General features: G+C 70.2%; 37 protein-coding genes and 3 pseudogenes (1 of these 40 running past the window's edge). 29 read left to right on the top strand and 11 right to left on the bottom strand.

Annotated elements, in window-relative coordinates:
* From ACH4UK_RS21580 to ACH4UK_RS21530, 11 genes and pseudogenes are all read left to right on the top strand, one after another.
* The coding region (locus tag ACH4UK_RS21580) for an alpha/beta fold hydrolase (protein ID WP_398358510.1) at positions 1 to 1,437 on the top strand (1,437 nt) is incomplete at its 5' end.
* Between the two features lie 5 nt (positions 1,438 to 1,442).
* Positions 1,443 to 2,633: a cytochrome P450 gene (locus ACH4UK_RS21575; protein ID WP_398358508.1), complete on the top strand. Its 1,191-nt coding sequence runs from the start codon at positions 1,443 to 1,445 to the stop codon at positions 2,631 to 2,633.
* A gap of 19 nt (positions 2,634 to 2,652) precedes the next feature.
* Positions 2,653 to 3,828: pseudogene (locus ACH4UK_RS21570) on the top strand (macrolide family glycosyltransferase); the annotation flags it as partial.
* Between the two features lie 216 nt (positions 3,829 to 4,044).
* The gene (locus ACH4UK_RS21565; protein WP_398358507.1) at positions 4,045 to 4,395 is read left to right on the top strand and encodes a hypothetical protein; all 351 of its coding nucleotides are present in this window, start codon (positions 4,045 to 4,047) and stop codon (positions 4,393 to 4,395) included.
* A gap of 34 nt (positions 4,396 to 4,429) precedes the next feature.
* A complete protein-coding gene (locus ACH4UK_RS21560; RefSeq protein ID WP_398358506.1) occupies positions 4,430 to 4,804 on the top strand; it encodes a hypothetical protein in 375 nt (124 codons plus the stop codon).
* A gap of 1 nt (position 4,805) precedes the next feature.
* Complete coding sequence (locus tag ACH4UK_RS21555; protein WP_398358505.1) at positions 4,806 to 5,201, top strand: hypothetical protein; 396 nt, start codon at positions 4,806 to 4,808, stop codon at positions 5,199 to 5,201.
* A gap of 63 nt (positions 5,202 to 5,264) precedes the next feature.
* Positions 5,265 to 6,359, top strand: coding sequence for a beta-ketoacyl synthase N-terminal-like domain-containing protein (locus tag ACH4UK_RS21550; RefSeq protein ID WP_398358503.1), 1,095 nt, complete (start codon positions 5,265 to 5,267; stop codon positions 6,357 to 6,359).
* A gap of 95 nt (positions 6,360 to 6,454) precedes the next feature.
* Complete coding sequence (locus ACH4UK_RS21545) at positions 6,455 to 8,134, top strand: phytoene desaturase family protein (protein ID WP_398358501.1); 1,680 nt, start codon at positions 6,455 to 6,457, stop codon at positions 8,132 to 8,134.
* A gap of 50 nt (positions 8,135 to 8,184) precedes the next feature.
* Positions 8,185 to 9,159, top strand: coding sequence for an ATP-binding cassette domain-containing protein (locus tag ACH4UK_RS21540; protein ID WP_398358499.1), 975 nt, complete (start codon positions 8,185 to 8,187; stop codon positions 9,157 to 9,159).
* The gene (locus tag ACH4UK_RS21535) at positions 9,159 to 9,950 is read left to right on the top strand and encodes an ABC transporter permease (protein ID WP_398358497.1); all 792 of its coding nucleotides are present in this window, start codon (positions 9,159 to 9,161) and stop codon (positions 9,948 to 9,950) included. The genes ACH4UK_RS21540 and ACH4UK_RS21535 overlap by 1 nt, the downstream gene beginning before the upstream one ends.
* A 19-nt stretch (positions 9,951 to 9,969) precedes the next feature.
* Entirely contained in the window at positions 9,970 to 11,937 is a 1,968-nt protein-coding gene (locus tag ACH4UK_RS21530; RefSeq protein WP_398358495.1) for an ABC1 kinase family protein, read from the top strand.
* On the opposite strand, the gene ACH4UK_RS21525 is transcribed toward ACH4UK_RS21530, so the two are convergent.
* Positions 11,868 to 12,443 carry a hypothetical protein gene (locus ACH4UK_RS21525; RefSeq protein ID WP_398358493.1) on the bottom strand — a complete coding sequence of 192 codons (576 nt, stop codon included), beginning with the start codon at positions 12,441 to 12,443 and terminating at the stop codon, positions 11,868 to 11,870. The two genes, ACH4UK_RS21530 and ACH4UK_RS21525, sit on opposite strands and share 70 nt — an antisense overlap.
* A 100-nt stretch (positions 12,444 to 12,543) precedes the next feature.
* Positions 12,544 to 13,806, bottom strand: coding sequence for a macrolide family glycosyltransferase (locus tag ACH4UK_RS21520; protein WP_398358491.1), 1,263 nt, complete (start codon positions 13,804 to 13,806; stop codon positions 12,544 to 12,546).
* A 214-nt stretch (positions 13,807 to 14,020) separates the two neighbouring features.
* On the opposite strand from ACH4UK_RS21520, the gene ACH4UK_RS21515 reads away from it, so the two are divergent.
* Together ACH4UK_RS21515 and ACH4UK_RS21510 are read left to right on the top strand one after the other, a co-directional pair.
* Positions 14,021 to 15,706 carry a bifunctional N-acetylglucosamine-1-phosphate uridyltransferase/glucosamine-1-phosphate acetyltransferase gene (locus ACH4UK_RS21515; protein ID WP_398358489.1) on the top strand — a complete coding sequence of 562 codons (1,686 nt, stop codon included), beginning with the start codon at positions 14,021 to 14,023 and terminating at the stop codon, positions 15,704 to 15,706.
* Positions 15,706 to 16,476: a PIG-L deacetylase family protein gene (locus ACH4UK_RS21510; RefSeq protein ID WP_398358487.1), complete on the top strand. Its 771-nt coding sequence runs from the start codon at positions 15,706 to 15,708 to the stop codon at positions 16,474 to 16,476. Before ACH4UK_RS21515 ends, ACH4UK_RS21510 begins: the two co-directional genes overlap by 1 nt.
* Before the next feature lie 72 nt (positions 16,477 to 16,548).
* Here ACH4UK_RS21510 and ACH4UK_RS21505 read toward each other — a convergent pair whose 3' ends face one another.
* Entirely contained in the window at positions 16,549 to 18,723 is a 2,175-nt protein-coding gene (locus ACH4UK_RS21505; RefSeq protein WP_398358485.1) for an MMPL family transporter, read from the bottom strand.
* A 472-nt stretch (positions 18,724 to 19,195) separates the two neighbouring features.
* On the opposite strand from ACH4UK_RS21505, the gene ACH4UK_RS21500 reads away from it, so the two are divergent.
* The gene (locus ACH4UK_RS21500) at positions 19,196 to 20,245 is read left to right on the top strand and encodes a polyprenyl synthetase family protein (protein ID WP_398358483.1); all 1,050 of its coding nucleotides are present in this window, start codon (positions 19,196 to 19,198) and stop codon (positions 20,243 to 20,245) included.
* A 92-nt stretch (positions 20,246 to 20,337) separates the two neighbouring features.
* Positions 20,338 to 21,396, top strand: a complete 1,059-nt coding sequence (locus ACH4UK_RS21495) for a VWA domain-containing protein (RefSeq protein ID WP_398358481.1) — start codon at positions 20,338 to 20,340, stop codon at positions 21,394 to 21,396.
* A 15-nt stretch (positions 21,397 to 21,411) separates the two neighbouring features.
* On the opposite strand, the gene ACH4UK_RS21490 is transcribed toward ACH4UK_RS21495, so the two are convergent.
* Positions 21,412 to 22,059, bottom strand: a complete 648-nt coding sequence (locus tag ACH4UK_RS21490; RefSeq protein ID WP_398358479.1) for a LysE family translocator — start codon at positions 22,057 to 22,059, stop codon at positions 21,412 to 21,414.
* Between the two features lie 196 nt (positions 22,060 to 22,255).
* On the opposite strand from ACH4UK_RS21490, the gene ACH4UK_RS21485 reads away from it, so the two are divergent.
* The 5 genes from ACH4UK_RS21485 to ACH4UK_RS21465 all read left to right on the top strand — a co-directional run bounded on the left by ACH4UK_RS21485 (position 22,256) and on the right by ACH4UK_RS21465 (position 32,279).
* Positions 22,256 to 23,599, top strand: a complete 1,344-nt coding sequence (locus ACH4UK_RS21485) for a PLP-dependent aminotransferase family protein (RefSeq protein WP_398358544.1) — start codon at positions 22,256 to 22,258, stop codon at positions 23,597 to 23,599.
* A 91-nt stretch (positions 23,600 to 23,690) separates the two neighbouring features.
* Positions 23,691 to 24,164 carry a CU044_2847 family protein gene (locus ACH4UK_RS21480; RefSeq protein WP_398358477.1) on the top strand — a complete coding sequence of 158 codons (474 nt, stop codon included), beginning with the start codon at positions 23,691 to 23,693 and terminating at the stop codon, positions 24,162 to 24,164.
* A gap of 15 nt (positions 24,165 to 24,179) precedes the next feature.
* Positions 24,180 to 26,315 carry a trypsin-like peptidase domain-containing protein gene (locus tag ACH4UK_RS21475; protein ID WP_398358475.1) on the top strand — a complete coding sequence of 712 codons (2,136 nt, stop codon included), beginning with the start codon at positions 24,180 to 24,182 and terminating at the stop codon, positions 26,313 to 26,315.
* Positions 26,316 to 26,340: 25 nt separating this feature from the next.
* Complete coding sequence (locus ACH4UK_RS21470) at positions 26,341 to 27,357, top strand: AAA family ATPase (protein WP_398358473.1); 1,017 nt, start codon at positions 26,341 to 26,343, stop codon at positions 27,355 to 27,357.
* On the top strand, positions 27,354 to 32,279 hold the full coding sequence (locus ACH4UK_RS21465; protein ID WP_398358471.1) for an SAV_2336 N-terminal domain-related protein: 4,926 nt from the start codon (positions 27,354 to 27,356) through the stop codon (positions 32,277 to 32,279). Before ACH4UK_RS21470 ends, ACH4UK_RS21465 begins: the two co-directional genes overlap by 4 nt.
* 256 nt (positions 32,280 to 32,535) lie before the next feature.
* On the opposite strand, the gene ACH4UK_RS21460 is transcribed toward ACH4UK_RS21465, so the two are convergent.
* From ACH4UK_RS21460 to ACH4UK_RS21450, 3 genes and pseudogenes are all read right to left on the bottom strand, one after another.
* Positions 32,536 to 33,162, bottom strand: coding sequence for an SMI1/KNR4 family protein (locus ACH4UK_RS21460; protein WP_398358469.1), 627 nt, complete (start codon positions 33,160 to 33,162; stop codon positions 32,536 to 32,538).
* 105 nt (positions 33,163 to 33,267) lie between these two features.
* A pseudogene (locus tag ACH4UK_RS21455) lies at positions 33,268 to 34,786 on the bottom strand (cryptochrome/photolyase family protein).
* 81 nt (positions 34,787 to 34,867) lie between these two features.
* A complete protein-coding gene (locus ACH4UK_RS21450) occupies positions 34,868 to 35,308 on the bottom strand; it encodes a hypothetical protein (protein WP_398358467.1) in 441 nt (146 codons plus the stop codon).
* Between the two features lie 116 nt (positions 35,309 to 35,424).
* On the opposite strand from ACH4UK_RS21450, the gene ACH4UK_RS21445 reads away from it, so the two are divergent.
* Positions 35,425 to 36,240, top strand: coding sequence for a helix-turn-helix domain-containing protein (locus tag ACH4UK_RS21445; protein ID WP_398358465.1), 816 nt, complete (start codon positions 35,425 to 35,427; stop codon positions 36,238 to 36,240).
* Between the two features lie 102 nt (positions 36,241 to 36,342).
* Positions 36,343 to 37,302 (top strand): hypothetical protein, encoded by a 960-nt coding sequence (locus ACH4UK_RS21440; RefSeq protein WP_398358463.1) that lies wholly within the window; start codon positions 36,343 to 36,345, stop codon positions 37,300 to 37,302.
* Between the two features lie 46 nt (positions 37,303 to 37,348).
* Here ACH4UK_RS21440 and ACH4UK_RS21435 read toward each other — a convergent pair whose 3' ends face one another.
* Complete coding sequence (locus tag ACH4UK_RS21435; protein WP_398358461.1) at positions 37,349 to 37,843, bottom strand: MarR family winged helix-turn-helix transcriptional regulator; 495 nt, start codon at positions 37,841 to 37,843, stop codon at positions 37,349 to 37,351.
* 252 nt (positions 37,844 to 38,095) lie between these two features.
* Positions 38,096 to 38,257, bottom strand: a pseudogene (locus tag ACH4UK_RS21430) (nitroreductase); the annotation flags it as partial.
* Between the two features lie 233 nt (positions 38,258 to 38,490).
* On the opposite strand from ACH4UK_RS21430, the gene ACH4UK_RS21425 reads away from it, so the two are divergent.
* The 4 genes from ACH4UK_RS21425 (at position 38,491) to ACH4UK_RS21410 (ending at position 42,325) form a co-directional block, all read left to right on the top strand.
* Positions 38,491 to 39,540, top strand: coding sequence for an iron-siderophore ABC transporter substrate-binding protein (locus ACH4UK_RS21425; protein WP_398358459.1), 1,050 nt, complete (start codon positions 38,491 to 38,493; stop codon positions 39,538 to 39,540).
* Between the two features lie 50 nt (positions 39,541 to 39,590).
* Positions 39,591 to 40,628, top strand: a complete 1,038-nt coding sequence (locus tag ACH4UK_RS21420; RefSeq protein ID WP_398358457.1) for a FecCD family ABC transporter permease — start codon at positions 39,591 to 39,593, stop codon at positions 40,626 to 40,628.
* The gene (locus ACH4UK_RS21415) at positions 40,625 to 41,692 is read left to right on the top strand and encodes a FecCD family ABC transporter permease (RefSeq protein WP_398358455.1); all 1,068 of its coding nucleotides are present in this window, start codon (positions 40,625 to 40,627) and stop codon (positions 41,690 to 41,692) included. The genes ACH4UK_RS21420 and ACH4UK_RS21415 overlap by 4 nt, the downstream gene beginning before the upstream one ends.
* A 72-nt stretch (positions 41,693 to 41,764) precedes the next feature.
* Positions 41,765 to 42,325 (top strand): hypothetical protein, encoded by a 561-nt coding sequence (locus tag ACH4UK_RS21410; protein ID WP_398358454.1) that lies wholly within the window; start codon positions 41,765 to 41,767, stop codon positions 42,323 to 42,325.
* A 112-nt stretch (positions 42,326 to 42,437) separates the two neighbouring features.
* Here the strand turns inward: ACH4UK_RS21410 and ACH4UK_RS21405 are convergent, their stop codons facing one another.
* Positions 42,438 to 43,103 carry a DedA family protein gene (locus ACH4UK_RS21405; RefSeq protein ID WP_398358452.1) on the bottom strand — a complete coding sequence of 222 codons (666 nt, stop codon included), beginning with the start codon at positions 43,101 to 43,103 and terminating at the stop codon, positions 42,438 to 42,440.
* A gap of 14 nt (positions 43,104 to 43,117) precedes the next feature.
* Positions 43,118 to 44,005: an SIS domain-containing protein gene (locus ACH4UK_RS21400; RefSeq protein WP_398358450.1), complete on the bottom strand. Its 888-nt coding sequence runs from the start codon at positions 44,003 to 44,005 to the stop codon at positions 43,118 to 43,120.
* 220 nt (positions 44,006 to 44,225) lie between these two features.
* On the opposite strand from ACH4UK_RS21400, the gene ACH4UK_RS21395 reads away from it, so the two are divergent.
* The 3 genes from ACH4UK_RS21395 to ACH4UK_RS21385 all read left to right on the top strand — a co-directional run.
* The gene (locus ACH4UK_RS21395; RefSeq protein ID WP_398358448.1) at positions 44,226 to 45,023 is read left to right on the top strand and encodes a DeoR/GlpR family DNA-binding transcription regulator; all 798 of its coding nucleotides are present in this window, start codon (positions 44,226 to 44,228) and stop codon (positions 45,021 to 45,023) included.
* Between the two features lie 231 nt (positions 45,024 to 45,254).
* The gene (locus ACH4UK_RS21390) at positions 45,255 to 45,659 is read left to right on the top strand and encodes a cell division protein SepF (RefSeq protein ID WP_073220783.1); all 405 of its coding nucleotides are present in this window, start codon (positions 45,255 to 45,257) and stop codon (positions 45,657 to 45,659) included.
* A gap of 99 nt (positions 45,660 to 45,758) precedes the next feature.
* Positions 45,759 to 45,986, top strand: the 5' portion of a protein-coding gene (locus tag ACH4UK_RS21385) for a nucleotide pyrophosphohydrolase (protein WP_398358446.1). The gene runs 132 nt beyond the window's last position; 228 of the gene's 360 nt are visible here — the first part of the coding sequence; it begins with the start codon at positions 45,759 to 45,761; its stop codon lies off the right edge, out of view.

Raw genomic sequence — 45,986 nt, 5'->3', positions numbered from 1 at the left:
GGTGATGTGGCGTGTTGGTCGGTCGAGGGTGCGTTGGAGTTCGTGGGGCGTGCTGATGAGCAGGTGAAGATTCGGGGGTTCCGGATCGAGGTGGGGGAGATCGAGGCGGTGCTGGCGGAGTTTCCGTCGGTGGGTCATGTGGCGGTGGTGGTGCGTGAGGATCGTCCGGGTGACAAGCGGTTGGTGGGTTATGTGGTTCCGGGGGCCGGTGTCGGGTCGGTGGATGCGGGTGAGTTGAGGAAGCATGCTGCGGGGATGTTGCCGGAGTACATGGTTCCGTCGGCTCTGGTGCAGTTGGAGCGGTTGCCTCTGACGGTGAACGGGAAGCTGGACCGTAAGGCGTTGCCGGTTCCGGAGGTGCGGGAGAGTTCCGGTGTTCGGGGTCCGCGTAATCCGCAGGAGGAGATTCTCTGCGGTCTCTTCGCGGAGGTCCTGGACGTGCCGCGGGCCGGGGTCGACGACAACTTCTTCGACCTGGGCGGACACTCCCTCCTCGCCACCCGCCTGGTCGCCCGGATCAAGGAGACCTTCGGCGCGGAGCTCACCATCCGCACCCTGTTCGAGGCGCCGACGCCCGCTCACCTGGCCGAGCGGCTCGACGGGGACGGCAATGAGGGCGGCCCGCTCGATGTGCTGCTTCCCCTGCGCCCGCACGGCCGCCGCTCCCCGGTGTTCTGCATCCATCCGGCCGGTGGCCTCAGTTGGTGCTACTCGGGCCTGATCAAGCACCTCGGCCCGGACTACCCCGTGTACGGACTGCAGGCACGCGGGCTGGACCAGGAGGAGTCCATGCCCTCGACCATCGCGCAGATGGCCGAGGACTATGTCGACCAGGTGCGCGCGGTGCAGGCGTCGGGCCCCTACCGGCTGGTCGGCTACTCGGCCGGCGGTGTCATCGCCCATGCCATGGCCACCCGGCTCGAGGAGCTCGGGGAGTCGGTCGATCTGCTCGGCGTCCTGGACACCTACCCGAATCAGCGGATGCCCCCGATCGACGAGCAGGACGTGCTGGCGGACCTGCTCCGCTGGGTCGGCTACGACCGCCGCTATCTGGGCAAGGGGCCGCTCACCTTCCAGCGCGTCACCGAGGTCCTCAAGCGGCTCGGCAGCGCCATGGCCACGTTGGAGGAGCGTCACATCGCCTCCATCACCAAGATCTACGCGAACAACAGCGAACTGTTCAACACCTATGCCCCGGACAAGTTCGGCGGTGATCTCCTGCTCGTCGTGGCCACGCTGGACAAGATCGATATCTCCCCGAAGCCGGACACCTGGCAGCCCTACGTCGGCGGAAACATCGAGACCCGCGAGGTCGACCGGCAGCACACCGATCTGATGAAACCGGCTCCGCTGGCGGAGATCGGCCGGATTCTGGCGGCGAAACTGCAAGAAATCGATGGCGGCGAGCCCACCGGGCCCGCTCCGGTGAAGGAGTGATTCCCATGACGGTCCATGCTGTCGCCGGCGACGAGGGCACCGCGGAGGCGAACGCCCACTTCTTCGCCTGGCTGGAGAAGATGAGGAAGACCGAGCCGGTCAGTTACAACGCCGAGACGTTCCAGTGGTCCGTCTTCCGGCACGAGGACGTCGCTCACATCATGGCCAACACGGCTGCTTTCGTCAGCGATATGTCCGACATCACTCCGCCGCAGGAGGACTACGACATCTTCTTCCGCGGCAACATCGCCGCGATGGACGAGCCCCGGCACCGTAAGTTCCGGATGCTGGTCAGCAAGGCGTTCAGCGCCCGGTACATAGCGGGCCTGGAGACCAGGCTGACCCAGCTGGCGACGGAACTGCTCGACGCGGTCGGGGACAAGAAGGAATTCGACATCGCGGAGGACTTCGCGTTCCCCTTCCCCGTCGCCGTGATCGCGGACATCCTCGGAGCCCCCGCCGAAGACGCCCCGCTCTTCGCCGAGTGGGCCAACCTGCTGCACGCCAGCAACGCCGGGGTCGAAGGCCACCGGGCCACGGCCATGCGGCTCAAGACCCTCAACAACTACATGTTCAAGCAGATCAGGGAGCGCCGTGCCGAACCGCGCGACGACCTGATCACCACGCTGGTGCAGGCCGAACTGGACGGCCGGACGCTCGACGACGAGGAGATCGTCGGCTTCGCCGGTGTGCTGCTCATGGGCGGCATCACCACGACCGCCGCGCTGATCAGCAACATCGTCCTGACCTTCGACCGCTTCCCGGAGCTGTACCAGCAGCTCCGGGCGGACCGCTCGCTGGTGCCGCAGGCCATCGAGGAAGTCGTCCGCATCCGGCCCTCCTTCAGCAACTTCGTGCGGATGACCAGTGAGGACGTCGAGCTGGGCGACCAGATCATCCCGGCCGGAGAGCTCGTACACGTATGGGTCTCCTCGGCCAACAGGGACGAGACCGCCTATCCCGACCCCGACACGTTCGACATCCACCGCGACCCCAACCGGCATGTCGGATTCGGCCAGGGAATCCACTACTGCATCGGCGCCCCGCTCGCCCGCCTCGAAAGCCGTATCGCCTTCAATCTCCTGCTGGATCGCTATGAGGAGATCAAGGTGCGGACCGACCAGGAGATCGAATTCCTGGACACCTCCGACATGATCGGCGCCTCGCGTCTGCCCGTCACCGTCAGACCCGTCTGACCGGACAGAGGATCTCGTGATGCCGAGTCATATCGCCTTCTTCAACATCCCTGCGCACGGGCATGTGAACCCCACGCTGGGAATGGTCACGGAACTGGTCCGACGAGGACACCGGGTGAGTTATGCCGTACCCGAGGAATTCGCTCCCCAGGTGCGGGCGGCGGGCGCGGTGCCGGTCCCGTACGTGACGACCCTGCCGGCGTCGGACCGGGTCGAGGACTGGCCCTCCGACGACCCGGTCGCGATGTCCCTCCTCGCGCTGGACGAGGCGGAGGCCGTGCTGCCCGGCCAGTGGGAGGCCTTCGAGAAGGACCGCCCCGATCTGGTCCTCCACGACTTCGGCGCGCTGACCGGCCGTCTGCTGGCCCATCGTTGGCAGGTCCCGGCCATCTGTCTGTCCTCGACGCACGTCTCCACCGCCAGTGCGGAGGAGCGGCGGGAGCGGCTCGAGGTGTACGAGGAGTTCTTCGCGGCGGATCCCCGCTGGGCGGGGTACCGCAGAAGGTTCCGGCAGTTCCTGGACCGGGCGGGAATCGGTCTGTCCGTCGACGACTACACCGGGCTGCCCGAGCGCTGTCTGGTGCCCATCCCGCGGACCTTCCAGGTCAAGGGCGAGCAGGCGGACCGGCGGTACGTCTTCACCGGCCCGTGCCTGAGCGAGCGGAACGACCAGGGGGCCTGGCAGGCGCCGGCGGACGGCCGGCCGGTGCTGCTGGTCGCCCTGGGGTCCGCGGGCAGCAGCAGACCGGAGTTCTACCGTCAGTGCGTCCAGGCGTTCACCGGCACGCGCTGGCATGTGGTGATGTCCATCGGCCACCTCGACCCCGAGGTGCTCGGGCCACTGCCCGGGAACATCGAAGTGATGGCCACCGTGCCCCAGTTGAAGGTCCTGTCCCAGGCGCAGGCCTTCATCACGCACGCGGGGATGGGGTCGGTCCTGGAGGCCCTGCACCACGGGGTGCCCATGGTGGCGGTCCCCCAGGTCAACGACCAGCCGGCCAATGCCGCACAGATCGCCGCGCTCGGCCTCGGGCGGCACCTTTCCCTGGAATCGGCGACCGCGGGCCGGCTCCGGGAGGCGGTCGACTTCATCGCCGCCGACCGCGGCGTCGCGAGCCGGGTGGCTTCGATGCGGCAGGAGATCCGCCGGTCGGGCGGGGCGCGCATGGTGGCCGACGTGGTCGAGGGCGTACTGAACGACGTGGACGGCGACTGGCAGGATCTTGTCGTCTCACTGGAATCCGGTCGGGCTCACGGCGATGCTGGCCGGGTCGCGGAGGGCGAGAGAGCCGTCCGGTGAGGGAAGCCCGCGCCCGGCCGACGCGCCGTGGCCCGCGGCATCGGCGGGCTCTCCCGGCGGACCGTGGCCCAGGCCGCGAGTTCCGCATCATCTACAGGCAGGGGAAGCACGGTGCACGATGACAGCGGTCCGGACCGGCCGGTCTCTCATCTGCTGATCGAGAGTCAGGGCGGCGGACCCGGTGACATGGGTTCCCGGTTCATCGAGGACGCCGCCCAACTGGCCCGCTCCGGGCACCCCGTGCAGCTGCTGCTCATCCAGAACGGCGTGGTGGCGGCTGCCGGGGACGACTCCCCGGCGCAGTCGCTGGTCGACGCGGGCGGTGAGCTGTGGGTGGACTCCTTCTCCCTCGCCCAGCGCGGAATGGCGTCGGCCCGGCTGCTGCGGGCCGCACAGACGGTGGAGATGCCGGAGATCTCCGCCCGACTGCTCGATCCCGGAGTAAGGGTGGTGTGGCACTGACGTGGCCAGGAAAGTCCCGCATACGGACCTGTTGATGACCCTCATGGGCGCTCCGCACGAGAGCGACCTCCTCACCAGCGTGCTGCGCATCGCCCAGGCGTCGCTGGAAGGCGGTGCGAAGGTGCAGGTCTGGGCCTGCGGCTATGCCACCATGCTCACCCAGCAGGGGCTGGGCGACGCCAAGCCCCGGAACCTCGCCGAGTGGTCCACGGACTATCCGTCGATGAGCCTGCTCGTACGGGAGATGCTCGAGGCGTTCCCGGACCGCTTCTACTGGTACGCCTGCCGCTTCTGCAGCGACGACCGCGGCGCGGTCGCGCACATACCCGAGGTACCCGTGCGGCCGCCGTCGAAGTTCGCCGACCACGTGGCCGCCGCGGACAAGACGTTGTTCATGGGGGTGATGTGAGATGTCCGAAGGACGCCGCTCCCTCGTCATCGTCGAGCGAGCGCACAGGGGAACGGTGGAGACACAGTTCTCCGACACCCTCTACAGCGCCTATCTCTTCCACCGCCACCTGGGCGGTCTCGACGTGCTCCTGCGCGGGCCCGCCGTCACCTATGCCGCACGCACGCCGCGGGTCCCCCCTCTCCGCCTGGGGAAGAGGCTCCTGACGACGACGAACGACCCCCGCGAGGGGCTGCGCGTGCTGCTGGACGCCGGAGTCGACGTCTGGGTCGAGGAGCCGGACCTGACGGCGCACGGGCTGGACGGCGAGACCGCCCTGCTGCCCGAGGTGAGAGCCGTGGGCGCCGGGGTCATGGCCGCACGCTGGCCGGACTACCGGGCGGTCTTCTATCTGTGAGCACGCCTGCCGGGGCTCGACCCCGCCGGGTCCGAAGTCGAATACTGAAGGAGTGAATCGCCTGTGACGGCGCTGGCTGCTGTGGTGCGTGGTCCTGTCATCTCCGGTTGGTCTGCCGTTTCGCCGTACGGCATCGGCCGGCACGCCTTCGTCGAAGGAGCCAGGTCGGGCCATTCGACGGCGGTGGACCTGGACCCGGGGACGTGGACCGGTCCCGATGAACAAGCCTGCCTGGTACCCGATTTCAACATCAGGGACGTGCTGGGACGCAAGGGCACCCGGTCCATGGACCGGGTGACGGGTCTGGCCGTCACGGCGGTCGGGCGTCTCCTCAAGGACAGCCCGGGTCCGGAGACGGACGGCACGCGGGTGGCCCTGGTGCTCGGCACCAACACCGGCAGTGCCCAGAGCATGATGGACCTGGCCCGCGACACCTTCACCCAGGACAAGCCCTACCACGTCGATCCCTCGCACTTCCCGAACACGGTGATGAACTGCGCCTCGGGACAGTGCGCGATCTGGTACGGGCTCAGAGGGCCGAACGCGACCGTGGCCGCAGGGCGCTCCTCCGGCCTCGAAGCACTCAACTACGCGCGGCGGATGCTGGTCTCGGAGCGGGCCGACACGGTCCTGTGCGGCGCCGTCGAGGAGTACTCGGCCGCCAGGTCCTGGCTGGAGCACCACACCCGCGACGAGGACGAGGCCGGCACCACCCTGGGGGAGGGCTGCGCGGTCCTCCGGCTGGAGCCCGCGGCATCGGTCCCCGAGGACACCGGTCTGGCCGAGGTGCTGCTGGTCGAGGCGGGGGTGGTCGGCGCGGAGGGCGTGGCGGCCTCCCTCGAACAGTGCGTCAGGCGAGCGCTGCGACGGGCCGACGTCGACCTCGCGCAGGTCTGGGCGGTCTCGCCCTCCAGCCCGGCGGGCCGGGTGGGCGCCGAGGAACGGCAGGCGCTGACGGCCGTGTTCGGCGAGGCGGAGACGGCCTGGGTGCCGCAGTCGGCTCTGATCGGCGACACCTCGGCCGCGACCGCCGCCTTCCAGATCGTCTCGGTGCTCACGGCGGCGGAGAACGCGCCGGACGCCCGGGGACGGGTGGCGGTGATCACGTCGGTGGACCGCGACGGCGCCATCGGGTGCGCGCTGCTCCGGCTTCGATGAATGCGGATGGCATCTTCCGGTCACCGGCCTGTCGAACAGCCTCGGAAAGCTGGGACGGTTGCGGCTCTTGAGACACAAGTTAGGAATGGCCCAGCATGACGAACCAGGATGAGTGGGATGCCATCGTCGTCGGATCAGGCGTCGGGGGCCTGGTGTGCGCCGCCTATCTGGCGGTTGGCGGTCACCGGGTACTGGTGATCGAACAGCACGATGTGGCGGGCGGCAGCAGCCATGTCTTCCGTCGCCGCCGCGCCTACGAGTTCGACGTCGGCGTGCACTACCTCGGGGACTGCGGTCCCGGTGGCGTGCTGCCCTCGATCCTCAACGGTCTCGGCCTCGGTGAGCGCGTGACGTACCGGGAGATGGACCAGGACGGGTTCGACGAGATCGTTATTCCCGGTGTCTCCATGTTCATGCCGGCCGGTTGGCAGGAGTACCGGCAGCGGCTCACGGAGGCGCTGCCCGCGGACGGACCGGGCATCGAGACCTTCCTCGACGTGTGCGAGGCGCTCGGCGCCGAGATGCGCTCGGCGCTGCTCTCCGCGGAGGACCTGACCGTCGCGGAGCTGTTCCAGCGGACGCCCGTCACCGTCAAGTGGGGCCGTCGGACGCTGACCGAGCTCTTCGACCACTGCGGGCTGTCGGCGCAGGCCCGGACCATCCTGGCGGCGCAGTCCCCGAACTACGGCATGGGACCGGCCCAGGCCACGGTGGCCATGCACGCCACCGTCACCGACCACTACGTGCGGGGCGCCTACTACCCGGACGGCGGCGGCCAGATGCTGGCGGCCGGCCTGGTGGAGGTGCTGGAGGCGCACGGTGGGACGCTGCTCACCAAGGCCAAGGTCGACCGCATCGTCGTCGAGGACGGCAAGGCCACCGGAGTGGAGCTGGCCGACGGCCGGCACTTCACCTCGAACCTGGTGGTGTCGAACGCGGACTACCGCAGGACCGTCCTGGACCTCGTCGGCGAGGAGCACTTCTCCCGCCGCGTGGTGAAGAAGACCCGCGAGGCCACGATGGGCCTGCCCTTCGCCACGCTGTACGTCGCGCTGGACCGGCCGCTGCCCGAACGCCGCAACGCCAACCTGTGGTGGTACGCGGACGACGACATCGACACGTACTACCGGCGGCTGGGCGACGGGGACATCGACCCGGTGCCGTTCCTCTTCATGTCCTTCGCCTCCCAGAAGGACCCGGGTTCGCGCAATGTGGCGCCGCCGGGACACAGCAACTTCCAGGTGATGACCCTGTGTCCGCCGGAGTACGACCGCTGGGGGGTCTCCGCCGGTCCCGCGGACGGCGAGCGCTACCGCCGCAAGAGCGTGTACACGGAGCAGAAGGCCCGGCTGACCGAGGCGATGCTGACCGCGGCCGAGCACGCGATCGGGCCGTTCCGGAGCAACATCACCCACCTCGAGGCCGCGACGCCGCTCACCCATGAGCGGTACACCCTCTCCACCGGAGGAACCCCCTTCGGCCTCGCGGACTGGGGAGGCGCGGGCGGCCGGCCCGACACCCGGACCTCGATCGAGGGCCTGCACGTGGTCGGCGCCAATACGCGTTACGGCAGTGGGATCACCGGCGTGGCCATCGGCGGGATCGCCTGTGCCGCGCAGATCCTCGGACGCCGGCTCATGCACGAGGTGCACGCGGGCGCGGTGCTGGGCGACGCCGGCCTGCTGCCCGAGCGGGGCGCGGGATGGGATCCGGTCGCGATCTCCCGGGGGACCGGTCGACGCACGGCACGCGGCCTCGCGGGGATCGGCCGCTGACCCAACAGCACGGCACAGGTGTTGTCCAAGGACTTTCGAGGAGAGGCACGATGGACGCGGCCATTGAGGCAGAGGGCATATGCAAGCGGTACGGGGACCATGAGGTCCTCAAGGGCGTCGACCTGTCGGTGCCGGCCGGCACGGTGCTGGGGGTGCTGGGGCCGAACGGTGCGGGAAAGACCACCATGGTCCGCATCCTCGCCACGCTGCTGCCGGCCGACGGAGGCCAGGCGAAGGTGGCGGGGTTCGACGTCCGTCAGCACCCGCTGGACGTCCGCAGGAAGATCGGTCTGGCCGGCCAGTACGCCGCGGTGGACGAGCGGCTCACCGGCCGGGAGAACCTGATCCTGATCGGCCGGCTCTACCGGCTCGGCCGCAAGAACGCCAAGGTGCGGGCCGCCGAGCTGCTGGAGCGGTTCGACCTGACCAAGGCCGCCGACCGGGTCTCCAAGACGTACTCCGGCGGTATGCGACGCCGACTGGACCTGGCGGCCAGCCTGCTGGCGGACCCGGCCGTCCTCTTCCTCGACGAGCCGACCACCGGTCTCGACCTGACGAGCCGCATGACGTTGTGGTCGATGGTCCGTGAACAGGTCGAGGCGGGCGTCACCGTACTGCTGACCACGCAGTACCTGGAGGAGGCCGACCAGCTCGCCGACCGCATCGCGGTGATCGACCAGGGGAAGCTCATCGCGGAGGGCACCCCCGACGAACTCAAGCGCAAGGTCGGCGGCGAGTGGCTGGAGGTCACCGTGACCGACCCGAAGAGTTCGCCCGAGGTCGCCCGGCTGATGGCCCAGGTCTCGGTGGGTGCACCGGTGGTCGGTGACGACGGGCGCAGCGTGTCGGTGCCGGTTGCATCGGGCATCGACGCCATCGCCGACGCGGCCGTGGCCCTGCGATCGGCGAACATCGACGTCGCGGACTTCGCGATGCGCAGACCGTCGATGGACGACGTCTTTCTCGCCCTGACGGGACGCTCAAGCGCCGAGTCGGCGACCAAGGACGAGGCGGAGGCGGCCTGATGCGAGAACTCGCAATGGACACAGCAGCTCTGACGGGCCGCCATATGCGGCACATCGTGCGCGTGCCCGAGAAGCTCATCGGTGTGACCGTGGCGCCGGTCGTCATGGTCCTCATCTTCGGCTTCATCTTCGGCAGCGCGATGACCGTCCCCGGCGGCGGCAACTACCGCGAATACATCATGGCGGGCATCTTCACCCAGGTGATGTTCTCCGCCGTCGGCACCAGCGCCGCCGGTGTGGCGGACGACCTGAAGAACGGTCTGGTCGACCGCTTCCGGTCGTTGCCGATGTCCCGCTACGCCGTGCTGCTCGGCCGGACCTTCTCGGACATGACCATGACCGCGCTGAGCTGCCTGGTCATGGCGGTCGTCGGCGTGCTCATCGGATGGAAGGCGCACCACGGCATCCTGAAGACGCTGGCCGGGTTCGGGCTGCTGATGCTGCTCGGCTTCTCCATGTGCTGGCTCGGGGCCCTCATCGGGCTCGTGGTGCGCAGCCCCGAGGCCGTGAACTCCATCGCGTCCATGCTGGTCATGCCCTTCGCCCTGCTGTCGAACTCCTTCGTCCCGCTCGACGGTCTGCCCCGCTGGATGCAGGTCATCGCCGAGTGGAATCCGGTCAGTTCGGTGGTCAGTGCCTGTCGCGACCTGTGGGGGAACCCGTCGACCGTGGTCAGCGACGCGCTCCCGGCCCAGCACCCCCTGGCGACCGCCCTCCTCACCCTCGGTGTGATGCTGGCCATCGTCGTCCCCCTGGCCGCTCGGGCGTACCAGCGGGCCGCCGTACGCTGAATCGGGAGAGTCTGTTGTGATGGAGGCGGCCGAATTCCCCCTGGCTCTCCTGATGATGGCCGCGTTCATCGTCGCGTTCGTGGTAACCGCTCGTCGGCTGCTGGGACTGCGCATCGGCTTCATCCGGTCCCTGCTCGCCGGGTTGGTGAGCATCGCCGGCCTCTCCGTGTTCAGCCTGCTGATGCAGCGGCCCGAACAGCGGGGCATTCTCACCGGAGTGCAGTTCGGGTCGACCCTCGTGCTGACCACGGGGTTCCTGGCGGTCCTCGAAGTGGTCGCGCCCAGCGGCTCGGTGGGCTGGCCGCGAGGGTGGCTGCGGGCGGTCCGGTCCCGGATCGCCCGCATGCGCCGGTACTTCCACATCGTCTCCATCCTGATGCGGCACGGGCTGCGCCCCTACCTCAGCGGACGTCCTCCGGGCCGCGGCTGGGCGGCCCGCGGCGGAATGAGCGGGCTGGCCAAGCCGCTCCGGCTGGCCCTGGAGGAGGGGGGAGCGACCTTCGTCAAGCTGGGCCAGGTGCTCTCCACACGGCGGGACATGCTTCCGCAGGAACTCATCGCCGAGCTCAGCGAGCTGCACTTCCAGGTGCAGCCGGAGCCCTGGGACATGGTGAGGGAATCGCTGAACCACGAGTTCCACGAGCCTCTGGAGCAGGTCTTCGCGGCGTTCGACCCGGAGCCCATCGCCGCGGCCTCCATCGCCCAAGTGCACGCGGCACGGCTGCACTCCGGTGAGGAAGTGGTCGTGAAGGTCCGCCGGCCGGGCATCCGGGAGGCCGTCGAGTGCGACCTCGAGATCATCGCGCGGTTCGCCAGGATGCTGGAGCGGCGCACCGCATGGGCCCGCACGCTCGGAGCGGTGGCCCTGGCCGACGGGTTCGCCGTCTCCGTCCAGGAGGAACTCGACTTCCGCATCGAGGCGGCGAACATCGCCACCGTCGCGGCTGCCCGGTCCTCCCGTGACACGTCCGCCGTCCGGGTCCCGCTGGTGCACGAGGAGATGTCCAGCGAGCGGGTGCTGGTCCTGGAGCGGCTCTCCGGCACACCGATCAGCTCGGCGCACACGTCCGTCGCGTGGGGAGCCGAGGAGCGGCTCGAGCTGGCCCGCAGGCTGCTGGCCTACATGCTGGAACAGGTCATGGTGGCCGGCACGTTCCACGCCGACCCGCACCCGGGCAACATCCTTCTGCTGGACGACGGCGGGATCGGGGTCATCGACTTCGGCTCGGTCGGCCGGATCGACTCCCAGGTGCGTTCCGGGCTCAGGGCGTTCCTCTTCGCCGTGCACAGCGGGGACGGGGCGGCCCTGTGCGATGCGCTGCTGACCATCGTGGCGCGGTCCGAGGAGATCGACGAGCAGGGCCTGGAGCGGGCGCTCGGCCGCTTCCTCTCGCGTCACTTCGCCCCGGGCAGCGTGCCGAACGTCCAGGTGTTCACCGATCTCTTCCGGCTGGTCTCGACCTACGGGCTGAACATCCCGCCGGAAGCGGCCGCGGTGTTCCGGGCGCTGGGCACCCTGGAGGGGACGCTGATGCTGATCTCCCCGGGGTTCACCATGGTGGACGAGGCCCGCCGGCTCGCCGACGGCGGGTTCCGCGGCACGGCCGACGCCGGGGGAGCGACCGCCGCCATGGGGCTGCCTCTGAGCGCGTCGGACATGATGGCGGTCTGGGATCTGGTCCGCCGCCTTCCCCGCCGGGTGGACCGGGTGACCAGCGCGCTGGAGCAGGGACGCTTCGGCATGAGCGTCCGCCTGTTCGCCAACGCCCGTGACCGGTCCTATCTCCGGTCACTCGTCCACGATGTCCTGCTCACCTTCATGGCGGCGACCAGCGGCGTGATGGCGGTGATTCTGCTCAGCATCGACGGCGGGCCGGCGCTCGTTCCCGGCATAGGCCTGTTCCAGCTGCTGGGCTATCACCTGCTCGTCCTGGCGGGTGCGCTGGGCCTGCGCATGCTCTTCGTCGTCTTCCGGGCGAGGCGCTGACCGGCGCCGCCCCCACCGGTACGCCGGGTGCGGCGTGCGTAGGCGAGCGTGGTGGGAATGAGGCACAGGGCGCCGAGGAAGAAGTACCCGTTGATCAGCGCGTCGCGCACCATCTGCGACTCGGGGATCACTCTCGCCGAATCGTCGACCAGCGCCCACAGGCCTCTCGGGGTGACCCCCGTGGTCACCAGGACGATCTCGATGAACCCGGGAACCCCGCGTACGAAGAGGAGCACGGATCCGATGACCAACGGGGCGAGGACGGCCAGGCGCGGAACGCGGTCCCCCCAGGGGCGGACCGTCGCGAGGCAGACGAGGGTGCCGACCACGGACATGGCGATGATGAGTGCGTCGTACACGAGATAGGCGGTGTAGCCCCAGGGGGCGCCCGGGGCCACCGCCGACTCCTTCGGAATGAACGCCGCACCGACATGCGTGATGGTGGAGACGGCCATCCAGACGACTGCCGTGCCGGCCGCCCAGCGGTGACCGCGAGTGGATTCCATAATTAAATGCTGACATTTCTGATCTGTGCGGACGTCCGACCGTGGAGCGATCTTCGCCTCCCCCGTGCGGCGGAGGCCGGACCTCCCGGGGCGAGCGTCCTCACGCACCGGGCCGGCGGGCCTCGAGAAGACGTTCGATGGCGTCGGCCGCTGTGCGGGCGCCGCCCGCGGCCTGCATCCGTTGCCGCACGGCGTCCAGGTGATCCGCCGCGTCACCGTCCGCGGTCACCTGCTCCACCGCGTCGCGCAGGTCCTCTCCGACGATTCCCTCGAAGGGCACGCGCACACCGAGTCCGAGTTCGGCGATGAGCCGGGCGTTCTCCATCTGATCGAAGGCGAGGGGCACGGCGACCATGGGGACCCCGTGGTGGATTGCCTCCATGGTCGACCCCATTCCGGCATGGGTGATGAAAGCGGCGGCCTGCGAGAGGATCTGCAACTGCGGTGCATCCGCGATGACTTCGACATTCTTGGGAAGCGGGCCGAAGTCCTCCGCGGTCAGGTGGTTGCCGATCGACATCACCACATGCCAGGGCGTATCGGCGAATGCTTCCGCGCATTCGAAGAAGATTTGCTGCACTGCGGGCACTTCGGGTGCCACGGTGCCGAAGGCGACGAGGACGACGGGGCGTCCGTCGGAAGGGGGCTGCCAGTCGGCCTGGTGGTCCTCGTCGCGAATGATGGGACCGACGAAGTCATAGCGGTCGCCCAGTTCCGCCGCATCGGACTGGAACGCCTCGGGGATCGTCACCAGATAACGGTCGGCCAGCCCCACATAGAGGAACTCGTCGACGGAGATCTTGATATCGCCTGCGTCGAGGAATTCCTGGAAACGGTCGAGATAGGCGAGCCAGTCGGGGTTGTCGAACACCGATGCGTAGAAGGGGGCCAGATCGTCCTCGTACGTACGGGCGGAGACGCGGGTCGGGGAGATCCTGACCGCGGGAACCCCCCACTGATGTGCCAGAACCTGCGCCGATAGCGCGGCGTAGTCATAGACGACCAGATCGGGAACGTCGCTCCCGAACGCCTCGCGCTGTTGCGGCAGCACGGTGATCGCCTCGTTCAGGAAGAACGAGGACATCGCTATGACATCGTCGATCGGAAATCGTTCGCCGCGACTCGCGTCGGGGAAGGTCGTGTCGTACAGCACGGGGGTGGCCCCGGTGGCGGCGACCTGAGGGGCGTGTTTCTCGTCGATGGAGAAACTGACCCGGTGTCCGCGTTTCGTCAGCTCGGCGGCCAAAGCCAGGTTCGGGAAAACATGCCCGTCCGCAGGGATATTGAAGAGTGCGATGTGCGCGGGTTCCCGTGCGTCGGAATCCCTATTCTGCTGTTCTGCCCCGCGGGTATCCATTGCCATCTCCAGATCGTGCCGTCCAGCCGTATCGAGGTGGCCGGTTGGGGTCATCCACTCCGGTAAGAGTAGAAAATCGCGGTAGTCCGGTCGAGGAGTCCGTCAACTTCCTGCCAAAGCTCGGCCAAAGCTTGCGGCTGCGCTCCCCCCTCCCGTTCCCTGTGACGAACTGAACACTGCCCGGAATGAATCTGGTTCGCCTTCTGAAAGGCTGGTTGCGATGATTTCTCAGAAAGCTCTCGGTGGGAGCACGGATCCATCGGCCGTCAGACGTGAGGGGCCTCCACCCGGGGGCGGTGAGTTGGCCGTCGTCGTCCTCGCCGCGGGGCGGGGCGAGCGCATGGGGGCGGGCCGGAAGGTTCTGAGACAGGTGGGCGGGCGGGCCATGCTTGGGCATGTGTTCGACGCGGTCGAAGCCCTGAGACCGTCGCGCATCGTCGTGGTGACCGCGGGCGAGGACGATCAGGTCACGCGATACGCGCAGGAGCGGCGCGACAGCTCCGGCCTCGCCCTGGACATCGCCGTGCAGGAGAGCCAGAACGGGTACGGCCACGCGCTGCTCGCGGGCCTCGGCGAGCTCGGCGGCTTCACCGGCACCATCGTGGTGACCTGCAGTGACGCACCGTTGCTCACGCCGCCCACGCTGCGCCGGCTGATCACGGAGCACGAGAAGTCGCAGAACGCGATGACCCTGCTCTCGGGCTGGTTGCGGGAGGCGCCGGGCTACAGCCTGGTCGTCCGTTCCGAGGTGGGCGAGTTCGAGGCGCTGACCCTCCCGAACAGCGGCTCGCCGCGTGAGGGCGACGAACCCCGGGAGGTGGGAGCGGGCGTCTACGCGTTCGATTCGACGGCCCTGCGTGCGGCCTTCGAGCACCTGCTGTCCTCCGGGGACGCCTCGGGCGAGTACCTCGTCGCCGTGGCCGAGCGCTTCACCGGGAACGGGGACCGCATCGGCATCGCGACGGCCGAGGACTCCGACGACATTCTCGGGGCCAACGACCAGGGCCAACTGGCCCGTGTCCGGGCAGCGCTCCGTGACCGCCTGAACCGCTGGTGGATGGCGGCGGGCGTCGAGATCATCGATCCGGCGACCACCTGGATCGACATCGACGTGTCGCTCGAAGCGGGCGCCGTCATCCACCCGCACACCCATCTGCGGGGTACGACCACCGTGCAGCAGGGCGCCTCGGTCGGCCCGGGGTCCGATGTGCGGGACTCGATCGTGGCCGCCGGCGCGCAGGTGGTGAGGTCCACCGTGGTGGGCTCCACCATCGGCGCGCGCACCGTTGTGGAGGCGTACTCGACGCTGCGTGGGAGCGTCGTCGGCGCGGACACGTCCATCGCGAACTCCGTCCTGGAGCAGGCGTCGCTGGGCGACGGGGTCAATGTCGGCCCCTACGCGCTCCTGCGCCCCGACACCCGGCTCGACGACCGGGCCAAGGCGGGCACCTTCGTCGAGATCAAGAACTCCCATATCGGTGAGGGCGCCAAGGTGCCGCATCTGTCCTATGTCGGGGATGCCGACATCGGTGAGGGCAGCAACATCGGTGGTCTCACCGCGTTCGCCAACTATGACGGCCGTGAGAAGTACCGGTCCATCGTGGGCCGAAACGTGCGGATCGGCGGCCAGAACGGAATCATCGCCCCGGTCACCGTAGGAGACGGCGCCTACTCGGGAGGGCGCGCGGTCATCAGCAAGGACGTGCCCCCGGGTGCGCTGGTGATCTCCGAGGGATCCATCAAACAGCGCAACATCCCCGGCTGGGTCCAGAAGAACCGCCCCGGCTCGGCGTCCGCCGTCGCGGCGGCCATGGCGCAGGGCGATATCGCCGATGCCCCGGAACCCGTGGGGGCGCAGCAACAAGTGCCCGGCGTACTGCCTGAAGAGGAACGGCCTACTTCCTGATGTCTCACAAGATCCTGGTTGTCTCACCCCACCTGGACGATGCCGTCCTCTCCATGGGTGCGCGCATACACGACCTCGCCTCCCAGGGAGCCGAGGTGGTAGTTCACACGATGTTCGCGGGCATCCCGCCGCTGCCGTACGCTCCGGTCGCCGAGTACTTCCACTACACCTGGAAGCTCGACACGGAGCCGATCCAGCACCGCCGGGAGGAAGACCGGGCAGCGGTGACGCTGCTGGGCGCGGAGGTGTCCCACGGCTCGTTCCTGGACGCCATCTACCGGCGGCTTCCCGGGGGCGAATGGCTGATCGACATCGACGGACCGATGGTGCAGGGCAGCGAGCAGGCCGAGCCCGAACTCTGTCTGGGCATGGCGGAACTGGTCACCGAACTTGTCGAACTGCACCAGCCGGACACGGTGTTCACCTGCGCGGCGGTCGGCAATCACATAGACCACCGCCGCACCCGCGACGCCGTCGTCACGGCGGTGGCGGGGAAGGTTCCCGTGCTGTGCTGGGAGGACCTGCCGTACGGGCTGCAGGGCTCGGACGCGCCCGCTCTGCCGAAGGGGGCGATCCGGCTGCCCGCACGGGCGGAGAGCGCCGATGACGCTTCCTGGAAGGCGAAGTACGAGGCGATCGAGTGCTACCGGTCGCAGCACGCGATGCTCTGGCCGCAGGACACCGACTTCCGGGCCATGCTGGACGCCCACGCGTCGTCACACGGCGGGGACTTCCGGGGCGAGCTGTTCTGGCCGGTGCAGGCGGTCTGAGCCGCCGCTCCGGCGGGAGAAATGACGCCGGCCCCTCCGCGACCAGGTCGCGGAGGGGCCGGCGTTCGTGGTTCACACTCCGGCGGATTCGGACACCGTGTCGGGATCCTTGTCCTTGGACGAACCGGACTGCGGAGCCGCCGGGACGGCGGCGGACCGGCTGATGTCCTTGGGCCACCAGGCCTTGGAGCCCAGCAGGGTGGTCACCGTGGGCACCAGCATCAGGGCCATGACGAACGCGGTCAGCAGGATGCCGAACGCGACGGCGAAGCCCATCTGCTGAAGCATGGTGTTGCCGGCCAGCATCAGGACGCCGAAGGTGCCCGCCAGGATGACGGCGGCGGCGCTGATGGTGGGTGTCGACTGGGCCACCGCGAGCCGTACCGCCTCGGCCGGGGAGGTCCCGCGCCCGACCTCTTCGCGCAGGCGGGCCATCATGAGGATGTTGTAGTCGGTACCGATCGCCACCACGAAGAGATAGACGATGATCGGCAGCATGAACAGCAGCCCGTTCTCGCCCTTGATGTCCTGGAAGAGCCACACGGTCGACCCGAGGGTCGCACAGAAGCCGAGGCCGACGGCGAACATCAGGTAGATGGGCGCGACCAGGCTGCGCAGCAGCAGGCCGAGAATGAGCATGATGGCCAGGCCGGCGGCGGGGAAGACCAGCTTGTAGTCGTGGTTGACCGCCGTCTCGATGTCGGCGAGCAGCGCTGTCTGGCCGCCCACCATGGCCTTGGTGCCCTCGGGCGCACTGTCGTGCGTCGTGTCGCGGAACGTGCCGGAGACCAGGTCGATCGCCTTCTCCGACGCGGGCCTGAACTTCAGCACCGCGCTGAACTGCGCCACATCACCCTTGGGGTTGAGCTGGGCGGGAGAGACCTCGCCGACCCCGTCCACCTGGGAGATCTTCTCCTGGAACCCCTTCAGGGCGGCCGGGTCCAGCTTCTCGCCGCTCTTGGACACGAGGTACACGAGGCTGGGCTCGGTCTCGCCCGCCGCGAAGCTCTTCTGGATGTCCGCCATCGCCTGGACGGACTCCAGGTTCTTCGGGAGCGAGCTCTCGGAGTCGAACTCCGGCTTGAAGCCGAGCGCTCCCAGAGCGAGCACGGCGAGCACCCCACCGGAGACGGCGGCGACCAGGGCGGGACGCTTGGACACGGCGTTGCCGAGGCCGTTGGCGAGCTTGTTCTGCGGCTGCCGCTGCCAGGACTTGGACGGCCAGAAGGCCTTGGTCCCCAGCAGGGAGAAGACCGCGGGCACCAGGGTCAGTCCGGCGACGAGGGTCACGGCGACCGAGATGGCCAGCGACGGACCGAGCGCCCGCATGCTGCCCATGCTGGAGAGCAGCAGGGCGAGGAAGGCCACGATGACCGCACCCGCGGCCGAGGCGATGGTCTCGCCGACCCGCGCGACCGCGTCGATGAGCGCCTGCTTGGGTTCCTGACCCGTCCGCAGGTGCTCCCGGTAGCGGAAGAGCAGGAAGAGGATGTAGTCCGTCCCGACACCGAACAGCACCACGATGAGGATCGCGGAGTTCCCGCTGTCCGCCTCGAGGCCGAAGAGGTGGTTCGCGGTCGAGATCAGGCCCTGGGCCATCAGGAACATGATGATGATCATCAGGACCGGCAGCAGGGCGATGAGCGGGCTGCGGAAGATGGCTCCGAGCAGCACGATGATCAGGACCAGCGTCGCCATCATGATCATGGCGTCGGTGTCGCCCGCCGATTCGACGGCGTCCAGGGTGGTCGCGGCCAGGCCGGTGACGCCCAGCTTCAGTGACGTTCCCGCGAGCTGTTCCTTGCTGTCCGCCCGCAGTTCCTTGACCGAGTCGAGCGTGGGATCGGCGCCGAGATCCTTCTCCGAGGAGAAGACACTGGCCAGCGCGAGCTTCCCGTCCTTGGAGACCGCCTCCGGCGTGGTCACCACGCTCTTGAAGGTCTCGTAGCCCTTTTTCTGGAACGCTTCGGTGGCCTTGGCCACGTCGGCCTTGTCGGCCGCGTTCAGGGCCGCGCCGTCGGACCGCTGAAACACCAGAATGGCCGCCGCGGTCTCCTGCTTGGGGAACGCGGTCTCCTGCAACTTGCCCACCTGCACGGACTCATAGTGAGACGGCAGGAAGTCGGCCTGGTCGGTACTGGATTTCAGATCCGGTGCCAGTGCGGCCAGGGCGATCACCGAGACGATCCAGGTCACGATGGTCAGCCACGGCCGTTTGACGGAAAACCGTCCTATCCGTCCGAACATGACGCTCCTTGTTTGAAGATGTGCTTCTTGCCGCCGACGAGGTGGGGTAAAGGGTCGGCATGCTGCTCTGGATCTGCTGGTCGGACATCGGGAAAGACGGACTCGCAGTCAGGCATGACCTCCTACGCTATGGCGACGTTCGGGAAAAGGACGCTCCGCTGGCAAGTTGTTGACAACCGCCGGCCGTCCGGGCCGTGGATCCGCTCTCGGCGCGGAGCATCCCGGAACAAAGGACGGCGCGCGGTGCGCGAGGTTCGTGCGGACCTGTCGTGTTCACGTCCGATATTGGGTCGATCGGCGTGCCGACTCCGCACCGGGGCGAGTGGCATGGCAGGAAGATGACATCCGGGCCCGTCGACTCGGCGCCGAGTCCTAAAGTCTCAACTGATCAGGGGGTTTCGCAGCATCAGGCGTCGTCCTGTCGCGGAAATGCCCGCGAGAAGCGAGATGGAAGTTCCCCCGGAGGGTACTGATGCGACCGCTCGGACGTGACTCCGCCTCGACTTTGCCGCACCGGACCCCGAGCGGGCTGGTCAGCCAGCTCGACATCGACGACGTCGGTCTGCTGTCGCGGCTGTCGGCCGGGCTCGAAGCCGCCGAGAAGGGCCTGCAGGAAGCGGCGACCGATGCCGAGGATCCTCGCGTCGCCCAACTGGCAGGCCACCTGGCGGCGTCCGGCGGCAAGCGCCTGCGGCCCCTTCTGGTGCTGCTGGGCGCGGAGTTCGGTGAGCCCTGGCGGGCCGGGGTGGTGGAAGCGGCGGTGGTCGCCGAGCTGGTCCACGTCTCCACCCTCTACCACGACGATGTGATGGACGCCGCTGTGACGCGCCACGGCGTCCCCAGCGCCAACGCCCGCTGGGGGGAGCGCTCCGCGGTCCTGGGCGGGGACCTGCTCCTCGCCCGTGCCGCCAGGCTCTCCGCGGCCCTGGGACCGGAGGCGATCCGCGCCAACGCGCAGGCTGCCGACCACCTGGTCGCCGGACAGTTCAGAGAGCTCGTCGGCCCTGCCCCCGACGAGGACCCCGTCGACCACTACTTCGAGGTGCTCGCCGGGAAGACGGCCGCGCTGCTGGCGATGTCGCTGTCCATCGGCGCGCACCAGGCGGGTGTCGACGCGCCGTCCACCCGGGCTCTGGAGGAGTTCGGGAGAGAACTGGGCATCGCCTTCCAGATAGCCGACGACCTCCTCGACCTCACCGCGCCCGTCGGCCGTACCGGCAAGGAGCAGGGGAAGGACCTCGCGGCCGGAGTCGCCAGCCTCCCCGTCCTGCTCGCCCGCGCCGACGACCGCCCGAGCGGCGCCGAACTGCGTGAACTGCTCGACTCCGACCTCGTCGCCGAACCGGTGGCCCGCCGCAGGGCCCTGGAGCTCTTCCAGACCTCGCCGGCCCTCGCCGCCGCAGAGGCGGTCATGAACGAGCGGCTGACCCGGGCCAGGGCGGCCATCCGGGGGCTCAAGCCCTACGCGGCGCACCGGGCCCTGGAGTCACTCTGCGGATTCGTGGCGACCAGGGCTGCCTGACGGCGCCCTCCGCAGGCGGTCGGGCTCCACTGTCAGTGCCTCCCCATAAAGTCGAAGCATCACTCGGGGAGTCTCGGAGAAGGAGCAGAACCATGTCCGCCAACAGGATCCAGCACAAGGTGAATCACGTCGCGCTGGTCGTGGACGCTTCGGGTTCCATGTATCAGCACCAGGGTCAGCTCATCCGCGTCGTCGACGAGTTCGTGGCCGGGCTGAAGGCCGAGTCGGACAGCCTCGGCCACGAGACGCGGATCAGCCTCTACTCCTTCGACCACCGGGTGGAGAACCTGGTCTGGGACATGGACGTGAAGCACCTCCCCTCGATGCGGGGGCTGTACAAGGTCAACAACGGCGCCACGGCCCTCATCGAGGCCTCGCTGAAGTCCCTGGACGACCTGGGACACATCTGGGAGGAGTACGGCGAGCACAGCTTCCTCCAGATCGTGGTGACGGACGGCGAGGAGAACGCCTCCGGCGGCGACCGGCGGCACGACGGCGACATGACCATCCTGGGTCCCTGGCTCGACCGGATCACCGCGAAGATGAACGGACTCCCGGGGCACTGGACCTCCGCCATCCTCGTGCCCAACTCCCTGGCGAAGCGCACCGCCCAGAACTACGGCTTCCCCGCCGGCAACATCGCCATCTGGGACGCGGACTCCCAGAAGGGCGTCGAGGACGCGATCGGCACCGTGCGCGCTGCCGCCACCAGCTTCCTCCGCGGCCGCGAGCAGGGCGTGCGCGGTACGAAGAACCTGTTCGCCGTCGGCCAGGACATATCGGTCGACGATGTGCGGGCCAACCTCGAACCGGTCGCGGCCGACAGGTACCGGCTGCTGAAGGTCGACAAGGAGATGGAGATCCGCGCCTTCGTCGACTCGCATCCCGGCGTCACCTACGAGCGCGGCTCCTGCTACTACCAGTTGGGCACCCGGGTCCAGGTCCAGCCCGACAAGGAGGTCATCGTGGTCGAGAAGGACACCGACCGCGCCTACACGGGCGAGGCGGCGCGCAACCTCCTGTTCGGCGCCGGTGTCCGCGGGACGGTCTCCGTGAAGGCGGGCAACAACCCCGCGCTGGAGGTCTATGTGCAGAGCCGCTCGGTGAACAGGAAGCTCAAGGCCGATACGCGTCTGCTCATCATGCTCTGAACCCCGCCCCGTGGTTCAGCCCGATGCCGCCGGCGCCGAGGTGTCCACGGCCACCGATACGGCCAGCAGGCCCAGGGCGGTGCCCATCAGATAGCGCTGGGCGCGGAGCCAGGAGGGGCGGCGGGCGAGGAAGACGGCGATGGCTCCCGCCGCCAGGACGATCCCCAGGTTGACGGTGAGGGCCACCGCGATCTGGACGGAGCCCAGCAGGAAGCCCTGGAGGAGGACGTTGCCCGCCCGCAGGCTGATGAACTGCGGGATGAGGGAGAGGTACATGATGGCGATCTTCGGATTGAGCAGATTCGTCATCAGCCCCATGGTGAACAGCCTGCGCGGGGAGTCGTGCGGCAGATCCTTGGGGGCGAAGACGGAGACGCCCCCCGGCCGCAGGGCGGTCCAGGCCAGGTAGGCGAGGTAGGCGGCGCCCGCCAGCTTCACGGCCACGTACAGCTCGGGCACCGCGAGGAAGACCACCGACAGCCCGAGGTTCGTGGCCAGCAGGTAGACCAGGAAGCCCACGGCCACGCCGCCCAGGGACACCACTCCGGCGCGTCGCCCCTGGGTGATGCTCCGGGAGACGAGATAGATCATGTTCGGGCCCGGGGTGAGCACCATGCCCAGGGCGACCATCGCGACCCCGAGCACCCCGCTCAGCTCAACCATGCTCGTCCGCCGCTCTGTTGATGTCCCGCTGAAGGGTCCGTCGCCGTGGGTGCCGCCGTGAGCGTCAGGTATATGGCTCGGTTATATGGCTCGGTGCAATGCGACTCTAGGTTCCCCTTCCGGGTCGGTTCAATAGGAGACATTGCACTCGGTGCAATGATGTGCTTCTATGCCGCTCACCAGGGAGGTGGAGCCCGTGAAGGACTTCCGGTCCGTCGCCGACGTCGTGGCGGCGGAGATCGCGGCCGGCCGGCTCGGTCCGGGCGAACGGCTGCCTCCGCAGCGGGAGTTCGCCCGGCGGTACGCCATCGCCAACTCCACCGCCATCCGCGTCTACCAGGAGCTCGCCCGCCGGGGCCTCACCGTCGGCCGGGTCGGACGCGGCACGTTCGTCACGGACGCTCCCGGCGCGCCCGCCCCCGCACCCGCCCTGTCCGAGCCCACCGACAGCCGCGTCGACCTGGAGCTGAACCACCCCGTCGTCCCCGAACAGGCCGGACTGCTCGCGGCCGGCCTCGAGCAACTGGTGCGCTCCGATCGGCTGGAGTCGGTGCTCCGCCCGGTCGGACCGGCCGGCACCCCCGCCGCCCGCGAGGCCGCCGCCGATCTCCTGGCGCGGGGCGGCGGGCGGCCCGACCCGGACCGGATCCTGTTCGCCGGGAACGGCCGGCAGGCCATCTCCGCCGCCGTCGCCGCACTGACCCGGTCGGGCGCCCGGATGGGCGTCGAGGAGTTCACGTATCCGGTGCTGAAGACCATCGCGGCCCGGCTCGGCGTCACCCTCGTGCCGCTGGCCATGGACGCGGACGGGCTGATCCCCGAAGCGGTGGAGGAGGCACACCGCGCCGATCCGCTTCACGCCGTCTACGTACAGCCGGTCCTCCACAACCCGCTCTCCCTCACCCTGCCCGAGCGGCGGCTGGACCGACTGGCCGATGTTCTGCTGACCTCGGGAATCCATGCGATCGAGGACGCCGTCTGGGCCTTCCTCCGGGACGACCTGCCGCCCCTGGCATCGCGGGCCGCGGAGCGGACCGTCCTGGTCGACAGCCTCTCCAAACGCCTGTCCCCGGGGCTGTCCCTCGGATTCGCCGTGACCCCCGCCGCGCTGACGGGCCGGGTCGCCGGCGCCCTGCGCTCCGGGGGATGGACGCCCATGCGGTTCCCGCTGGAGGCGATGGCGCGGTGGCAGGCGGACGGCGCCGTCGACACCCTCGTACGGGCCAAGCGGCGGGAAGCCGGGGCGCGCCAGGAGATTGCCCACCACCACCTCGGCGACTTCCGCACACGCAGCGCCCCCTCCTCGTACTACCGCTGGTGGGAGCTGCCGCCCCCCTGGCGCGCCGACACCTTCGTCGCTGCCGCCGCGCGGCACGGCATCGCGGTGACCCCGGCCGCGGCGTTCTCCGCCGGCCGCCCCCGCGGCCCGCACGCGATCCGCCTCGGCCTGGCCTCACCCACCCGCGAGGTCCTCTCCCGGGCCCTCGCGACCCTCGCCGACCTCGCCCGGTCCACCCCGGACGACCTCGCCGAGGACTGAGCGCCCGGGTGGCCGGCCCCACAGGCCGGGCCGGCCGGGGCGGGGCGCTCCGGGCTGATGTCCGGCCTGCGGGCATGCCAAGATGGTGCCCATGGGGGATATGAATCTGACCTTTGACGACGGCTCCGTGGTGCGCCTGCACCTCACTCCTGGCACCGGGGACGCGGCCGCACGGGTGGAGCCACCGGCAGGACGACCGGAGGCGGATGCGCCCCAGGACCTGCCGCCGGGCTTCGGCACCGCTCAACCGGTGAGTGTCCAGGGGCGTGTGGCACAGACGCTCAGCCGGGGAGGCGAGGCGCTTGCGGAGGCACTGCGGCCGCTGGGCGGAGTGCTGGACGGCATCCACCAGTCCTTCGCGGACATCGCGCAGCGGCCGGACGAGGTGACCGTCGAATTCGGCGTGACGCTCGGCAGCGATCTGAGCCTCGGGGTGTTCTCGGGGAAGGGCGAAGCGAGCTTCACCGTCTCGGCGAGCTGGAATTTCGCCGGTGTCGCCGAACCCTCCGCACTCCCGGACCCACCCGACGCGCCGGACGGAGCGGCCGCGCCGGCCGTGTCGTGATGGAAGCCTCGCGCCATGTCTGCCTCTCTTCTGAGTGACCCGGCGCTGCGCCGATCGTTCGTATCCGTTCTCGGGCCGGACGACCGGCCCGTCGGCGCAGCCGTTCTGGTCGGCGACGCGTTCGTGCTCACCGCTGCCCACGTCGTCAACAGCGCCCTGGGACGTCACCAGTTCGAAGCGTCCGCTCCGCCTCCGCATGCCGTGGTCTCCCTCCGGATGCCGCACGTGGATCCGAACCGGATCCTGAGCGCGCGTGCCGAGACCGCCATGTGGTGTCCACCGCGAACGTCCCAGGCCCCGGGCAGCGGGCCCGTGCCGGCGGGGCAGACACAGTACTTCGGAGATCTGGCCGTGCTCCGCCTCGGCGAATCCGCGCCGCACGGTGCCGAGGCGGCGGCATTCCTGCCGGAGCGGGAAGGGCACGAGGTCATCGCGCTGTGGGCCAGCGGCAACGCGCTCACGACGCTCCGCGCGGCGCCCCGCGCCGTCGCCGAGCCCTGGGTCGCGCTGGACGTCATAGCCGGCACCGCCTATGCGGGGTACAGCGGCGGACCCTTGTGGGACAGGGCGAGGGAAGCGGTGGTCGGGATCGTGATCGCCGCTCATGTCCCCACGCCGGGAAGCGCCGACGACTCCGGGAGCCCGGCGGCCCTGTACGCGATCGGACTCTCCACGATCGAGGCCGAACTGCCGGACCTTCCGCCCCTGGCCTCACCCACGACGGGGCTGGGGCGCCAGCAATTGCTGTCCGCTCTGGAACGGCTCCTGCCCGGCGGCGACTCCGTGCGGGTGTGCGAGGAGAGGCTGTCCGCGAAGCTCCGCAGGACATCGGCGGGGCAGGCGGCTGACAGCTATCGGCTGCTCTCGCTCGCCACCGGGGTGCGCCGCGGCGTACCGGAGCTGGTGGATGTCGTGAGGGAGTACCTGGTGGACACGAGCGCCGCCGGGTTCCCGGCCGGTGATCCGCTGTGGGACCAGCTCCTGTGCGCCGCACGCGTGGTCAGTCCGCGCGAGACGCTCACCGTCCAACAGCGGCGGGACCTGGTCGGTCTCCTGGTGCGTTGTGACGGGGGAGAGTCCGACCTCACCGGGCTCCTGCGTGCGGTCCTTCCGTACGTCGACGAACTGCCCCTGGTGCAGGGGCTCGTGGATTTGACCGATCTTCTCGAGGGATACGACCAGCCCGACGGCCGTCTGGTGCCACCGCTGCTTCAGGCCGTGGTGCGCATCGGATTCGCGGAGGGCGCGGCGAAGAACCCGGTGACACAGGACCTGGACGCATGGGTGGACCGAGTGGCCGTCCGGCTGGGAATTCCCGCGGCCGCCGTCGACCAGCACCGCCAGGACGCTCGCCAGGCATCCGGCTCCCGTGGCACCGGGGGCGGGGGGCCGCGCATCCAGATCGAGCTGCTGCCTCTCGCCCCGGGTCATCGCTTCACCTACCAGATCTGGGTCTGGACCGGTGAAGGACGTCACGAGGTCGTCCAGGTCCAGGACACCGAGGTGACGAGCGCCCAGGTGGTCGAGGGCATCAGGGCAGCCCTGCGGACCGAGGTCCAGGAGCACGCGGGACAGGCCCAGGTGGAGTTCTTCCTGGCACCGGCGTGGCTCCGGCTCGAGGTCGACACCTGGCAACTGACCGGGGACGACGAGGAGAGCGACTTCTTTCTCGGCATCACCCGGCGCGTCGTCCTGCGAAGCTCCGGCCGCACACGGGACAGCTACGCGGGCTGGCGGCGGCGCACCGAAGCACTGTCGTCCTCCCAGCCCGTCGTCCTCGACCACCGCTCGACCAACTCCGTCGTGGCACAGGCCCGACTCGAAGCGGCCCCGGACGCCGGCATCGTCATCATGTGCTGCGAGCAGAAGCACCAGAGCCGGATACTCCTGCAGTGTCTCCAGGCGGGCGTGCACACGGTTCTCTGGCACCGGCAGGACCACGATCCCGAGACCGCGAAGCGGCTTCTCGACCTGTTGCGGGGGATCAGCCACGCCGACATCCCCGAGACGGTTCGCCTGGAGCGGGCCCGAGCGCTGGCGGACCCCGACTGCCCGACGCACCAGGGCCGCCGTCTGTCGCTCCTGTACGACGGTCCGGACCACCGGCCGCCACCGTTCGCCCCTGACCCCTGGGCACTCACTCAGCCCTGATCCCACCCCGCCTAGGAGAGCGACCGTGTCGCACAACGCAGCGTCCGAACCCGAACCCGATCCCGTACCGACCGCTGAGAACTGGTGGGTGTTCCGCGGGCCTGCCGACCTGCCGCCGCCGCCCTCCTGGCGCGGCATCTCGGGCTCGCCGGGGACTCCTGCGGCTCAGGAGTATCTGCTGAGCCGGGAGGATGTGGCGGTCGTCAACACCGCACTGCACCTGCGCCGTCCGCTGCTGGTCACCGGACGTCCGGGGACCGGCAAGAGCTCTCTCGCGCACGCCGTCGCCAAGGACCTCGGTCTGGGCGAGGTGCTTCGCTGGCCGGTCAACAGTCGCTCGACGCTCCAGGACGCGCTCTGCCGCTACGACGCGGTCGGCCGACTGCGCGAGGTGTCGCTGGAACGCGAAAGGCGCTCGGCCCGGGGCGCCTCCGGGAAGCTCAAGTACCGCGCCCGGGGCCGCCACTCGGACATCGGCGATTTCCTCCGGCTAGGTCCGCTCGGTACGGCTCTCGCCGCCCGCGGCCGACCTCGGGTGCTGCTCATCGACGAGCTCGACAAGGCGGACATCGACCTCCCCAATGACCTCCTCGTGGTGCTGGAGGAAGCACAGTTCGAGATTCCCGAGCTCGCCAGGCTTCCCGAGGGACAGCAGAACGTGGAAGTCCTCGTCACCGGGGACCGGGAGCGCGTCCCGGTGAGCCGGGGGACCGTCACCTGTGAGAATTTCCCGATCGTCGTCATGACCAGCAACGGGGAGCGGGATTTTCCGCCGGCCTTCCTGCGCCGCTGCGTCCGACTCGACCTCCAGGACCCGGGCGAGGAGAAGCTCCGCAACATCGTCCGGCTGCACCTGGGCGACGAGGCGCTGGCCGGTGCCGAGGATCTGGTCCAGGACTTCCTGCAGCGGGCGGCCACCCAGACCCTCGCCACCGACCAGCTCCTGGCCGCTGTGCACCTGCGGTTCACGGGGGCCGATCTCAGCCGCGAACAGTTGATCAGCACGGTCATGCGCCGTCTGGACGAGGCATTCCCGGCATGATCGACCGTCTGCGACGGGTGCTGGACGAGCTCGGCTACCCGGTGACGGGCGCGGAGCTCCTGGACCTCCTCCTGTTGGCTCGCACCCTGGAGGAGAGCCGGGCCAGCGCCTCCGCCCAGGAGGGACAGGACGGCGCGGCACGCGACAGGGATGGCCTTCCGGCCGACGCGTCGCCACTGCCCGAAGCAGACCAGGAAGAGAGCACCGAGCCGCTCGCCGCCTCCGGCACCCCGCCACGCGGCTCCGACGAGCAGGAGCGGCAGGCAGGCTCACCGGGACGGCGACGTCTCCTCTTTCCCGACTCCCGGGCAGGTGGCTCGACCGGCTCCGCCGCCCACGCCGTGCGCGTCCCCGGTCCTCGTACTCTGCCCGGGGCGCTCCAGCTGGTCCGTTCCCTCCGGCCCCTGCGCGAACGGCAGGATCACCCGCACCGCGTTGCCGTGGACGTGGAGGCCACGGTCCGGCAGACGGCCGAGTCGGGCACGTTCGACGTGGTGCTGCGGCCTACCCGCGAGCTGCGGAACACGGCCGTTCTCCTGGTCGACGACTCGCCGTCCATGAGGGTGTGGCAGCCACTCGTGACGGAGGTCGGACGGCTCCTGGAGCGCAGCGGGGTCTTCCGTGCCGTCTCCGTCCATCGGATCGTTCCCCGCGAACTGCCGCACAGCCGATCGGGAGGCATCGGATCGGAGGCCACCCTGGTCCTCACGGACGGAGTCGATCCGGCGTGGAGGACCGGGACCACGGTCGACGCCGTCGCGGCTCTGGGCGCGCACGGTCCCGTGGCCATCCTCTCCCCGCTGCCTCAGCGACTGTGGCGCGCCACCGGGCTCCAGCCCGAGCCGTACTTTCTCTCGGCACCTCAACGTTTCACCGCGGCACGGCAGTTGCAGGTCGTCGACTCCCTCACGGGAGAGGCACTGCGGCCCGCCCCCGGCCGGCTCCCGGTGCCCGTGGTCGCGCTGTCGCCGTCGTCGCTCGGTTCCTGGGCACAGCTGATCACCCGCCCCGCCGCACCCCAGCTGATGCAGGTCGCGATCCTTGGGTCCGCCGCCGCGGACCGGCCGGGGGCGACAGCGTCCCCGGCCGTGGCACCGGATCAGCTGATCGCCGCCTTCCGCGGATCGTTCTCCCCTCAGGCGTACAGCCTGGCGGTCAGGCTTTCCACCATCGAGCAGTTCACTCCGCTCCTGATGCAACTGGTGCGCATCGCCACCTTGCCCGACGCCACCTCGACTCAGGTGGCCGAGGTACTGCTGGGCGGGCTGCTGCGCAGCACGGACGACGAAGGCGCGCCCGCGGCGCTTCCTGGGACGCCGCGGGGAGAGGGCCTCTACACGTTCCGCCCCGGTGTGCGTGAGCTGTTGTCGACGGGGCTCAGCAGGGTGCAGACCCAGGAGGTCAGCGAAGCCGTCGGCCGGGCGCTCGAGCCCCACCGCGGCCGTCTGCCGGACTTCGCGGCGCTGGTGCCCGCCGCGAACGGCGCCGTCCAGCTCTCGGACGAAGCAACGCCGTTCGCCGTGCTGGCAGACCGGGTCGACTCCGCTGCCCAGGACGTCGTCGGACCGTCTGACCCGCCGCCGCCCTCCGGCACGCGTGGCCGCGCGGTCGTGGCCGAGGGGGCGGCCCTGGTCCGTGGTTCCGCCGCAGCCGTCGCGGACGAGGCGCTGAGCGGGCGACTGACCGAACTGCTCATGGGGGAGTTCGTACGCGTTCACGGACGTCGACCGCCTCCCGGCGAGGTCCATGCGTGGGAACAGGGGATCCCCGAAATCGCGGCAGTGCTCTGCGAAGCCGGGCTCCCCCAGGTCGAGATGCTGATCGACTACGCCCTGCCGATGAGCAGCAAGCGGGTGGACGTCGTCGTCGCCGGCTTGAGCCCCGCCGATTCGGTCCCGACGTATGTCGTGGTCGAACTGAAGCTGTGGGAGAGGGCGACGCCGGATGCGGATGATCCGGTCCTCTGCTCCGTGGATGCCTCCACGCGCCAGGCTCTCAACCCGCTCGACCAGGTGCGCGGCTACTGCGCGTACCTGACCCGCTTCGGCGGAGGGGACGATCTGATCCCGGACCGGGTCAGTGGTGTCGCCTACCTGCCCAGGGCCACGGAGCTGGGGGCAGGTGGCCTCAGAGACCGGGAACGGATCGGTCGGGAGATGCTGTTCACCGGGGAGAACCGGCACGCGTTCATCAGGTATCTCCGTACCAGGTTCAGCAGCGGCCACCCGGGGGCGCGGGCGGCCGACGAACTCCTCCTCGATCGGCCTTCCATTCCCCTCCAGCTCATGTCGGTCGCCCCGCAGGAGGTCAGGGACCGGGGGCAGTTCGTCCTCCTGGACGAACAGCAGGTGGCCTACCACGCCGTCCTCGAAGCCGTGCGCGCGTCGAAGCGCTCCGGGCGGAAGGAGGTCGTCGTGGTGACCGGCGGCCCCGGTTCCGGAAAGAGCGTGATCGCGCTGTCGCTCTTGGGCGAGCTGTACCGGCGGGGGGTGCCCGCGCTGCACGCGACCGGCTCGGCGGCGTTCACGAAGACCATGCGTGCGGTCGCCGGCGCGAGAGTTCCCCGAGTGAAGGAGCTGTTCAAGTACTTCAACAGCTTCACGGATGCCTACCCCGACGACCTCGACGTTCTCCTCTGCGATGAGGCCCACCGGATTCGCCCGACCTCGGACCACCGCTTCACGAAGAAGGAGGGGCGTACCGGCAAGGCGCAGATCGATGAGCTCATCGACGCGGCCCGGGTATCGGTCTTCTTTCTCGACGAGCATCAAGTGGTCCGCTCGGGCGAGACGGGCACGGTGGCGGGGATCGTCGCGGCGGCGGAGCGCAAGGGCCTGGCCGTTCGGGTCGTGCCCCTCGAGGCCCAGTTCCGGTGCGGTGGAAGCCGGTCCTTCGGACGCTGGGTGGACCGGTTCCTCGGTCTGGAGCCCGGCGACTCCTTGCCCTGGGAGCCGGACGGCCGGATGCGGTTCCTCGTCGCCGACAGCCCGCAGGAGATGCAGTCGTTCCTGGAAGAGCGCCGGTCCGCGGGGTTCAGCGCCCGTATGACCGCGGGCTACTGCTGGGAATGGTCAGGAACGCTGCGGCCGGGAGATCTCCTTCCGCAGGATGTGGTGATCGGTGACTGGGCACGGCCATGGCCCCCGAACAGCGACCGGGCGATCTCCGGGGCTCCGCCCGCCTCCTTGTGGGCCACCGACCCGGCGGGCTTCGGCCAGGTGGGCAATATCTACACGGCGCAGGGCTTCGAGTACGACTGGGGCGGCGTCATCATCGGCCCCGACCTGGTCTTCCGTGACGGACGATGCGTCACGGACCGCAGGTCGTCGAAGGACGCGTCCATCACCAAGCCCTCGGCTCCGGACGCCGAAGTGGACCGCATGATCCGCACGGCGTACAGGGTCCTGCTGACGCGCGGCATGGCGGGGACCGTCGTCTACGCCACGGACCCTCAGACGCGTGCGCAGTTGCTGGCCCTGGGCGGGGTGCCGGTGGGGAGGACCGGGCGTCGGCCCGAGGATCTGCTGGACCCCCCTCAGCGCGAGGCCGCCTACCGGCCTTCGTACAACGGCCCGGCGCTGGTCACCGGAGGCCCCGGCACGGGCAAGACGCTGGTGGCCCTGCACCGTGTCAGGCATCTGCTGCGCCGATCGCCCGACACCCGCGTCCTGCTCACCGCCGTGGCCAACTCCTCGGCCGTCGCGCTCCGGCAGGGTCTGGCCTCGCTTCTCGAGAACGACGCGACGCTGTTGGACCGCGTGGACGTGCTCACCGTCGACGGCTACGTACGAGATGTCGTGGCGCGAGCGGACCGCAGAGTTCCCCTGGTCCTGACGGAACGGGAAGAGCAAGCGCTCTGGAGCCAGGTCGCCGAGAGGGCGGGCCTGCCGTTGGACGGACAGTTTCTGTTCCAGGAGTACCGGCAGGTCGTTCTCACCTTGGGGGTGCCTGGCCGGGCGGCCTATCTGACCGTTTTGCGGAAGGGGCGCGGAGAGGCCCTTCCGGCCGCACGCCGGGCACAGGTCTGGTCGGCGGTGGAGATGTTCGAGGACCAACTGCGCGATCAGGGGCGCAACAGCCGCTTCGGGCTGTGCCTTCGTGCGGTGCAACTGCTGAACGGAGAGAAGAGGTCTGCCTACCGCCATGTCGTGGTGGACAGTGCGCAGGACGTGCATCCTGCCCACTGGCGGGTGCTGCGAGCCGCCGTCGAACCTGATGCGGACGACCTCTTCATGGTCGGAGACGCGCACCAGCGGGTCTACGACACGAAGACGTCATTCCGTTCCCTCGGCATCTCCGTCGCCGGGCGCAGCAGCCGTCTGGACCGCAGCCACCGCTCCACGGCAGAGATCCTGAACTGGTCGACCGGACTTCTCCGTTCGGAGGCCGTCGACGGGCTGAGCGGCGACGGGACCGAGACGCTGGCCGGCTATCACTCCCGGCTGCGGGGGGTCCGTCCCGACGTCACCGGTTACGGCTCCGAGCGCGAAGAGATCGCGGCCCTCGTCGAACGGGTGCGGACGTGGATCGCGGACGGGGTCGAGCCGGACGACATCTGGGTCTGCGCCCGTTTCCGACGGACGCTGGACGCCGCTCGCGCCGCGCTGCGGGAGGCCGGGGTCCCGGTGATGCCGTCCGGTGGGGCGATCGAGGCACGGGGGGACACCGTGGTTCTGGCACCGGTGCACGCGATGAAGGGCGCCGAGTTCCGCTGTGTGGCCGTCATCGGAGTGAGCGCTCGTGAGTGGCCGTCCGGCGCCCCGGAGGCTCCACCGGAGACGGGCGAGCCGCCCCAGGACGTGGACTGGCTGGTAGAACGCAGACTGCTGTTCGTGGCCTGCACACGGGCGAGGGAGACGCTCGCCGTCTCCTGGAGCGGAGAGGCGAGCCCGGTCATCACCGAGGCCGTGGTGGGGCCCTAAGGGCTGTCCCGTAATCCCTGGTGGATCAGCGCGCGGCGTCAGATGCGGTGCATCGCAAGGCGGAGGGACGTCCGCATACTGGATGTATTCGGGCGTTCCGACAACGCGGCGAGGTGCCGTAGCTGTCGTCGTGCGCCCTCCAGGGATTACGGGACAGCCCTTAGGCAGTGCCGCTACGACAAAACCGCCCAGCCCTCCGAAGCAGCCGTCACCCTCGCCCCACTCCCGATGCGGGCGCGAGGGCCGACGGGCCGACTCAGTCCTCGTCCTCCTCCATACTCGCGTACCCGGAGCGGATCAACGCGGAGAAGCTGGGGTACTTCGTCGGGTTGCCGTACTTCGGTGCGAACTCGTAGGCGGCCCACTCGCCGTCCGGCCCGACGTCGGTCGGGTCGAGCAGCCAGAAGTCCTCTCCCCGGGCGATCTCGATGGACCGGCGGAACAACCGGACGTCGTCCTCGTTGCCGGGTATCGAGTCGTAGGTGTCGGTCACGCGTGCGCCGGCCTCGCTGTCCCGCATCCATAGGACGCGGTCGCAGGCATGGACCCCGTCCACGTAGTCATCCAGGTGCGTCCACCCGTCGCTTGTCAGGAAGAATCCCCGCAGGCTGGGTGGGAAGCGCACTCCGAGCCGCTCCTCGGATGCCGCCAGAGCCTCCTCCCGAGCAGGGGCTTCGCCCAGCCACAGCTCGACCCGCCCCCCTTCATCCAGAACCTCCAGCTGATCGTCGTCCAGCAGATCGACCAACTCCTGGTCGTCGGCCCGGAGCTTCACGTACAGCTCGCCGTAGCGCTCCAGAAAGACACGCCACTCTTCCGGCGTGGTCAGTGCACCGGCAACTTCATTCTCTTCAGGCTCCGTTGTCTCACTCATGCCGATCATGCTGCCAGGTGGCTCTGACAGGCCGATGGCTGCCGGCCGTGCCGCGGGCGAGGACCGGTCCGTCGTCGCTGCCGCAGATGCGGACGTGGCCTCCGAGGACACCGTCTAGGGCGCCCGGTCTCCGCGTGCCGAGGTCTCGGCGAGGAGGCCGTCGAGGTCCTTCAGCCGGTCCAGGCCCTTGACCGCCCTCGCCATGCGGTGGTTGGCGCTCAGGGCCGGTCCGGTGGCGGTGCAGGAAGGCCCAGTAGCCGGCCGTGTACGGGCAGGCGTGTTCGCCGGTCCGGTCGGAGGGGCGGTAGGCGCAGGGAGCGCAGAGGTCGCTCATCCGGTTGATGTAGGCGCCGCCGGAGGTGTACGGCTTGGTCGTCATCCGGCCGCCGTCCGCGTACTGCGACATGCCGACGACGTTGGGGAGCATCACCCAGTCGTAGCCGTCCACGAAGCAGCGGTGGAACCAGTCGGTCACGGCAGCCGGGTCCCAGCCGTCCTGCAGGGCGCGGCTGCCCAGCACCATCAGGCGCGGGATGTGATGGGTCCAGCCGGTGTCCCGGACCTGGGCCAGCGCGGTGGACAGGCAGTTCGCGGTGACCGCCTCCGCGTCCAGGTCGAGGAACCAGTCGGGCAGCGGCGCTGTGTGGCGCAGCGCGTTGCGGCCCCGGTAGTCCTCGCCGAAGTGCCAGTAGAGCTGCCACACGTACTCCCGCCAGCCGGCGATCTGGCGTACGAAGCCCTCGACGCTGTTGAGCGGGGCCCCGCCCGCGCGCCAGGCCTTCTCGGCCCGCTCGACGCACTCGGCCGGGTCCAGCAGCCCCAGGTTGAGGGGGACGGACAACAGGCTGTGGCTCATCGTGGGGTCGGCCGCCAGCATCGCGTCCTCGTAGCGGCCGAAGTCGCCGAGACGGTGCGAGACGAAGCGCCGGAGCGCCGCCAGCGCCTCCCGCCGGGTGACGGGGAAGCGGCGGGGGCCGTCGCGGCCGACGAACGAGACCTCCCCGTCACGCTCCCAGCGGTCGAGGTCGTGGCGCACCTCGTCGTCGATCCCGTCCTCGGCCGGACTGTAGGGAGCCGGCGCCTCCAGGGTGGGGCAACCCCTGGGCGGCGGCTCGCGGTTGTCGTGGTCGAGGTTCCACGTTCCCCCGGCAGGTTCGTCGCCGTCCATGAGCAGCTCGTGGCGCCGGCGGATCCACCGGTAGAAGCCCTCCATCCGCAGCCGGTCGCCCCGGTGCTCCTGCGCCCACGCCCCGAATTCCGCCTGCGGCAGCAGGAAGCCCCGTGCCGGGAGGACGTCGACCTCGTCCCGGGCGGTCACGAAGTCCAGCGCCGCGCGGGAGGTCGGGTGGCAGACCGTCAGACGACGCCTCCGCCCGCCGAACCCCGCCTCCGCCAGCCCGTCCGCGTACGTCTCGGTCTGTACGTAGCGGACGCGGTCGCCCAGTTCGGCCGCCCGGTGCCGCATCGCGGAGAGGACGAGGTGAGCCTTGGCCCGGTGGAAGCGGCGTCTGCGCAGCACGGACCGGGCCTCGATCATCAGGACGGGGGCGTGTGCGTCCGGTCCGCCGTGGCGGGGGTCCAGGAAGTGGGGGCCGAGCTGGTCCCCGAAGAGCCAGTGGGTGCGTGGTGCCATGAGGTACGTCTGTCCCTGCCGTCGGGCCCCCCTCCACCAGGCTAAGGGCCCGCCCGCCGTCCCCGGTGGATCAGCGTGGCCTCACCGCGCCGAGGGCGTCGCGGTCATCCGTCGCAGCCCCGTGTACTGGAGCGCGGTGTAGACCGCCACGATTAGCGCCCCGATCAGCAGGAACACCACCCCGAACCCGGTGAGCGGCAGGAAGCCGGCGAAGGCCGTCACCGCACACCCGACCGCGCACAGGGCGTTCACCGCGACGACGGTCCTGGCCAGGGCGGGCGGGATCACCGGGTAGCCCGCGATCAGGGCCAGGGCGGCCGCCCCGCCGATCTGGAAGACCCCGAACGCCACGGCGAAGGCCACCGGCATCCCGGTCGCGGAGCCGAGCGGCGCGGCGGCCGCGACCAGCACGACGCCCATCACGGCGGTGCTCACGCTGTCCACGCGCAGCACCACACGGAGGAACCGGGCGGCGTCCCGCGCGGGCGCTGCGGCGGCGGACGGGGCGAGGGTGTGCGTCATCTCGAATCTCCTTCGGCTGGCGGGTCGGTGACACCGTGTCACGCCGGAGGTCGCTGACTCCATGACCTCCCAGGTCATGGACGCGTGGCCGCGCGGGCCCCGGCTACGGTGAGGTCATGGATACCGAAGAGCCGCCCCGCGTGGGCCTGTTGCTCCGCGCGTGGCGACAGCGCCGCAAGCTCAGCCAGCTCGACCTGGCCCTGCGGGCGGATTCCTCGACCCGCCACCTCTCCTGTGTGGAGACCGGCCGCGCCCGGCCGAGCCGGGAGATGGTTCTCCGGCTCGCCGAGCACCTCGACGTCCCGCTGCGGGACCGCAACGGCCTGCTGCTGGCGGCCGGTTACGCCCCCGCGTACCGGGAGTCGCCGCTCGACAGCGACGAAATGGCCATGGTCCGCTCGGCGATCAGGGCGATGCTGGCCGGCCACGAGCCGTACCCGGCCGCCGCGATCGACCGGATCTGGGACATCGTCGACCACAACGACGCGATGTCCCTCCTGCTCGGCACCGTGCCGCCGCACCTGACGGAGTCGGGCGGCAACGTGATGCGGCTGATCCTCCACCCGGAGGGGCTCGCCTCCCAGTGCCTGAACTTCGCCCAGGTCCGCGCCCACGCCCTCGGCCGGCTGCGGCACCAGGTCGACACCACCGGCCACCGCGACCTGCGCGAGCTCTACGAGGAGGTGTCCGCCTACCCGGCCCCGCCGGACCTCGACGCCGACCCCGGCCCGGTGGACCCGACGGGCATCGTCGTCCCGCTGCGCATCCGCACCCCGCTCGGCGACATGGCGTTCTTCAGCACCATCGCCACCTTCGGAGCCCCCGCCGACGTGACGCTCTCGGAACTCGCGGTGGAGTCCTTCTTCCCGATGGACGAGCAGACGGACGCCCTGCTGCGCACCCTGGCGGCGATGGGCGGCGAGGGCCGCTGACGGCGCGGTCCGCAAGATCGGCCTCCCGTTGACTTTATACCCCAGGGGGGTATCGTTGAATGCGTGGTCGCGCTCCGGCGACCCCTCGACGAGGGAGTGGTCATGCATACCGGTCTCAAGGTCACGGCCTTCGCCGCGGCGCTCGCGGCGACCTTCGGGTCGGCGTACGCGGTGGGCGGCGCGCTGGATCCCGCCGTCGCCGCGAAGGAGTCGTCCGGGCAGGACGGGCACGGCGCGGGGCACGGCGCGAAGGAGCGTCCGTCGGCGGAGGGCGGGGTGAAGGAGGGCGCGGGGAAGGCCTCGGAGCTCCCCGGCGGTCTGCAGGTCTCCGACGGGGGCTTCGCCCTCGACCTCAGGACGCCGCGCGTCGAGGCGGGTGAGCCGGCCGAACTGCGCTTCGCCGTCGTGAACGAGGACACCTCCCGCAAGGTGACCGCGTTCCGCCGCGAGCACGGCAAAGAACTCCACCTGATCGTGGCGTCGAGCGACCTCACCACCTACCGGCACCTGCACCCGGTGCGAGCCCCCGACGGCACCTGGTCGACCCCCGTCGAGCTCCCCGAGGCCGGCGGCTACCGGGTCTTCGCCGACTTCACCCCGGACGTGAAGAACGCCGAGGGCCTCACCCTGGGCGCGGACCTCGCCGTATCGGGCGACGCGCGCCCCGAGCCGCTGCCGGAAGCCAAGCGGACGGTGACCGTCGACGGGTACGAGGTCACGCTCGAAGGGGCGTTGCGCCCCGGGGCGGGCAGCGAGCTCAAGCTGGAGGTCGAGAAGGACGGCGAGCCGGTCACCGACCTTCAGCCCTACCTCGGCGCGTACGGCCACCTCGTCGCCCTGCGGGCCGGGGACCTGGCCTACCTCCACGTCCACCCGAACGGCGAACCGGGCGACGGCCGGACGAAGCCGGGGCCGGAGGTCTCCTTCACCGCGACGGCCCCGAGCAAGGGGGCCTACCGCCTCTTCCTCGACTTCCAGCACGAGGGGAAGGTCCACACAGCCGCCTTCACCGTGCACACCGGAGCGGCGGCGACCGGCGAATCCGCCGGCCACGGGCACTGAAACACCCCGCGCGGGTCCGTCCGGGACCCTGCCCGTGCGGGCCGCTTCAGCGCGCGTCGAGGATCTTGCCCACCAGCCGGGTCAGGGTCCGCCGCTCGGCGGCCGTCAACGCGCCGAAGGCCCGGTCCAGCAGCCGCGGCACCCCGCCCTCGGCCTCGGCCAGCGCCGGTCCCGCCTCCGGGGTCGGCGTCACCGCATAGGCCCGGCGGTCCCGGGGGTGGCGCTCGCGCCGTACGAGACCGGAGTCCTCCAGTCCGTCGATGCAGCCGACCATCACGCTGCGGTCGATGCGCAACTGCTCGCTCAGTTCCTGCTGGGAGCAGGGGCCCACGTCGCTCAGCATCTTCAGCACGAGGTGCTGGGCCACGGTCAGACGGTGCCCGGACAGCTCCTCGTCGATGGTGCGGGCCACCAGGGTCGTCGCCCGGCACATCGCGATGTCGGGGCGCTCCTGCGCCAGCCTGGAGAAGTACCGGTCGCGGGCGCCGGCCTCCGGCTCCCGGCCGGGCGAGGCGGGGCGGGAAGGCTGCTTGGCGGTCATGACTGCTCCTCCTGCGGTCCAGGACGGCGAGCCATCCGGTGCATCAAGACTGTCCATCCTCAGAAGATTCTCCCGAGTCTAGTCGCGGCCTCCGATGCCCACGGGGCGGCAGACGCTCCATGTTCCGTCGGCCTGCTCCCGCGACCGGGTTCCGCCGACCAGCTCCCATGACCCGTGAATTGTTTGTCAGCAGATGATCTCGCTGATACGTTTTTTTGGGAACCGTTGGCCAGCCGACCTCTCCCGGCCCGGAGTGGTCCAGGCGGTCCCGAGCCCCCGGGAACGGGCGGCCGGCATGAACTGCCAGACGGCCGGGAGGGTCGACCCCCAGGTGTTGGCCTGCCCGACGTGCGAACCGTTCTCGTGTCGGCCCTGGACGCGGATGCACGGGACGACCAGGACCGGCACCTCGTGCCCAGCGCTGCCGGTTGCGGCCGGTGGGGGCCTGGGTGGTGCGAAAATATCGTCTACTGGTCAATCATCTTGGTGAAGAGGAAAATTGCGTGTTCGTGTCGCGTCCCGGCGTCTCGCGCACCCCGCGGCGCACGTATCCGCTGGTCCCGGGGGAGGGGGGCTTGTCGAAGGACCCACGGCTCTGGCTTAGGCTTGCCTAACCTTCACTCGCTCGGCCAACCTGAGGACCCTCCATGCTCGGCTTCACCCGCGTGCGCCGCCACACCCTCGCCGCGACGGCCACCACCGTCGCCCTCGCCGTCGCCCTGGTCGGCTGCTCCTCGGACGGCGACGGCGAAAAGGACGGTGCGAAGGGCTCGGCGAAGAGCGACGGCGCCTTCCCCGTCTCGATCAAGAGCTCGCTCGGTACCGCGAAGATCGAGGAGAAGCCCGAGCGCGTCGTCACCCTCGGCCAGGGCTCCGCCGAGACCGCGATAGCCCTCGGCCAGACCCCGGTCGGCATCGAGAGCTACCCCTGGGGCAGCGACAAGTCCGGCTACCTGCCGTGGATCAACGAGGCCGTGAAGAAGTCCGGCGACGAGCTGCCGAAGCAGTTCACCGGCGGCGAGGAGATCGACTTCGAGGCGATCACCGAGCTGGAGCCGGACGTCATCCTCGCCCCCTGGTCGGGCATCACGCAGAAGCAGTACGACGTCCTCAAGGACATCGCCCCCACGGTCGCCTACCCCGAGCAGGCCTGGAGCACCGACTGGGACCAGCAGATCGACATCATCGGCAAGGCGCTCGGCCGGACCGAGGACACGAACGGTCTCAAGACGAAGATCGAGAAGCAGCTCGCCGACGCCGCGGCCACCCGGCCGAACTACAAGGACGTCACCTTCTCGTACATCTACAACTCCGGCCCCGGCACCCTCGGCGTCTTCAAGCCCGAGGAGCAGCGCGTCACGATGGTCTCCTCGCTCGGCCTGAAGGTCGACCCGGTCGTCAACGGCTTCAAGGAGACCCCCGGCACCGATTCGGCCCTCATCGGCCTGGAGAACGCCGAGAAGCTCAAGGACAGCGACCTGATCTTCACGTTCTACACGGACGAGAAGAACCGCAAGGAGATCGAGAGCCAGAAGCTGTACGGCGCGATCCCCGCGATCAAGAAGGGCGCCGTCGTCGCGAGCAACGACAACTCCTTCGTCACCGCCTCCTCGATCATCAACCCGCTGACCGTGCCGTGGACGATCGAGCGCTACCTGCCGATCATCGACAAGGCCGTCAAGACCGCCGGCAAGTAACCCCGGCCGGGTACCCGAACCGCCGAGGCGACAAGGCACACTCCACTCCCATGGCAACCACCACGGCCGCCCCGCCGAGCGGCGCCGGTACCTCCCGTACCGGCGCCGCTCGGCTGGCGTTCCTCCTGCTCCTCGGCCTGGCCGCGCTGGCCCTCGCGCTCTGCGCCAGCGTCATGTTCGGCAGCCGCAGCACCTCCCTCGGCGAAGTCGTCGACGTCCTGCGAGGCAGCGCCGACCCCAATGTCACCGTCATCGTCGAGAGCCGCTATCCCCGGACCGCCCTCGGCGTCCTGGCCGGCCTCTGCCTCGCGGTCGCGGGCACCCTCATGCAGGGCGTCTCGCGCAACCCGCTGGCCGAACCGGGCCTCCTCGGCATCAACGCCGGCGCCTCCGCGAGCATCGTCGCCGCGACCGCCTGGCTCGGGGCCTCCGGCGCCACCGACACCATGTGGTGGGCGCTGCCCGGCGCCCTGGTCGCCGGCGTCCTCGTCCATGTCATCGGCTCCGCCGGTACGGGGACGAGCGTGGTGCGCCTGGTGCTCGCCGGGGCCGTGCTCACCGCCGTGCTCATGGCCTTCATCCAGGCGGTGACCCTCAGCAAACCGCAGGTCTTCGACAGCTACCGCTACTGGGTCGTCGGAGCGCTCGGCGGCCGGGACTTCGAGGTCTTCTGGTCCGTCCTGCCCTTCGCCGCCGTCGGCTTCCTGCTGGCCCTCGCCCTCGGCCCCGGCCTCAACGCCCTGGCCCTCGGCGACGCGACCGCCGTCGCCCTGGGCTCGCACCCCGGACGCACCAGGGGCGGCGGACTCCTCGCCGCCACCCTCCTCAGCGCCGCCGCGACCGCCGCCGTCGGCCCGATCGCCTTCGTCGGCCTCGCCGTCCCCCACGTCGTACGGGCCCTGGTCGGCGTCGACTTCCGCGTCCAGATCCTCTTCGCCGCCCTGCTGGGCCCCACCCTCCTGCTCCTCGCGGACGTGGTGGGCCGGGTCGTCATGCGCCCCACCGAACTCATGGTCGGCGTCGTCACCGCCTTCATCGGCGCACCCGCGCTGCTCATCGCCGTACGCAGGATGAGGGGCACCTCATGACCGTCACCGACCGCATCGCCCGCGCGGGCAAGGCCCCCCGGGGCTACCTGGTCATCGGCCGCACCGTGGCGATACCCATGCGCCGGGCCTCCGTGTTCGCGGGCGCCGGGCTTCTCGTCCTCCTCCTCGCGGCCGCCGTCGCCACCCTGGCCTGGGGACGCCTCGGCATCGACCTCGCCGACCTGCCCGCCGCCCTCGTCGGGGACGCCGAGGGCAAGGACCGGTTCGTCTTCAACCGGCTGCGCGGCCCCCGCGTCACCGTCGCCATCGGGGTCGGCGCCGCGCTCGGCCTCTCCGGCGCGCTGTTCCAGTCCGTCACCCGCAATCCGCTCGGCTCCCCGGACGTCATCGGGCTCTCCGCCGGAGCGGGCGCGGGCGCCGCCGTCTGCGCCCTGATGTTCCCCGACACGGTCCCCGTCGCCGTCGGCGCGCTCATCGGCGCGGTCCTCGCGATGGCCCTGGTGTTCGTCTCCACCGGCACCGGCTTCCGCAACCCCGCCCGGCTCGTCATCGCCGGGATCGGCGTCGCCGCGATGGGCGCGGCCGTCACCCAGTACGTCGTCTACGCCCTGGAACGCGACAAGGCCTCCGTCCTCACCGCCTACGTCAACGGCAGCCTGACGGCCCGCTCCTGGACCGACGCCACCACCATCTGGCTGGTCCTGCTCGCCACCGCCCCGCTGACCGCGCTGATCTCCCGGCGGCTCGACATCGGTGAGATGGGCGACGACATCGCCGAGGGACTCGGCTCCGAGCCGAAGAAGGCCAAGACCCTCGCCGTGGTCCTGGCCATCGCCCTCTCGGCGGCCGCGGTCAGCGTCTCGGGGCCCATCGCCTTCATCGCCCTGACCGCGCCCCAGATCGCCCGGCGCCTCACCCGCGGCACCGGCCCGCACCTGCTGCTCTCCGCCCTGACCGGCGGCCTGCTGCTGGTGCTCGCGGACCTCTGCTCCCAGCAGCTGGTGCTCTTCGACGACCTGCCGGTCGGGATCTACACCATGGCGATCGGTGGCGCCTACCTCGGCTACCTGCTGATCCGCGAGTGGCGCAGGGGAGTGCTCTGAGAGCGGGCTCCGGCGGCGGGCCGGAGCGGTGATGACTGGTCACGTACAGGTTCGTCGACCATACTGCCCGCCGTGGAGCAGAGCATAGATTCGAACAAGAAGCCCGAGTTCGCCGCAGGCACCGACCCGGCGTTCATCCCCCTGCCCGGACTGGCGGCGCCCGTCGCGACCCGGAAGTCCGAACCGGAATCGGAGGCCGGTCCGGAGACGGAGCCGGAACGCGACGGTGAGCCCGAAGCGGCGGCTCCGGAGGACGACACCGACAAGGAAGCGGAAGCGGCGGCGGAGGACGCCGAAGCGGAGACCGGGACAGAGTCCGACGCCGAGTCCGACGCCGAGTCGGACGCCGGGGAGGGCCCCGTTTTCGAGGTCAGCGACCGGCGCGGTTCGATCCGGGTGGCCCGGGAAGGCGTCCGGTTCCGGCTGGACGACCAGGAGGCCGAGTTCCACTGGGACGAGATCGGCGCGGTGGAGACCACCCCGGCCCGCTTCGGCCGCAGGTTCACGGTGACCGTGCACCTGTCGACCCGCCGCTGGTTCAACGCCGAGGTCGAAGCGGCGAGCCGCAGCGAGCTCAAGGGCTGGCCCGCCGAGCTGGACGCCGTGCTGGACGCCTACTTCGAGGAGTCCTGAGCCGTCCGGTCGCGGGACACTCCCCAGGGGGTGTCCCGTCGATCGGGCCGCGCCCGGACGGCGGTTCCGGCCCGGCGCGCGGTGCCGGGCCGCCCGGCGTCGTGCCGTGCCGTCAGGGCCGCTCGCGGTTGCGGCTCCGCAGGCGCAGCGTGACGTACCCGGCCAGGGCGACGACGGCCAGCGCCAGCACGGCCTTGGACACGACGCCGACGTACGCCCCGACCACGTCCCACTGGTCGCCGAGCCAGTAGCCGGCCATCACGAGCACGGTGTTCCAGACCAGGCTGCCCGCCGCCGTCAGCGCGACGAACACCGGCAGCGGCATGCGCTCCACGCCTGCGGGCACCGAGATCAGGCTCCGGAACACCGGCACCATGCGGCCCAGCAGGACCGCCCGGGTGCCGTGCCGGGCGAACCACTCCTCGGTCCGCACCAGGTCGGAGGCCTTGACCAGCGGCAGTCTCGCCCAGAGGGCGTGCATGCGCTCCCGGCCGAACACGGCTCCGATCCCGTACAGCACGACCGCTCCGACGACCGAGCCCAGCGTCGTCCAGAACAGGGCCGAGGCGATGCTGAGGACGCCCTGCGAGGCGGCGAAGCCGGTCAGCGGCAGGATGACCTCGCTGGGCAGCGGCGGGAACACGTTCTCCAGCGCGATGGCCGCTCCCGCGCCGGGCCCGCCGAACGCCTCGACCAGCCCGGCGGCCCAGCCGGCTATGCCCCCCTGCGGCTCCGCGGCGGCCGACAGGCCCCGGGCGGCTGACAGCGTGAGGTGCATGCCTCCATGGTCCCTCAGGCTCCGTCGAGCACCACCGAGCGGCTCAGGTGGCGCGGCAGATCCGGGTCGAGCCCCCGGGCGGCCGCACGGGCGAGAGCCAGGCGCTGTACGCGGACGAGGTCGGCCAGCGGGTCGAGGGCGTCGTCCACCCACTGGGCGCCCGTCGCGCGCACCTGCTCGGCCAGGCCCTCGGGGGCCTCGCCGAACATCCAGGTCGCGGTGGAGACGGTGGAGATGCTGATGGGGCCGTGGCGGTATTCCATCGCGGGATAGGACTCCGTCCAGGACAGCGACGCCTCCTTCATCTTCAGCGCCGCCTCATGGGCCAGACCGACCGTCCACCCCCGACCGAGAAAGGTGAACTGGGTGCTGTCCAGCAGCCCTTCGGGCAGCGGCCCGGCGAGCGCCCTCTCCGCGTCCGTGACCACGTCCTTGGAGTGCAGGCCGAGGTGGGCCCGCAGCAGGGTGAGGGCGGTCGTGGCGAAGCGCGTCTGGACGACGGACCGCTCGTCGGCGAAGTCCAGGACGACGAGATCGTCGGCCGCCGCCCTCACCGGGGTCTCCGGATCCGCGGTGACGGCCACCGTGCGCGAGGTCCCGCGCAGCCGGTTGAGCAGCTCCAGCACCTCGGTCGTGGTCCCCGAGCGGGTCAGCGCGACGACCCGGTCGTAGCCGCGGCCGGAAGGGAACTCGGAGGCGGCGAAGGCGTCCGACTCGCCCTGGCCGGAGCCCTCGCGGAGCCCGGCGTAGGCCTGCGCCATGTAGAAGGAGGTACCGCAGCCGACGACGGCGATCCGCTCGCCCGCGACGGGCAGGACGGCGGCCTCGGGCCCGCCGGCCAGGGCGGCGGCACGCCGCCAGCAGGCGGGCTGACTGGCTGTCTCGGTCTCGGCATACGACACGTCTGCACTCCACGGGAACGAGATGGACCACGGGAACGGGGCCGATGAAGCCCACATGTTGAATTCTGCACGTTACATGCAGTTATCGAGCAAAAACAAGCAAGATGCAGGTGGGTGGAGGGCTCCCGGCGAGCCCTGTGCGACGCTTGCGGCGGTCCGGGCACCGGCAACCGCGTTCCCGCGAAACGCGGTGCCCGCGCCGGACGGTGAGGAGACGCTCTTGTCCAGGGACGCCCGGTGGGACGCGCTGCTGGAACTGGTCGGCAAGCACGGCAGGGTGGATGTCGAGGAGGCGGCGGCGAAGCTCGACGTCTCGGCCGCGACCATCCGCCGCGACCTGGACCAGCTCGCCGAACAGCACCTGCTCACCCGCACCAGGGGCGGCGCGGTCGCGCACGGAGTCTCCTACGAACTGGCCCTGCGCTACAAGACGGGCCGCCACGCACCGGAGAAGCAGGCCATCGGCCGCGCGGTGTCGGGCCTCGTCGCCGTCGGGGAAGTGGTCGGCCTCACCGGCGGAACGACCGTGACCGAGGTGGCCAGGGCGCTGGCGGTACGCCCGGACATCGTGGGCGAGACAGCGGTGGCGGGCGGGCAGCCGACGCTGACCGTGGTGACCAACGCCCTCAACATCGCGAGCGAGCTGGCGATCCGGCCGCAGATCAAGATGGTCGTGACGGGCGGCGTCGCGAGGCCCCAGTCGTACGAACTGACGGGCCCGCTCGCCGTCGGCGTGATGAACGAGATCACCCTGGACGTCGCGGTTCTCGGGGTGAACGCCATCGACATCGAACGCGGCGCGTACGTCCACCACGAGGGCGAGGCCAGCGTCAACCGGCTGCTCGCGGAACGGGCCCAGCGGGTGGTGGTCGCGACCGACTCGTCGAAGATCGGCAAGCGGGCCTTCGCCCGGGTCTGCGACCTGGGACTGGTCGACGTTCTGGTCACCGACTCCAACATCGGGGTGGAGGCGAAGGACCGGTTCGGCGAGGCGGGGGTCCAGGTCATCACGGTCTGATCGCCTGTCCGGCCGTCATGGTCCCCTCGCCGTCCCGCCGTCGGGGTCCGTCCCGCACAGTGGGAGGGGACGGGTCGTCATGAACCGATGTCCGTCGGGTACCGGAAGCGACACGGACGGAGACTTCGCCGTGTCGCTGGTACGCCGAACGGGTGAGGGAGGAGAGGATTGCCCGATGAACAGTGAGTGCAGCCGGCGGGAACCCGACCGGCTCGACGACGGGGTGGCCCTGTGAGCAGGTACGACAGGTATGACAGATACGACGCCACCGACGAACAGTGGGAGGGACTGGCGCAGGTCGTACCGCTGCGCGGCCGGGACGAGTGGCCGTCGCGGATCGACCACCGCACCGTCCCGGACGAGCGCGCCGCCGAACAGCGACGCCTCGTCGTGCTGCGGGTGCAGGTCTTCGCGGATGCCCGCGAGGTGGCCGAGTACCTGGTCGCCCAGGTTCCGGTGCTGCTCGACCTGACGGCGGCCGAATCGGACGTGGCGAAGCGGATTCTCGACTTCAGCAGCGGTGTGGTCTTCGGCCTCGGCAGCGGGATGCACCGCGTCGACCGCAACGTCTTCCTGCTCGCGCCGGTCGGCATGGAGGTCGAGGGAGTCACGCCCGCGGGCCTCGCCCAGTCGTAGGGCCTGTCGGAAGCGGCAGCCGGGGCGGCAGCCGGCCCGGACCGCCGCCCCCGGCCGCACGTTCCCTCGCTGTCGGTGGCCGGTGATAGACCTGGGTCTGTGACGGATATCGATGTGGCAGAACTCCAGCGCCGGCTGGCCGCGTTCGCGGCGGCGCGGGACTGGGAGCAGTACCACACCCCGAAGAACCTGGCGGCCGCGCTCAGCGTCGAGGCCTCCGAACTGCTGGAGATCTTCCAGTGGCTGACGCCCGAACAGTCGGCCGCGATCATGGAGAACCCCGCATCGGCCCACCGGGTCGCCGACGAGGTGGCCGACGTGCTCGCC

It is taken from the genome of Streptomyces sp. NPDC020884, assembly GCF_044333935.1.
Classification (GTDB): Bacteria; Actinomycetota; Actinomycetes; order Streptomycetales; family Streptomycetaceae; genus Streptomyces.
The sequence above is the reverse complement of the archived record's forward strand: the minus strand, read 5'-3'. Positions and strand labels throughout refer to the sequence as shown.

Bases quoted from the DNA above. Each gene is read 5' to 3' on its own strand.
- ACH4UK_RS21575 (WP_398358508.1), top strand. From the start codon at position 1,443: ATGACGGTCCATGCTGTCGCCGGCGACGAGGGCACCGCGGAGGCGAAC.
- ACH4UK_RS21560 (WP_398358506.1), top strand. From the start codon at position 4,430: ATGACCCTCATGGGCGCTCCGCACGAGAGCGACCTCCTCACCAGCGTG.
- ACH4UK_RS21555 (WP_398358505.1), top strand. From the start codon at position 4,806: ATGTCCGAAGGACGCCGCTCCCTCGTCATCGTCGAGCGAGCGCACAGG.
- ACH4UK_RS21545 (WP_398358501.1), top strand. From the start codon at position 6,455: ATGACGAACCAGGATGAGTGGGATGCCATCGTCGTCGGATCAGGCGTC.
- ACH4UK_RS21540 (WP_398358499.1), top strand. From the start codon at position 8,185: ATGGACGCGGCCATTGAGGCAGAGGGCATATGCAAGCGGTACGGGGAC.
- ACH4UK_RS21535 (WP_398358497.1), top strand. From the start codon at position 9,159: ATGCGAGAACTCGCAATGGACACAGCAGCTCTGACGGGCCGCCATATG.
- ACH4UK_RS21530 (WP_398358495.1), top strand. From the start codon at position 9,970: ATGGAGGCGGCCGAATTCCCCCTGGCTCTCCTGATGATGGCCGCGTTC.
- ACH4UK_RS21525 (WP_398358493.1), bottom strand. From the start codon at position 12,443: ATGGAATCCACTCGCGGTCACCGCTGGGCGGCCGGCACGGCAGTCGTC.
- ACH4UK_RS21520 (WP_398358491.1), bottom strand. From the start codon at position 13,806: ATGGCAATGGATACCCGCGGGGCAGAACAGCAGAATAGGGATTCCGAC.
- ACH4UK_RS21515 (WP_398358489.1), top strand. From the start codon at position 14,021: ATGATTTCTCAGAAAGCTCTCGGTGGGAGCACGGATCCATCGGCCGTC.
- ACH4UK_RS21510 (WP_398358487.1), top strand. From the start codon at position 15,706: ATGTCTCACAAGATCCTGGTTGTCTCACCCCACCTGGACGATGCCGTC.
- ACH4UK_RS21505 (WP_398358485.1), bottom strand. From the start codon at position 18,723: ATGTTCGGACGGATAGGACGGTTTTCCGTCAAACGGCCGTGGCTGACC.
- ACH4UK_RS21500 (WP_398358483.1), top strand. From the start codon at position 19,196: ATGCGACCGCTCGGACGTGACTCCGCCTCGACTTTGCCGCACCGGACC.
- ACH4UK_RS21495 (WP_398358481.1), top strand. From the start codon at position 20,338: ATGTCCGCCAACAGGATCCAGCACAAGGTGAATCACGTCGCGCTGGTC.
- ACH4UK_RS21490 (WP_398358479.1), bottom strand. From the start codon at position 22,059: ATGGTTGAGCTGAGCGGGGTGCTCGGGGTCGCGATGGTCGCCCTGGGC.
- ACH4UK_RS21480 (WP_398358477.1), top strand. From the start codon at position 23,691: ATGGGGGATATGAATCTGACCTTTGACGACGGCTCCGTGGTGCGCCTG.
- ACH4UK_RS21475 (WP_398358475.1), top strand. From the start codon at position 24,180: ATGTCTGCCTCTCTTCTGAGTGACCCGGCGCTGCGCCGATCGTTCGTA.
- ACH4UK_RS21465 (WP_398358471.1), top strand. From the start codon at position 27,354: ATGATCGACCGTCTGCGACGGGTGCTGGACGAGCTCGGCTACCCGGTG.
- ACH4UK_RS21460 (WP_398358469.1), bottom strand. From the start codon at position 33,162: ATGATCGGCATGAGTGAGACAACGGAGCCTGAAGAGAATGAAGTTGCC.
- ACH4UK_RS21450 (WP_398358467.1), bottom strand. From the start codon at position 35,308: ATGACGCACACCCTCGCCCCGTCCGCCGCCGCAGCGCCCGCGCGGGAC.
- ACH4UK_RS21445 (WP_398358465.1), top strand. From the start codon at position 35,425: ATGGATACCGAAGAGCCGCCCCGCGTGGGCCTGTTGCTCCGCGCGTGG.
- ACH4UK_RS21440 (WP_398358463.1), top strand. From the start codon at position 36,343: ATGCATACCGGTCTCAAGGTCACGGCCTTCGCCGCGGCGCTCGCGGCG.
- ACH4UK_RS21435 (WP_398358461.1), bottom strand. From the start codon at position 37,843: ATGACCGCCAAGCAGCCTTCCCGCCCCGCCTCGCCCGGCCGGGAGCCG.
- ACH4UK_RS21425 (WP_398358459.1), top strand. From the start codon at position 38,491: ATGCTCGGCTTCACCCGCGTGCGCCGCCACACCCTCGCCGCGACGGCC.
- ACH4UK_RS21420 (WP_398358457.1), top strand. From the start codon at position 39,591: ATGGCAACCACCACGGCCGCCCCGCCGAGCGGCGCCGGTACCTCCCGT.
- ACH4UK_RS21415 (WP_398358455.1), top strand. From the start codon at position 40,625: ATGACCGTCACCGACCGCATCGCCCGCGCGGGCAAGGCCCCCCGGGGC.
- ACH4UK_RS21405 (WP_398358452.1), bottom strand. From the start codon at position 43,103: ATGCACCTCACGCTGTCAGCCGCCCGGGGCCTGTCGGCCGCCGCGGAG.